Source organism: Diaphorobacter oryzae DSM 22780 (assembly GCF_059568935.1).
In genome coordinates this window covers 467,797-517,089 of record NZ_JCANUL010000002.1, presented here as the reverse complement: position 1 = coordinate 517,089, position 49,293 = coordinate 467,797, and the positions used below count along the sequence as shown (strand labels likewise).

The 49,293-nt window shown below is 70.9% G+C and carries 43 protein-coding genes and 1 CRISPR repeat array; of the genes, 25 read left to right on the top strand and 18 right to left on the bottom strand.

Annotated elements, in window-relative coordinates:
- Nucleotides 1–9 precede the first annotated feature (9 nt).
- A CRISPR array of direct repeats spans nucleotides 10–697; the repeat unit is 28 nt; unit sequence GTTCGCTGCCGTGCAGGCAGCTCAGAAA.
- A 126-nt stretch (nucleotides 698–823) separates the two neighbouring features.
- Both BP68_RS05605 and BP68_RS05600 read left to right on the top strand, forming a co-directional pair.
- The gene (locus BP68_RS05605) at nucleotides 824–2,578 is read left to right on the top strand and encodes a lysoplasmalogenase family protein (protein WP_496369628.1); all 1,755 of its coding nucleotides are present in this window, start codon (nucleotides 824–826) and stop codon (nucleotides 2,576–2,578) included.
- A gap of 30 nt (nucleotides 2,579–2,608) precedes the next feature.
- The gene (locus BP68_RS05600; protein WP_496369627.1) at nucleotides 2,609–3,331 is read left to right on the top strand and encodes an MgtC/SapB family protein; all 723 of its coding nucleotides are present in this window, start codon (nucleotides 2,609–2,611) and stop codon (nucleotides 3,329–3,331) included.
- A gap of 13 nt (nucleotides 3,332–3,344) precedes the next feature.
- Here the strand turns inward: BP68_RS05600 and ruvB are convergent, their stop codons facing one another.
- Nucleotides 3,345–4,412, bottom strand: coding sequence for a Holliday junction branch migration DNA helicase RuvB (ruvB, locus tag BP68_RS05595; protein WP_496369626.1), 1,068 nt, complete (start codon nucleotides 4,410–4,412; stop codon nucleotides 3,345–3,347).
- A gap of 225 nt (nucleotides 4,413–4,637) precedes the next feature.
- On the opposite strand from ruvB, the gene BP68_RS05590 reads away from it, so the two are divergent.
- Genes BP68_RS05590 through BP68_RS05575 form a run of 4 tightly spaced genes read left to right on the top strand, consistent with a single transcriptional unit; the run spans nucleotide 4,638 to nucleotide 10,644 of the window.
- Nucleotides 4,638–5,264 carry a DUF2760 domain-containing protein gene (locus BP68_RS05590; RefSeq protein WP_496369625.1) on the top strand — a complete coding sequence of 209 codons (627 nt, stop codon included), beginning with the start codon at nucleotides 4,638–4,640 and terminating at the stop codon, nucleotides 5,262–5,264.
- 2 nt (nucleotides 5,265–5,266) lie between these two features.
- Nucleotides 5,267–7,180 (top strand): Hsp70 family protein, encoded by a 1,914-nt coding sequence (locus BP68_RS05585; RefSeq protein WP_496369624.1) that lies wholly within the window; start codon nucleotides 5,267–5,269, stop codon nucleotides 7,178–7,180.
- Between the two features lie 4 nt (nucleotides 7,181–7,184).
- On the top strand, nucleotides 7,185–7,778 hold the full coding sequence (locus BP68_RS05580) for an NAD(P)H-dependent oxidoreductase (RefSeq protein WP_496369623.1): 594 nt from the start codon (nucleotides 7,185–7,187) through the stop codon (nucleotides 7,776–7,778).
- Between the two features lie 4 nt (nucleotides 7,779–7,782).
- Entirely contained in the window at nucleotides 7,783–10,644 is a 2,862-nt protein-coding gene (locus BP68_RS05575; protein WP_496369622.1) for an Hsp70 family protein, read from the top strand.
- 37 nt (nucleotides 10,645–10,681) lie between these two features.
- On the opposite strand, the gene BP68_RS05570 is transcribed toward BP68_RS05575, so the two are convergent.
- From BP68_RS05570 to ruvA, 3 genes are all read right to left on the bottom strand, one after another.
- Nucleotides 10,682–12,586, bottom strand: a complete 1,905-nt coding sequence (locus tag BP68_RS05570; protein WP_496369621.1) for a trypsin-like peptidase domain-containing protein — start codon at nucleotides 12,584–12,586, stop codon at nucleotides 10,682–10,684.
- A gap of 95 nt (nucleotides 12,587–12,681) precedes the next feature.
- Nucleotides 12,682–14,172, bottom strand: a complete 1,491-nt coding sequence (locus BP68_RS05565; protein ID WP_496369620.1) for a trypsin-like serine peptidase — start codon at nucleotides 14,170–14,172, stop codon at nucleotides 12,682–12,684.
- Between the two features lie 75 nt (nucleotides 14,173–14,247).
- Entirely contained in the window at nucleotides 14,248–14,820 is a 573-nt protein-coding gene (gene ruvA, locus BP68_RS05560; protein WP_496369619.1) for a Holliday junction branch migration protein RuvA, read from the bottom strand.
- Nucleotides 14,821–14,877: 57 nt separating this feature from the next.
- Between ruvA and BP68_RS05555 the strand changes: the two genes are divergently transcribed.
- The 3 genes from BP68_RS05555 to BP68_RS05545 all read left to right on the top strand — a co-directional run bounded on the left by BP68_RS05555 (nucleotide 14,878) and on the right by BP68_RS05545 (nucleotide 17,281).
- Entirely contained in the window at nucleotides 14,878–15,831 is a 954-nt protein-coding gene (locus BP68_RS05555; RefSeq protein ID WP_496369618.1) for a PhoH family protein, read from the top strand.
- Nucleotides 15,832–15,882: 51 nt separating this feature from the next.
- Nucleotides 15,883–16,341: an rRNA maturation RNase YbeY gene (ybeY, locus tag BP68_RS05550; RefSeq protein WP_496369617.1), complete on the top strand. Its 459-nt coding sequence runs from the start codon at nucleotides 15,883–15,885 to the stop codon at nucleotides 16,339–16,341.
- A 163-nt stretch (nucleotides 16,342–16,504) separates the two neighbouring features.
- Nucleotides 16,505–17,281: a sulfite exporter TauE/SafE family protein gene (locus BP68_RS05545; RefSeq protein WP_496369616.1), complete on the top strand. Its 777-nt coding sequence runs from the start codon at nucleotides 16,505–16,507 to the stop codon at nucleotides 17,279–17,281.
- A 47-nt stretch (nucleotides 17,282–17,328) separates the two neighbouring features.
- Here the strand turns inward: BP68_RS05545 and dbpA are convergent, their stop codons facing one another.
- The 3 genes from dbpA to BP68_RS05530 are packed head-to-tail and all read right to left on the bottom strand — an operon-like array spanning nucleotide 17,329 to nucleotide 20,197.
- A complete protein-coding gene (dbpA, locus tag BP68_RS05540; RefSeq protein ID WP_496369615.1) occupies nucleotides 17,329–18,738 on the bottom strand; it encodes an ATP-dependent RNA helicase DbpA in 1,410 nt (469 codons plus the stop codon).
- Nucleotides 18,739–18,797: 59 nt separating this feature from the next.
- The gene (gene dtd / locus BP68_RS05535) at nucleotides 18,798–19,250 is read right to left on the bottom strand and encodes a D-aminoacyl-tRNA deacylase (RefSeq protein WP_496369614.1); all 453 of its coding nucleotides are present in this window, start codon (nucleotides 19,248–19,250) and stop codon (nucleotides 18,798–18,800) included.
- Entirely contained in the window at nucleotides 19,247–20,197 is a 951-nt protein-coding gene (locus BP68_RS05530) for a cation diffusion facilitator family transporter (protein WP_496369613.1), read from the bottom strand. The genes dtd and BP68_RS05530 overlap by 4 nt, the downstream gene beginning before the upstream one ends.
- A 110-nt stretch (nucleotides 20,198–20,307) precedes the next feature.
- On the opposite strand from BP68_RS05530, the gene BP68_RS05525 reads away from it, so the two are divergent.
- The 3 genes from BP68_RS05525 (at nucleotide 20,308) to BP68_RS05515 (ending at nucleotide 25,136) form a co-directional block, all read left to right on the top strand.
- Nucleotides 20,308–22,398: a putative bifunctional diguanylate cyclase/phosphodiesterase gene (locus BP68_RS05525; RefSeq protein ID WP_496369612.1), complete on the top strand. Its 2,091-nt coding sequence runs from the start codon at nucleotides 20,308–20,310 to the stop codon at nucleotides 22,396–22,398.
- Between the two features lie 94 nt (nucleotides 22,399–22,492).
- A complete protein-coding gene (locus BP68_RS05520) occupies nucleotides 22,493–23,974 on the top strand; it encodes an AMP nucleosidase (protein WP_496369611.1) in 1,482 nt (493 codons plus the stop codon).
- Between the two features lie 10 nt (nucleotides 23,975–23,984).
- On the top strand, nucleotides 23,985–25,136 hold the full coding sequence (locus tag BP68_RS05515; protein WP_496369610.1) for a GGDEF domain-containing protein: 1,152 nt from the start codon (nucleotides 23,985–23,987) through the stop codon (nucleotides 25,134–25,136).
- Between the two features lie 37 nt (nucleotides 25,137–25,173).
- On the opposite strand, the gene BP68_RS05510 is transcribed toward BP68_RS05515, so the two are convergent.
- Nucleotides 25,174–26,442, bottom strand: a complete 1,269-nt coding sequence (locus BP68_RS05510) for a DUF4010 domain-containing protein (protein WP_496369609.1) — start codon at nucleotides 26,440–26,442, stop codon at nucleotides 25,174–25,176.
- Nucleotides 26,443–26,612: 170 nt separating this feature from the next.
- Here BP68_RS05510 and BP68_RS05505 point away from each other — a divergent pair, with 170 nt between their 5' ends.
- Nucleotides 26,613–27,554 (top strand): ATP-binding cassette domain-containing protein, encoded by a 942-nt coding sequence (locus BP68_RS05505; RefSeq protein ID WP_496369608.1) that lies wholly within the window; start codon nucleotides 26,613–26,615, stop codon nucleotides 27,552–27,554.
- A 25-nt stretch (nucleotides 27,555–27,579) separates the two neighbouring features.
- On the opposite strand, the gene cynS is transcribed toward BP68_RS05505, so the two are convergent.
- A complete protein-coding gene (cynS, locus tag BP68_RS05500; protein ID WP_496369607.1) occupies nucleotides 27,580–28,023 on the bottom strand; it encodes a cyanase in 444 nt (147 codons plus the stop codon).
- 138 nt (nucleotides 28,024–28,161) lie between these two features.
- On the opposite strand from cynS, the gene BP68_RS05495 reads away from it, so the two are divergent.
- The 3 genes from BP68_RS05495 to BP68_RS05485 are packed head-to-tail and all read left to right on the top strand — an operon-like array spanning nucleotide 28,162 to nucleotide 30,866.
- On the top strand, nucleotides 28,162–29,010 hold the full coding sequence (locus BP68_RS05495; RefSeq protein WP_496369606.1) for an ABC transporter permease: 849 nt from the start codon (nucleotides 28,162–28,164) through the stop codon (nucleotides 29,008–29,010).
- 15 nt (nucleotides 29,011–29,025) lie between these two features.
- The gene (locus BP68_RS05490) at nucleotides 29,026–29,517 is read left to right on the top strand and encodes a hypothetical protein (RefSeq protein WP_496369605.1); all 492 of its coding nucleotides are present in this window, start codon (nucleotides 29,026–29,028) and stop codon (nucleotides 29,515–29,517) included.
- On the top strand, nucleotides 29,514–30,866 hold the full coding sequence (locus BP68_RS05485; RefSeq protein WP_496369604.1) for a GAF domain-containing protein: 1,353 nt from the start codon (nucleotides 29,514–29,516) through the stop codon (nucleotides 30,864–30,866). Before BP68_RS05490 ends, BP68_RS05485 begins: the two co-directional genes overlap by 4 nt.
- Nucleotides 30,867–30,884: 18 nt before the next feature.
- Here BP68_RS05485 and BP68_RS05480 read toward each other — a convergent pair whose 3' ends face one another.
- The 3 genes from BP68_RS05480 to BP68_RS05470 form a co-directional block, all read right to left on the bottom strand.
- Nucleotides 30,885–31,367: a hypothetical protein gene (locus BP68_RS05480; protein WP_496369603.1), complete on the bottom strand. Its 483-nt coding sequence runs from the start codon at nucleotides 31,365–31,367 to the stop codon at nucleotides 30,885–30,887.
- Nucleotides 31,364–32,083 (bottom strand): hemerythrin domain-containing protein, encoded by a 720-nt coding sequence (locus BP68_RS05475; protein WP_496369602.1) that lies wholly within the window; start codon nucleotides 32,081–32,083, stop codon nucleotides 31,364–31,366. The genes BP68_RS05480 and BP68_RS05475 overlap by 4 nt, the downstream gene beginning before the upstream one ends.
- Before the next feature lie 148 nt (nucleotides 32,084–32,231).
- Nucleotides 32,232–33,827, bottom strand: coding sequence for a GMC family oxidoreductase (locus BP68_RS05470; RefSeq protein WP_496369601.1), 1,596 nt, complete (start codon nucleotides 33,825–33,827; stop codon nucleotides 32,232–32,234).
- Nucleotides 33,828–33,954: 127 nt separating this feature from the next.
- Here BP68_RS05470 and BP68_RS05465 point away from each other — a divergent pair, with 127 nt between their 5' ends.
- The 3 genes from BP68_RS05465 to BP68_RS05455 all read left to right on the top strand — a co-directional run bounded on the left by BP68_RS05465 (nucleotide 33,955) and on the right by BP68_RS05455 (nucleotide 37,169).
- Complete coding sequence (locus BP68_RS05465) at nucleotides 33,955–34,803, top strand: 3-hydroxybutyryl-CoA dehydrogenase (protein ID WP_496369600.1); 849 nt, start codon at nucleotides 33,955–33,957, stop codon at nucleotides 34,801–34,803.
- Between the two features lie 164 nt (nucleotides 34,804–34,967).
- Nucleotides 34,968–35,726, top strand: a complete 759-nt coding sequence (locus BP68_RS05460; protein ID WP_496369599.1) for a metallophosphoesterase family protein — start codon at nucleotides 34,968–34,970, stop codon at nucleotides 35,724–35,726.
- 3 nt (nucleotides 35,727–35,729) lie between these two features.
- On the top strand, nucleotides 35,730–37,169 hold the full coding sequence (locus BP68_RS05455) for a protein kinase domain-containing protein (protein WP_496369598.1): 1,440 nt from the start codon (nucleotides 35,730–35,732) through the stop codon (nucleotides 37,167–37,169).
- Nucleotides 37,170–37,194: 25 nt separating this feature from the next.
- On the opposite strand, the gene BP68_RS05450 is transcribed toward BP68_RS05455, so the two are convergent.
- A complete protein-coding gene (locus tag BP68_RS05450; RefSeq protein ID WP_496369597.1) occupies nucleotides 37,195–37,875 on the bottom strand; it encodes a response regulator transcription factor in 681 nt (226 codons plus the stop codon).
- On the opposite strand from BP68_RS05450, the gene BP68_RS05445 reads away from it, so the two are divergent.
- From BP68_RS05445 to BP68_RS05435, 3 genes are all read left to right on the top strand, one after another.
- The gene (locus tag BP68_RS05445; RefSeq protein WP_496369596.1) at nucleotides 37,874–39,811 is read left to right on the top strand and encodes a sensor histidine kinase; all 1,938 of its coding nucleotides are present in this window, start codon (nucleotides 37,874–37,876) and stop codon (nucleotides 39,809–39,811) included. The genes BP68_RS05450 and BP68_RS05445 overlap by 2 nt on opposite strands.
- Nucleotides 39,812–39,964: 153 nt before the next feature.
- Nucleotides 39,965–41,182 carry an IPTL-CTERM sorting domain-containing protein gene (locus tag BP68_RS05440; RefSeq protein ID WP_496369595.1) on the top strand — a complete coding sequence of 406 codons (1,218 nt, stop codon included), beginning with the start codon at nucleotides 39,965–39,967 and terminating at the stop codon, nucleotides 41,180–41,182.
- 110 nt (nucleotides 41,183–41,292) lie between these two features.
- Nucleotides 41,293–42,321 (top strand): serine/threonine protein kinase, encoded by a 1,029-nt coding sequence (locus BP68_RS05435; protein WP_496369594.1) that lies wholly within the window; start codon nucleotides 41,293–41,295, stop codon nucleotides 42,319–42,321.
- A gap of 16 nt (nucleotides 42,322–42,337) precedes the next feature.
- Here BP68_RS05435 and BP68_RS05430 read toward each other — a convergent pair whose 3' ends face one another.
- The 4 genes from BP68_RS05430 to htpG form a co-directional block, all read right to left on the bottom strand.
- Nucleotides 42,338–43,063 carry an ankyrin repeat domain-containing protein gene (locus BP68_RS05430; protein WP_496369593.1) on the bottom strand — a complete coding sequence of 242 codons (726 nt, stop codon included), beginning with the start codon at nucleotides 43,061–43,063 and terminating at the stop codon, nucleotides 42,338–42,340.
- Between the two features lies 1 nt (nucleotide 43,064).
- Complete coding sequence (locus BP68_RS05425; protein ID WP_496369592.1) at nucleotides 43,065–43,751, bottom strand: exosortase H-associated membrane protein; 687 nt, start codon at nucleotides 43,749–43,751, stop codon at nucleotides 43,065–43,067.
- A gap of 26 nt (nucleotides 43,752–43,777) precedes the next feature.
- Nucleotides 43,778–44,374, bottom strand: coding sequence for an exosortase H (gene xrtH / locus BP68_RS05420; RefSeq protein ID WP_496369591.1), 597 nt, complete (start codon nucleotides 44,372–44,374; stop codon nucleotides 43,778–43,780).
- 104 nt (nucleotides 44,375–44,478) lie between these two features.
- Nucleotides 44,479–46,446, bottom strand: coding sequence for a molecular chaperone HtpG (gene htpG, locus BP68_RS05415; protein WP_496369590.1), 1,968 nt, complete (start codon nucleotides 46,444–46,446; stop codon nucleotides 44,479–44,481).
- A gap of 205 nt (nucleotides 46,447–46,651) precedes the next feature.
- On the opposite strand from htpG, the gene BP68_RS05410 reads away from it, so the two are divergent.
- The 3 genes from BP68_RS05410 to BP68_RS05400 are packed head-to-tail and all read left to right on the top strand — an operon-like array spanning nucleotide 46,652 to nucleotide 48,227.
- The gene (locus BP68_RS05410) at nucleotides 46,652–47,059 is read left to right on the top strand and encodes a cupredoxin domain-containing protein (RefSeq protein ID WP_496369589.1); all 408 of its coding nucleotides are present in this window, start codon (nucleotides 46,652–46,654) and stop codon (nucleotides 47,057–47,059) included.
- Between the two features lie 5 nt (nucleotides 47,060–47,064).
- Nucleotides 47,065–47,709, top strand: a complete 645-nt coding sequence (locus BP68_RS05405) for a DUF1571 domain-containing protein (RefSeq protein ID WP_496369588.1) — start codon at nucleotides 47,065–47,067, stop codon at nucleotides 47,707–47,709.
- Between the two features lie 14 nt (nucleotides 47,710–47,723).
- Nucleotides 47,724–48,227, top strand: a complete 504-nt coding sequence (locus BP68_RS05400) for an SRPBCC family protein (RefSeq protein ID WP_496369587.1) — start codon at nucleotides 47,724–47,726, stop codon at nucleotides 48,225–48,227.
- A 91-nt stretch (nucleotides 48,228–48,318) separates the two neighbouring features.
- On the opposite strand, the gene BP68_RS05395 is transcribed toward BP68_RS05400, so the two are convergent.
- Nucleotides 48,319–49,287, bottom strand: a complete 969-nt coding sequence (locus BP68_RS05395) for a pseudouridine synthase (protein WP_496369586.1) — start codon at nucleotides 49,285–49,287, stop codon at nucleotides 48,319–48,321.
- Between the last annotated feature and the right edge of the window lie 6 nt (nucleotides 49,288–49,293).

Below are 49,293 nucleotides of genomic sequence, written 5' to 3'. Positions count from 1 at the left end.
AGCCAACCGGTTCGCTGCCGTGCAGGCAGCTCAGAAAGTACAGCGTGCCGCGGCCCGGAATGCAGGCGCGTTCGCTGCCGTGCAGGCAGCTCAGAAATGAAGCAGTCCACAGCCGCGAGGCATAGGGATGTTCGCTGCCGTGCAGGCAGCTCAGAAATTCAGGGGCAGGGATTCGCCCAGGTGCGCCCAGTTCGCTGCCGTGCAGGCAGCTCAGAAATCCCAGGCGCGGTCACCGATTTGCGAGGCCACGTTCGCTGCCGTGCAGGCAGCTCAGAAAAGGTGGTTCCCAACAGCCGCACCGAGGTCGCCGTTCGCTGCCGTGCAGGCAGCTCAGAAAGCTGAAACAAGCAACACGCAAGTCGCTTCGGTGTTCGCTGCCGTGCAGGCAGCTCAGAAACGCGGGCGGGCAGGCTGCGCCCTTTGAGGTGGGTTCGCTGCCGTGCAGGCAGCTCAGAAAAGGGCCAGCCGCTGGTGGCGGCCATTGCGCGCGTTCGCTGCCGTGCAGGCAGCTCAGAAAATCCGCTGATGAGCCGGATGCACAAACCGGATGTTCGCTGCCGTGCAGGCAGCTCAGAAACTGGGAGCCCATGCCCGAGGAAGGCCGGAACAGTTCGCTGCCGTGCAGGCAGCTCAGAAATGGATGCCCTGATTCATCGCGGAGAGGCGGCAATTCGCAGCCGTACAGGCAGCGCAGAAGAAACAAGTAGAGATTGATGGTACGCATGGCAGCGCTCACAACCACGCTAGCCCCCAAGACGCGGCCCGCCTCATCTCAGGGTTGCCCACCTCCCCCTCGCCGCAAGGCCTGCCCACAATCGCCGGCATGTCCGGCAGCCAGCTCATCGTTCTTGTCACCCCCGTCTTTCTGGCCCTGATGGCTGTGGAGTGGGCCGTGGGGCGCTGGCGCGGGCGGCGGCCGTTGCAGATGGCCGATGCGGTGAGCAGCGTCAGCCTGGGCATGCTGAGCCAGACCAGCGCCGTGTTCACCGCGCTGTTGCGCGTGGGGCTGTACACGCTGGCGTGGGAGCACCTGGCGCTGTGGCGCAACGACGGCTTCTGGACGGCCTGGTACGGCTGGCTGCTGGCCCTGCTGCTGTACGACTTCTGCTACTACTGGCTGCACCGCATGGGCCATGAGGTGGCCGTGCTGTGGGCCGCGCATGCGGTGCACCACCAGAGCCAGCACTACAACCTGTCCACCGCGCTGCGCCAGACCAGTTCGGGCGCCCTGCTGGGCTGGCTGTTTTACCTGCCGATGGCGCTGGCGGGCGTGCCGCCGCTGGTGTTCGTGGTGGTGGGGCTGGTCGACCTGCTCTACCAGTTCTGGGTGCACACCGAGCAGGTGGGCCGGCTGGGCTGGTTCGACCGCTGGTTCTGCAGCCCCAGCAACCACCGCGTGCACCACGCCGTGAACGACAGCTACCTCGACAAAAACTACGGCGGCATCCTGATCGTGTGGGACCGGCTGTTCGGTACCTTCAAGGACGAAGACCCGCAAGAGCGCTGCGTGTACGGCACGCGCGGCCTACTCAATAGCTGCGACCCGCTGTGGGCCAACGCCCAGGTATACGCCGGCCTGGCGCACGACAGCTGGCGCGCGCGGCGCTGGGCGGACAAGCTGCGCGTGTGGCTGCGGCCGCCCGGCTGGCGCCCCGCCGACGTGGCCCAACACTTTCCCCGGCCCGCCTTCGACATCCACGCCATGCCCCTGTTCTCGCCCGCCATGTCCCCCGCCCTGCGCTGGTTCGCCGGCGTGCAGTTCGTCCTGTTGCTGACGGGCGTGGCCGCCTTCCTGTGGCAGGCGGACGGCGCGCCCGCGGCCACCAATGCCCTGTGGTTCGCCGCGCTGCTGGCCTGCCAGTGGGCGCTGGGCGCGGCCATGCAGGGGCGCATCGGTATGTGGGAGGCGCTGATGATCGAAGCCGGCGCGCTGGCCACCGCCACCGCCGCCCTGGGGCTGCGCGAGTGGCATCTGCTGCTCAAGCCTGCGGCGATGGTGTTTGCTATCGCTTGTGTAGCTACCAGCGCTTGCCAGAAGGGCGCAGAAGGCCGAATTGGCTTCAAACTGCCCACCGCACTGCTGCTGGGCGCGCTGCTGGGCTCGCTGGCCGGCGACGTGTTTCTGATGCTGGACGGCCTGTTCATCCCGGGCCTGGCAAGCTTTCTGCTCGCGCACCTGTGCTACATCGCGCTGTTTCGCCTGGGCGTGCCGTGGTTTGGCCGGCGCGCGGCGCTGGCCGGCACGCTGGCGCTGGGCGTCGGCATGTATGCCCTGCTGTGGCTGGGCGGCCTGCCGGCGACGCTGCGCCTGCCCGTGGCGGTCTATGTGGTGGTGATCGCGCTGATGGCCGCCCAGGCCTGGGGCCGCCACGCCGCGCTGGGAGGGCGCCCCGCGCTGTGGGTGGCGCTGGGCGCCTGCTGCTTCATGCTCAGCGATTCGCTGCTGGCCATCAACCGCTTCGTGCAGCCGCTGCCGTTCGCCCAGGCCTGGGTGCTGGGCAGCTACTACGCGGCGCAGGCGCTCATCGTGGGCGGCGTGCTGCGCGGCCTGCCCGCGCGCGCCCGGCCGTCACACTGAGCCCACACGCTTGCGCCAGAATGGCGCCCCATGCTGGCACTGCACAACATCAATACCGAGGCCGCCCTCAACACGCTGGTGAGCCTGTTCTTCGCGTTCGTTTTCGGCAGCGTGATCGGCCTGGAGCGCCAGGTTCGCCAGCGCACGGCCGGCCTGCGCACCAACGCGCTGGTCGCCGTGGGCGCGGCCGTGTTCGTGGATCTGGCCATGCGCCTGGACGGCGCGGGCGGCGCCACGCGGGTCGTGGCCTACGTGGTGTCGGGCGTGGGCTTTCTGGGGGCGGGCGCCATCATGAAGGAGGGCATCAACGTCACCGGCCTCAACACGGCGGCCACGCTGTGGGGGTCGGCCGCGGTGGGCGCCTGCGCGGGCGCCAGCCTGATGGTGGAGGCGGCGCTGGCCACCTGCTTCGTGCTGGCCAGCAACACGCTGCTGCGCCCGGTGGTCAACCACATCAACCGCCGCCCGGTCAGCGAGGCTGCCGCCGAGGCCACCTACCATGTCTACGCCATGTGCAAGCAGGATGACCGGGCCGAGGTGCACGAGGCGCTGCTGGAGCTGCTGGAGTCGGCCCAGTACCCCGTGCGCTCGGTGCAAAAGCGCCAGTTCGGCACGACGGACACGGAAATCGAGGCCGTGCTGTACGCCACCTCGGTCGATGCCGACGAGCTGGATGCGGTGGTGCAGCGCATAGAGCAGCTGCCGGGCGTGCTGCAGGCCTACTGGAACGCCGACACCGAGCACACCTCCTGACGCACCTCCCGATTCACTCGGCGAACAGGCCGCCCGCCGCGCGCGGCGGCGCCACGCCCAGGTGGCGGTACGCGGCCAGCGTGGCCACGCGCCCGCGCGGCGTGCGCTGCAGGTAGCCCTGCTGGATCAGATAGGGCTCGATCACGTCCTCGATGGTGCCCGACTCCTCGCCGATGCTGGCGGCGATGTTGTCCAGCCCCACGGGGCCGCCGTCGAAGCGGTGCACCACGGCCTCCAGCAGCTTGCGGTCCATCACGTCGAAGCCCTGCGGGTCCACGTCCAGCATAGTGAGCGCGCGGTTGGCCATGTCGACGGTGATGTGGCCCGTGCCCTTGACCTCGGCGTAGTCGCGCACGCGGCGCAGCAGCCGGTTGGCGATGCGCGGCGTGCCGCGCGAGCGGCGCGCGATCTCCATGCCGCCCTCGGCGTCGATGGGCGCGCCCAGCAGGCCGGCCGAACGCATGACGATGCGCGCCAGCTCCTCGGGCGTGTAGAACTCCAGCCGCGCCACGATGCCGAAGCGGTCGCGCAGCGGGTTGGTGAGCATGCCGGCGCGCGTGGTGGCGCCCACCAGCGTGAAGGGCTGCAGGTCCAGCTTGATGCTGCGCGCGGCCGGCCCCTCGCCGATCATGATGTCGATCTGGTAGTCCTCCAGCGCGGGGTAGAGGATTTCCTCGACCACGGGCGAGAGGCGGTGGATCTCGTCGATGAAGAGCACATCGTTGCGCTCCAGGTTGGTCAGCAGCGCCGCCAGGTCCTTGGGCTTTTCCAGCACCGGGCCGCTGGTCTGGCGCAGGTTCACGCCCAGTTCGGTGGCGATGATGTGGCTCAAAGTGGTCTTGCCCAGGCCCGGCGGGCCGAACAGCAGCACATGGTCCAGCGCCTCGCCGCGCTTCTTGGCCGCGCCGATGAAGATCTCCAGCTGCTCGCGCGCCTTGGCCTGGCCCACGTATTCCTGCAGCAGCTTGGGGCGCAGCGCGCGCTCCAGCGCCTCCTCCTGCTGCGATGCGGGCGCGGCCGACACCACGCGCTCGCGCGCCGGGGCCGGAGGGGGGGTGAAATCGTCGGTGTGAATCGTCATGCCAGCAAGAAGAAAGGCCGGGAACCCAGCGGCGTGCATTGTCCCCCATCCGTCCGCGCCGGCCCCGGCCAGAGGGCCTGCGCGGCACAGGGCCGGCGCCCTTTCGGTAACATCGCCCCCTTTCGCGCACGCGCGCGCCCTTGGCCGCCCCGGCCCCGCCCCTGCTTCAGCGCGGGCCGTGCGGGCCGCTCGCCGCCCCACGCGCCTTCTCGGAACGAGAACCCCATGACCACCCAGACACCCCCCTCCTTCCTCAGCCGCATCGCGATCGCCATCGGCAGCTTCTTCGCCATCCTCGGCAACGGCCGCCTGGCCGCCGACGTCACCCGCCTGCGCGGCGGCGAGCCGCTGGCCGCCGACCTGCCGCCCACGCCTCCGCAGGAGGTGCGCGTCGAAGTGCCGGTGGAAAAAATCGTCGAGGTGCGCGTGGAGGTGCCGGTCGAGAAGATCGTCGAAAGGCGCGTCGAGGTGCCCACCGACACCGCCGCCCTGCAGCTGCTGGGCCTGATGCAGCGCGAGGCGCGCTTCGTGGACTTCATCCAGGAAGACGTGGCGCCCTATACCGACGCCGAGATCGGCGCCGCCGCCCGCGTGGTGCACGAGGGCTGCCGCAAGGTGCTGCGCGAGCATGTCACGCTGGCGCCCGTGCGCACCGAGGCCGAGGGCAGCCGCGTCACGCTGCAGGCCGGCTTCGACGCCGCCGCCGTGCGCCTGACCGGTAACGTGGTCGGCCAGGCGCCGTTCACCGGCACGCTGTCCCACCGCGGCTGGCAAGCGACGCAGGTGCGCCTGCCGCAGCTCACCGACCTCCAGGCCGCCGCCGTCATCGCCCAGGCCGAGGTGGAGCTGTGAGCATGGCCCCCGCGAATACTCCTGATTTCGTAGCTGCTGGCGCACAACCGGCGGGCGTGGAGGGCCAAAAAGGCTCTCAATTCAGCATCGGCATCGACCTGGGCACCACGCACTGCGCGCTGTCCTGGGTGAACAAGGCCGCCAGCGATGGCGACACGGTGGCGCAGGGCGTGCTGGACATTCCCCAGCTCACCGGCCCGGCCAGCGTGGAGGCGCGGCCGCTGCTGCCGTCCTTCCTGTACCTGCCGCACGAGAGCGAGCTGTCCGCCGCCGACATGGCCCTGCCCTGGGGCGCCAGCCAGGACTTCGTGGTGGGCGAACTCGCGCGCACGCGCGGCGCGGCCACGCCCATCCGCCTGGTGAGCAGCGCCAAGAGCTGGCTGTGCCACCCCGGCGTGGACCGCCGCTCGCCTCTGCTGCCCGCCGATGCGCCGGCCGAGGTGCACCGCGTCTCGCCCCTGACCGCCTCCATCCGCTACCTGTCGCACCTGCGCTGGGCCTGGGAACAGGCGCACCCGCAGGCGCCGTTCGACGCGCAGGACATCACCGTCACCATTCCCGCCTCGTTCGACCCCGCCGCGCGCGAGCTGACGGCCGAGGCCTGCAAGGCCGCGGGCTTTCAGAACCTCACGCTGCTGGAAGAACCCCAGGCCGCGCTGTACAGCTGGATCCAGGCCAGCGGCGGCGATTGGCGCAAGCAGGTCCAGAGCGGCGACGTGATCCTGGTGGTGGACGTGGGCGGCGGCACCACCGACCTGTCGCTGATCGCCGTGCTGGAAAAGGCCGGCAGCCTGGAGCTGCAGCGCGTGGCCGTGGGCGAGCACATCCTGCTGGGCGGCGACAACATGGACCTGGCCCTGGCCTACGGCGTGGCCCGCAAGCTGGCCCAGGAGGGCAAGCAGCTCGACGCCTGGCAGACCCGCGCCCTGGCGCATGGCTGCCGCGCGGCCAAGGAGCAGCTGCTGCAAGATGAAACGCTGCAGGCGGTGCCCGTGGTGGTGCCCAGCCGCGGCGCGAAGCTGATCGGCGGCAGCATCCGCACCGAGGTCACGCGCGCCGAGGTGCAGGCCCTGCTGGTCGAGGGCTTCTTCCCGCAGGTCGCCGTCAGCGACAAGCCCCTGACCCGCGCGCGCGGCGCGCTCACGCAGCTGGGCCTGCCCTATGCGCAGGACGCGGCCGTCACGCGCCACCTGGCCGCCTTCCTGAGCCGCCAGGCCGGCGCCACCGAGCAGATCGACGGCCTGCAGGGTACGCAGCCGACGGGCGCCAGCTTCCTGCACCCCACGGCCATCCTGTTCAACGGCGGCGTGCTCAAGGCGCCGCAGATCGAGCAGCGCATCCTGGCCGTCGTCAACGGCTGGCTCGCCGCCGAGGGCGCGCAGCCCGCACGCCTGCTGGAGGGCGCCAACCTGGACCTGGCCGTGGCGCGCGGCGCGGCCTACTACGGCCACATCGCAGCCTCGGGCCGCGGCGTGCGCATCCGCGGCGGCACGGCGCAAAGCTATTACGTGGGCGTGGAGAGCAACATGCCCGCCATCCCCGGCATGGAGCCGCCGATCTCGGCCCTGTGCCTGGCGCCCTTCGGCATGGAGGAAGGCAGCGAGGTGGCGCTGGACACGCAGGAGTTCGGCCTGGTCGTGGGCGAGCCCGTGCGCCTGCGCTTCTTCGGCTCCAGCGTGCGCCGCCAGGATGCCGTGGGCACGCTGCTGGACTTCTGGGGCCCCGAGGAGCTGGTGGAGCTGCAGGAGATCGAGGCCCAGCTGCCCGCCGAGGGCCGCGCGAGCGGCGAGGTGGTGCCCGTCACCCTGCATGCGCGCGTGACCGACATCGGCACGCTGGAGCTCAACGCCGTGCCCGTGGGCGGCAGCGAGCGCTGGAAGGTGGAGTTCGACGTCCGCCCGCCCGCCTCCGCCTGACGCCATGCGCTGCCTCGTCGTCACCGCCCACCCGCTCGAAGACAGCCTGTGCCGGTCCCTGGCGCAGACGGCCATCGCCGCGCTGACCGCCGCGGGCCACACCGTGCAGGTCGAAGACCTCTACGGCAGCGGCTTTGACGCCGCGCTCACCGCCCCGGAGCGCCGCAGCTACTACGGCCCAACCTTCGACGCCAGCGCCGTGCACGCGCAAACCGAGCGCCTGCTCCAGGCCGAGGCGCTGGTGCTGGTCTTCCCCACCTGGTGGTTCGGCTTTCCCGCCCTGCTCAAGGGCTGGTTCGACCGCGTGTGGGCGCCCGGCGTGGCCTACGACCATGCGAGCGACCTGGGGCCCATCCGGCCGCGCCTGCACTCGCTGCGCAGGACGCTGGCCATCACCACGCTGGGCTCGCCCTGGTGGGTGGACCGGCTCGTGCTGCGCCAGCCCGTGCGGCGCGTGCTCCAGACCGCGCTGCTGGGCACCTGCGCGCCCCGCAGCCGCTTCGAGATGCTGTCGCTGCACCAGGCGGAGCGCCTGTCCGCCGCCCAGGTGGAACGGTTTCGCGCGCGCATCGGCGGCACGCTGTCGCGCTGGGCCTGACGCCGTGGCCGCGCAGCGCTACGCCGTCGGCATCGACCTCGGCACCAGCCACACCGTCGCCGCCGGCGTGCCGCTGGACGGCCGCGCGGCGGACATCGCCCTGCTGCCCATCCCGCAGCGCGTCTCGGCCGGCGAGGTCCAGGCGCTGCCGCTGCTGCCCTCGGTGCGCTACCAGGCCGCACCGGACGAGCTGGGCGACGCCTGGCGGCAGCCCTGGCCACCGCTGGAGGCGAACGCGCAGGCGCCCGCCGTCGTCGGCCGCTGGGCGCGCGACCTGGGCGCGGCCGTGCCCGGGCGGCTGGTGGCCAGCGCCAAGAGCTGGCTGTCGCACCCCGGCGTGGACCGCACGGCCCCCATCCTGCCCTGGGGGGCACCCGAGGGCGTGGCCCAGGTGTCGCCGCTGCAGGCGTCGGCCGGGTACCTGGCGCAGGTGCGGGCGGCCTGGGACGCGGCCCATCCCGATGCCCCGCTGCACCAGCAGACCGTGGTGCTCACCGTGCCGGCCTCGTTCGACGAAGGTGCGCGCGCACTGACGCTGGAGGCTGCGCAACTGGCCGGCCTGCACCAGGTCCACCTGCTGGAAGAACCCAAGGCCGCCTTCCACGACTGGCTGGTGCTGCAGGGCGACGCCCTGGCCGAGCGCCTGGCCGGCTGCCGCCTGGTGCTGGTGGTGGACGTGGGCGGCGGCACCACCGACCTGACGCTGATCCGCGTGGAGCCCGCGGGCGACGGCGGCCTGCCCGTGCTGACGCGAACCGCCGTGGGCGAGCATTTGATGCTGGGCGGCGACAACATGGACCTGGCGCTGGCGCACCAGCTGGAGCCCGCGTTGGCGGGCGCGGGCCAGCGCCTTGCCGCGCAGCGCTTCGCCCAGCTGGTGCAGCGCTGCCGCGTCGCCAAGGAACAGCTGCTGGCCGCCGATGCGCCGCAGTCCGTCACCATCACCCTGCTGGGCGGCGGCAGCCAGCTGCTGGCGCGGGCGCAGTCCGCCACGCTCACGCGCGCGCAGGTGCAGCAATGGGTGGTGGAGGGCTTTCTGCCGCCGGCGCAGCTTGCCGACACGCCCGCCCGGCGCCAGGGCGCGCTGCGCGGCCTGGGCCTGCCCTACCCGGCGGATGCGGCCATCTCGCGCCATCTGGCGCAGTTCCTGGCACAGCACGCAGGTGCCGAACTACCCGACACTGTGCTGCTCAACGGCGGCGTGTTCCACGCCCATGCGCTGGCCGAGCGGCTGGCCGGGCTGCTCGGCACATGGCGCGGCAGCCCGGTGCGCGTGCTGCACAACCCGCACCCCGACTGGGCCGTGGCGCGCGGCGCGGCCGCGTACGGCCTGGCCCGCTTTCAGCCGGCGCCGCCATCAGAGCCGAAACAGGCCCTGAGGCAATCTGGTGAATCGCAAGCAGCTATCAAAAAAGTAGTAGCACACATAGGCGGCGGCTCGGCGCGCAGCTACTGGCTGCTGCTGCCGGGCAAGCCGGGGCAGGCGCCGCAGGCCCTGTGCCTGCTGCCCCGGGGCACGGAGGAAGGCGTGCGCATCGTGCTGACCGAGCGCCGCTTTGCCTTGCGGCTGGGACAGGCCGTGCGCTTCAACCTGCTGGCCGACAGCCGCGGCCACCAGCCCATGCAGGCGGGGCAGATCGCCACGCTGGAGGGCGACGGCTGGGTGGAGCTGCCCGCGCTGTCCACCGTGCTGCCCGCGCCCCCGGGCCGGGACAAGGCGCAAGTGGAGGTGCAACTCCAGGCCTGCATGACCGAGGTCGGCACGCTGGAGGTGCGCTGCGTGGCGGCGAACGACGCCGCGCAGTCGTGGCTGCTGCCGTTTGCGGTGCGCGGCGCGGTGGCCCCAGAATCTTCAAAAACCATAGCTGCCAGCGCAATACCAGCAAGCGCAGAAGCCCAAAAAGGCTTGAATTCTCCAGAGGCCAGGCTGCCCGAGGCGCTGGCGCTGATCGACCGCATCTTTGGCGCCCATGCGCAGGAAGTAGCCGCCCGCGAGGTGCGCCAGCTGCGCCAGTCGCTGGAAAAGGCCCTGGGCCCGCGCGAGGGCTGGGGCGCGCCCCTGCTGCGCGCCCTGTTCGACGCCCTGCTGGCCCGCGCCAAGCGCCGCCGCCGCACGGCCGAGCATGAGCGCGTGTGGCTCAACCTGGCGGGCTGGTGCCTGCGCCCCGGCGTGGGCGCGCAGCTGGACGCGTGGCGCGTGGAGCAGGCCTGGGCGCTGTACGGCCAGGGGCTGGGCCACGGCAAGGAGGCGGCCAACTGGACCGAATGGTGGGTGTTCTGGCGCCGCGTGGCCGCGGGCCTGAACGCGGCGCAGCAGCTGGAGCTGCTCGAAGACGTGGCCGGCCACATGCAAAAGGCCGTGCAGCAAACGGCCCGAAGCGGCGGCAAGTCCAGCCACGGCAGCTATGACGACATGCTGCGCCTGTTCGCCGCCATGGAGGCCGTGCCCTGGCAGTACCGGCAGGAGATGGGGCAGTGGATGCTGCAGCGCCTGCAGCGCCCGGACGAATCGGTGCAGACCTGGTGGGCCATCGGCCGGCTGGCCGCGCGCCAGTCGCTGGCGGCCAACGCCCACCTGGTGATGCCGCCCGAGGCCGCGCAGGAGTTTCTGGACGCCACCCTGGCCCAGGATTGGCGCCGGAACGAAACGGCCATGTTCGCCGCCGTGCAGATCGCCCGCATGACCGGCGACCGGGCCCGCGACCTGCCGGACGGCACCCGCGCCCAGGTGCTGGACCGGCTGCGCGCCGCCCACGCGCCCCAGCGCTGGGTGGACCTGGTGGCGCAGGTGCAGCCCATGGCGGCAGAGGATCACAAGCGCAGCCTGGGCGACAGCCTGCCGCCGGGGCTGGTGCTGGTCGGCTAGCGCCGCTGGCGGGCAGAGGCCTGGCGCAGGCGGAGGCCTACGGCGTGGTCCAGGCGTAGAAGTCGATGCTTTCGTAGGAGAACGCGGGGTTGGTCGCGATCATGTGATCGCGCTCAGCCACGCTTGCCGTGTAGAAATGCGCGCCCGTCCGGTAGTTGAAGAAACGGTACACGGGAACCGCGTCACCGCCGGCCGTTTTCTGGGCATACCAGGCGGGGCCTTCGTTCTTGAAGGCCGGGCTGGCAACGGCCATGTATTCGCGCTTGAGTGCGCTGATGGTGTAGAAGTGCGCCTGGTTGGCGGTGTTGAACAGGCGGTAGACCGGATCCAGCCCCGTCCTCGGCGCCGTGGGCGCGTGAAACACCACGTTCTCGTACTGCAGTGCCGGGTAGGCGGCAATCACATGGTCGCGCTCGCCGGCACTGGCGGTGTAGAAATGCGCCCCGTTCTGGGTGTTGAGGAAGCGGTAGACAGGCACGCGCGCGCTGCTGGTGCCGCCGCCACCCGTGGTCGCCCCATCCAGCCACGGCTTGAGGGCGGGATAGACGAGGTCGAGGCGCGCGTAGTTGTCGGAGCCCGTCGTGTTGGAGCAGATGGCGCTGCCATTGGACAGCATGCCCGTCAGGCGGCCATTGAAGAACAGGCCCGACCCGCTGCTGCCCGGCTCGGTCGTGCCCTGGCTCCAGCCCACGTTGTAGTAGGAGCCGCCGGGAGCACTGCCGCACATGACCATGCCCCCGCCAGTGGGCGTGCAGTTGGACAGGCCGCGCACCGCGCCAAAGCTGACCTTCTGCAGATCGCCGCGCGGATGGTGTACGCCCACGATGCCCGCGCCGCTGGTCCGTGTGCCGACATCCCAGCCCGCAAACATGGCGCCGGCGGGCGGCGTGTCGTTCAGGCGCAGCAGGGTCGCATCCGGGTTGTCGGTGGTGTACAGCAGGGCCGCGCCATTGCGCAGCGTCTTGTACGACGACGACAGCGTGCGCGCATCGCAGGTGGGCGAGCGGTAGAACCAGAAGGTCTGCAGCGAGGACGCCACCGTCTGGCTGCTGATGCAATGGTTGGCCGTGATGAAGTGGGGCGTGCCGGAGCTGGTGCGGTCGTTGAGCAGCGTGCCGGTGCACAGATAGCCCATCCCGTCCTTCACGAAGAGCATGCGCGCCACGGCGTTGCGCTGGGCGCTGTAGCTGTCGTAGCAGGTGGCATCGAGGTTGCAAGAGCCCGACTCGTTGAGCTTGGCCGTGATGTCGCCCTCGTCCTCCAGGGGCAGGGAGAGGTTCTCGTACACATGCATCACCTGCGCGATGGCCAGGCGCAGCGCGCTGGTGGGAGTGCCGGGCGGAAGCTCGATCTCCAGCGTCACCTCCTCATCGCCGCTGTCGGGGGTCCACCAGGTGCGGCCCTGCGCGCTGGTGTCTCCGGCATCACGGTTGGCCTGCAGGATCTGCAGCACGCGCTGGCCGGCGATTTCGAACGCCGCGTCGCGGGCATCCTGCGTATAGACGCGCAGCAAGGCGCTGCCCGGCAGCTGGTCCACCACCACGCCCAGCCGCAGGCCGTAGGCGCCTTCGGAGCTCACGCTCACGGCCGCCACCCAGCCGCCGGCCGCAGAAGGCTGCCAGGGCAGGAGGGCCGCCAGCGCCTCCGGTGTCGCGGTGGTGGTGCTCAGGCGCTGGGCGCCCACCTGCAGTGCACCGCCCACCGGGGCGGGCGCTGCCTTCTCGCCCATCCACGCGCCAAGCGCCACCTGCGCCGCAGGCACCGCGGCCGCCGCCATGCGCTTGGTCCGCACGAACTCCTGGGGTGTATCCAGGGGCTGGACATGGGCGTCCACACGCCATGGATCCGACAGGGGCTGGGCCGAAGCGCCCGCGCTCCATGCCGCCCAGGTAACGGACAGTGCGGCCAGCATGACGGCCGCCCGATGGTTCTTACGCTGCATTCACTCCCCCGATTCTTGTTAACGAATGTCAACAGGAATTCTAGGCGGGGGTGGTCCGGCGGCCACCGCGGCGCGTGCCGGACGTTGTGAAATGCCTACTTGCCCGCGCCCGGGTTCAGCCACTGCTGCAGCGCCGCGCGGTAGCTGGTGTCGAAGCGCCCGTAGTGGTCCACGCCGTCGCGCTGGGTGCAACTGGCCGTGCCGCCCAGAAGCTGGCCCACCACGTAGCGCCGCTCGCCGATGGTCATGAACGCGCCCGAGCCGCTGCTGCCGCCCTCGGTCGTGCCTTGCTGCCAGTTCAGGCTCAGGAAGGTGCCCTGGCTGGCGTTGCTGGTCTGGCAGGTGTCGGAGGTGCAGGTGCTGTAGCGCAGCACGGTGCCCAGGCTGAGCTTTTGCAGGTCGCCCAGGGGATGGTGCACGCCGGCCAGCGCGGTGCCGACGGGCACGCCGCCGAAGTACGAGCCCGCGTACACGATGCCAGCGGGCGCCGCGCTGTTCAGGCGCATGAACGCGGTGTCGGTGCTGGCCGAGGCGTACAGCAGCATGGCGCCGCCCGTGAGCCGCTTGGTGGCGGGGTTCACGTTGCTGCTGCCGCAGCTGCTGGACCGGTAGAACCAGTCGGTGGTGAGCGTGGAGGCCACGACCTGGCTGGAAATGCAGTGGTTGGCGCTCAGGAAATACGGCGTTCCGGACGATGCGGCGTCGTTCATCAGCGTGCCGGTGCACAGGTAGCTGCGGCCGTCTTCGCGCACGAAGACCATGCGCGCCACGGAGCGGCTCTGGTCGATGAACTCGGGGCGGCAGCTCACGTCCACATGGCAGCTGCCGGCCTCGCCCACCTTGGCGGTCAGGGTGCCTTGCGCCTCGGCCTCGGCGGGCGAGTGCGTGAAGTGCGACAGCCGCGGCACGGCCAGGCGCACGGCCGCCGGCTGCTCGGCGGCGGGGATCTCCACCTCCAGCGTGGTCTGCGGGCCGCCAAAGTCGGGGCTCCAGTAGGTGCGCGCCGCCGCGTCGTCCGCCCCGCCCTGGGCGTTGCGCTCGGCCATGGCCTGCAGCTCCTGCGCGCTGACCTCCACGGCGGCATCCTGCGCGGCGCCGTAAAAGCGCAGCACGGCACCCTGCGGCAGCGCCTGCACCAGCACGCCCAGGCGCACGCCGCGCGCGCCCTGCGCCTCGAAGCGCAGCGCCGCCACCTGCGTGCCGCGCGCGGTGGGCTGCCATTGCAGCAGCGCGCCGGTGGCCTGCGCGGTGGCCGTGTCGGCCACGCTGCGCGGCTCGCCGATCTGACGCGGCACGCCGGCCGCGGCCTGCACCGCGGCCGCCTTGGCCACGGGCACCTGCAGCGGCGCCAGCGCAATGGCGCGCGTGGCCGCGGAGCTGGCCAGCGCGCGGGACGGGGCTGGCAGTGCCTGCGGGGCGTTCTTGGCGGCAGTGACCACGGCGCTGGGGTCGAAAGGTTCGATGCGGTCGCTCAGCACGGGGGGCACGGTCGGGGGCGTGGCATCGCCGCCGCCGCCTCCGCCGCCACACGAAGCCAGTGCCAACGCCAGCGGCAGAGCCGCCCAGCCGATTCGGGAAGTATTCATCTTGCGATCCACCGTCATTGATTGCCGCCGCGCTGCGGCGGTGTTGCGATACCGTTGTGCCATACCCATGGGACGCTACTTTGCCAGGGACTTCAGCGCCAGCTTGATGCCTTCGCTCACGCCCACCTCCACCGGCAGCGCCTTCAGCGCCGCCGCGGCTTCCTTGTCGTTATATCCCAGCGCCAGCAGCGCCTGCAGGATGTCGGCCTGGGCGTCGTTCGCGGCATGCGGCCTCGCGCCGATGTCGGCACCCAGCTTGCCCTTGAGCTCCAGCAGCAGCCGCTCGGCGGTCTTCTTGCCAATGCCTGGCACCTTCACCAGGCGCCCCGCCTCCTGCAGCGACACGGCCTGCGCCAGGTCGCCCACGCCCATGCCCGAGAGGATGGACAGCGCCGTGCGCGGCCCCACGCCGCTGATCTTGATGAGTTCGCGGAACGCCTGGCGTTCGGGCACGGTGCGAAAGCCGTACAGCAGCTGCGCATCCTCGCGCACGATGAACTGCGTGAGCAGGCTCACGCGCTCGCCCACGGCCGGCAGGTTGTAGAAGGTGCTCATGGGCACCTGCACCTCGTAGCCCACGCCGTGGCAGTCCAGCAGCACCTCGGGCGGGTTTTTCTCCAGCAGCGTGCCGGTCAATTTGCCTATCATGGATATCCTTTGCCGCGCCGGAACGCTCCGGCCGGAACTTCGACCGGAATTATCAGCGTGATCCTGCGCCACACCTTCACTCCCCACAACAACACGCGCCTGACCCACCTGTGCGGCCCCGCCGACGTGCACCTGCGCACCATCGAGGCCGCGCTGCAGGTCTCCATCGCCCACCGACACGAGCAGTTCAAGGTGGACGGCCCCAAGGCCCGCGCCACCCAGGCCATGGAGCTGCTGCAGGCGCTCTACGAGATGGCGGAACGCCCCATCAAGGAGGAGCACCTGCAGCTCATGCTGGCCGGCGACGCCGCCATGCGCGAGGGCGAGGTCAGCGCCATCCAGCTCACCACGCGCCGCGCCGACCTGCGCGCGCGCACGCCCATGCAGGCCCTGTACCTGGACAACATCGCCACGCACGACATCACCTTCGGCATCGGCCCCGCCGGCACCGGCAAGACCTACCTGGCCGTGGCCTGCGCGGTCGATGCGCTGGAGCGCAGCAGCGTGCAGCGCATCGTGCTCACGCGCCCCGCCGTGGAGGCCGGCGAGCGCCTGGGCTTTCTGCCGGGCGACCTGACGCAGAAGGTGGACCCCTACCTGCGCCCGCTGTACGACGCGCTGTACGACCTCATGGGCTTCGACCGGGTGCAGAAGGCCTTCGAGCGCAACCAGCTCGAGATCGCGCCGCTGGCCTTCATGCGCGGGCGCACGCTGAACAACGCCTTCGTGATCCTGGACGAGGCGCAGAACACCACGCCCGAGCAGATGAAGATGTTCCTCACGCGCATCGGCTTCGGTGCCCGGGCCGTGGTGACGGGCGACGTGAGCCAGATCGACCTGCCCAAGGGCGCGATGAGCGGCCTGATCGACGCCGAGCGCGTGCTCAAGCGCGTCAAGGGCATCGCCGTCACGCGCTTCACCAGCGCCGACGTGGTGCGCCACCCGCTGGTGGCGCGCATCGTGGACGCCTATGACGCCCGAAGCAACAACCGCCGCGGCGCCGGCGAGTAATCACAAAATTCATAGCAGCCCACGCTTGATGGTCGGGCGCTAGAGGCCAAAATGGCATTGAACCACCTCACCCTTTCACTGCAATTCGCGCGCGACGCCGAGGCGGCCGCGCACCGTGCCACGCTGCCGCGCCACCGGGTCGCGCGCTGGATCCGCCACGCGCTGGCCGTTGATGCGGAAATCACCGTGCGCATCGTGGGCAGCGAAGAAGGCCAGCGCCTGAACCGCGAGTTCCGCCACAAGGACTACGCCACCAACGTGCTCACCTTCGACTACCAGCAGGAGCCCCTGGCAGTGGCCGACCTGGTGCTGTGCGCCCCCGTGGTCGAGCGCGAGGCGCGCGAGCAGAACAAGACGCTGGAAGAGCATTACGCCCACCTGCTGGTGCACGGCGCGCTGCACGCCCAGGGCTGGGACCACGAGACCAGCGAACAGGACGCGCAGGAAATGGAGGCCTACGAGACCGCCATCCTGCAGGAACTCGGCTACGCCGACCCCTACGCCGCCTAGCGCCGCCACGCAACGCACGGCGGCCGCGCCGCCTGGAAAACTGTTTTGCGCCCAGGTCACGAACCGGGCGCGCGGGGGCGCCTAAGATGCCGCCCGTCCGCATCCGCGCAGATGCGTGCCGCCGCACGCACGCCACACAACAAGACAAGGGAGGAGACTGCACATGGACATCCTGGGCTGGACGGGCCCCATCGGCCACCTGGCGCTGCTGCTGGCCGCAGCCTTCGTGGCCGGGGCACTCAATGCGGTGGCGGGCGGCGGCAGCTTTCTGACCCTGCCCGCGCTGGTCTTCACCGGCGTGCCGCCCGTGGTGGCCAATGCCACCGGCACCGTGGCCCTGCTGCCCGGCTACATGGCCGGCGCCTGGGGCTTTCGCGAGGACATGCAGCCACCGCCGGGGCTGTCGACGCGCACCGTGGTCGTGCTGTCGCTCGTCGGCGGCTCGGCGGGCGCGGCGCTGTTGCTGGTCACGCCCGACGCCCTCTTTCGCAAGGTCGTGCCCTGGCTGCTGCTGGCGGCCACGGCCCTGTTCGCCTTCGGGCCGCAGCTGCGGCAATGGGCAGGCTCCACCAGCCACGGCCCGGCATCGCCCTGGAAGGCGGGCGCCGGCATGCTGGCCGTCGCGGCCTATGGCGGCTACTTCAACGGCGGGCTGGGCATTCTGCTGCTGGCGCTGTTCGGCCTGCTGGGGCAGACGCAGCTCAACGCCATGAACGGCATGAAAAACCTGGTGTCGGCCCTGCTCACGGCGATCGCCGTCGGCATCTATGCCGCGGGCGGCATCGTGGAGTGGCCGCAGGCGCTGGTGATGATGGTGGCCGCCACGCTGGGCGGCTACGGCGGCGCGCGCGTGGCGCGCCAGCTGCCCGCCTCCGCGCTGCGCTGGGGCATCGTGGCCACGGGGCTGGTGATGGCGGGGCTTTTCTTCGTGAAAGGCTGACGCCCCGCCACCGTCTGCGCGGCAAGGCGCGTGCAGCGCGCCCTGCCCTACAGCAGTCGCGCCTTCACCGTCTTGCCCTTGATGCGGCCCGCATTGAGCCTGGCGCAGGCCTGGGCGGCGATGGCCCGGTCCACCGCCACATAGGTGGAAAAGTCATTGACGCTGATCTTGCCGATCTGCTCGCGCGCGTAGCCGAAGTCGGCACACATGGCGCCCATCACGTCGCCGGCGCGGATCTTCTCCTTGCGTCCGCCGATGATCTGGATGGTGCTCATGGGCGGCCGCAGCTCGCCACCCGCCGCGGGGGTCAGCTCTGCCACGGGGAAGAAGGCCGATGGGCGGCCCTGCAGCAGCTCGATCTTGCCCACGCTGCCCATCTCGTCCATGGAGACCAGGCTCAAAGCCAGCCCTTCGGCATCGCCCCGGCCCGTGCGGCCGATGCGGTGGATGTGCACCTCGGGGTCGGGCGTGACATCGACGTTGATGACGGCGGACAGATCGGCAATGTCGAGGCCGCGCGCCGCCACGTCGGTCGCCACCAGCACGCTGCAGCTCTTGTTGGCGAACTGCACCAGCACCTCGTCGCGCTCGCGCTGCTCCAGTTCGCCGAACAGCGCCAGCGCGCTGAAGCCCTGGGCCTGCAGCGCCGTGACCACGTCGCGGCACTGCTGCTTGGTGTTGCAAAAGGCGATGGTCGATTCGGGCCGGAAATGCGCCAGCATGCGCGCCACCACGTCCACCTTCTCGCGCGCGGCCACCTCGTACCAGCGCTGCTCGATCTTGCCTGCGCCATGCTGCGCCGCGACCTTCACCGTCAGCGGGTCACGCATGAAACGCTGCGCCAGCCCGGCGATGCCTTCGGGGTAGGTGGCCGAGAACAGCAGCGTCTGGCGCCCGGCCGGGCACTGGCGCACCACGGTTTCGATGTCGGCCAGGAAGCCCATGTCCAGCATGCGGTCGGCCTCGTCCAGCACCAGGGTCTTGAGGTTAGCGATGTCGAGCGCGCCGCGCTCCAGCAGGTCCATCACGCGGCCGGGCGTGCCGACGACGATGTGGGCCCCGTTCTCCAGGCTGGCGATCTGCCCCCGCGAGGGCACGCCGCCATAGACGGTGACCACCTTGATGTTGTCCCGCGCGCGCGCCAGTCGGCGGATTTCGGTGGCCACCTGGTCGGCCAGTTCGCGCGTGGGGCACAGCACCAGGCCCTGCACGGCAAACCAGCGCGGGTTCAGGCTCTCGACCATGGGCAGGCCGAAGGCGGCGGTCTTGCCGCTGCCGGTGCTGGCCTGTGCGATCAGGTCCCGGCCCTGCAGGCTCGCAGGCAGGCTGGCGGCCTGGATGGGGGTCATCTGCGCATAGCCCAGTTGTTGCAGGTTGCCCTGCATTTCAGGGGACAGGGGCAGCGCCGAGAAAGCGGCAGCGGAGGAGGCGGACGGCGCGCCAGAAGAAGTAGTCATAGCCGCCGATTATCCCGGCCCCGTCTGCGCACTGGCCCTGCGGTGGCAGTCCGTACGGCTCAGCCCGCCTGCGGCGCGATGCGCAGCGGAATGGTCACCGGCCCGTCATTGACCAGGTGCACCTGCATGTCGGCGGCAAAGCGGCCCGTGGCCACCACGGGGTGCACGGCGCGCGCCCGGGCCACGAAGTAGTCGTACAGGCGCTCGCCCTCGGCCGGCGCGGCCGCCTGGCTGAAACCGGGCCGGTTGCCGCTGCGCGTGTCCGCGGCCAGGGTGAACTGGCTGACGATGAGCAGGCCTCCGCCCACGTCCTGCACGCTGCGGTTCATCTTGCCGGCCTCGTCGCTGAAGATGCGCAGCTTGAGCAGCTTGGCCAGCAGCCTGTCGGCCTCGGCATCGCTGTCGCCCTGCTCGGCGCAGACCAGGGCCAGCAGCCCCGTGCCGATGCGGCCCACCACCTCGCCATCCACTTCCACGCGCGCCTCGCGCACCCGCTGCAGCACACTGATCACGCCTTGCCCTCCCCGGCTTCCACGGTTTCGAATACGGTGGCCTGGCCTGCGGGCAGCAGCTCGATGGTGGCGCGCAGGCCCGGCACGGCCTGCATCAGCGCCTGCTCGACGGCGCTGCGCTGCTGCGCCGCATGGCCCAGCGTCCAGTGCTCCGGCACATGCATGTGCAGGTCCACGTAATTGCGCGCGCCGGCTTGGCGCGAGGTGAGGCTGTCAAACGTCACCGCCCCCTGGCTGGCATGGTTGTGCTCGCCCAGCACGGTGTACACGCGCGCCAGCAGGCCGGGCTCCATGGCCTCGTCCATCAGGCCCTGCGAGGCACGCCAGATCAGCGCGCCGCCCTCGCGCAGGATGTTCAGCGCCACGGCCATGGCCACCAGCGGATCCAGCCACGCCCAGCCGGTGGCGCCGGCGGCCAGCAGGCCGACCACCACGCCGATGGAGGTCCACACGTCAGTCATGAGGTGGCGCGCGTCGCCCTCCAGCGCCAGCGAGCGGTGCACCTGCGCCGCACGCAGCATGCCCCAGGCCAGCAGACCGTTGCAGGCGGTGCTCAGCAGCGACAGCCCCATGCCCCAGCCCAGTTGCTCCAGCGGCTGCGGGTGCATGAGGCGCAGCACGGCCGCCCAGAGGATGGCGATGCTCGCGCCCACGATGAGGATGCCCTCGAAGCCCGACGAGAAGTACTCCGCCTTGTGGTGGCCGTAGGGGTGGTCCTCGTCCGCCGGGCGGCGGGCCACGGTCACCATGGCCAGGGCGAACATCGCGCCCGCCAGGTTCACGAAGGACTCCAGCGCGTCCGACAGCAGCCCCACCGAGCCGCTGACCCACCAGGCCAGGGTCTTGAGCGCAATGGTCAGCAGGGCCACGCCCACCGATGCACGCAGCAGGTTGTGCGGCGTCATCCAGGCGGGAACGTGCAGTGGGCGGGGAACGGTGGAAGCCATGGGCCGATTATCCCGCCACACCCCTCCCCCGCCGGTGCGGGCCAGGGCTTGCACCATCGCCAAAGCCAGGGCGATGGGCTATAAGTTCACAGACGGATCGCCCACAGGACATGCCCCCTCCTCACGCACCTACAGCCCCTGCCCTTCCTGGACTGGATCCGGGCGCCAGCGACGCGCTGCTGCGGGTGATCGCCGATTCGGTGCCAGTCATGCTGGCCTATTACGACGCCGCCAGCCTGCGCTGCGTGTTCGCCAACCGGCGCTATGCCGCCTTCGGCGGCCAGACGGAGGAGGGCATCATCGGCAAGACCGTGCGCGAGGCCATCGGCGACCATGCCTGGCGGCAGGTCCAGCCCTATGTGCAGCGCGCGCTGCAGGGCGAGGCCGTGCAGTACACGCGCAAGCATGTGGAGACCGACGGCCATGTGCGCATGCTCGAGATCAGCCTGCAGCCCCACTTCGGCACGGGTGACGGCCCGCCCGCCGTGCAGGGGACCTTCGTGCTCATCAACGACATCACCCACCACTGGGAGGCCGAGCGTGCCGTGCGCCAGAGCGAGGAGCGCATGCGCAAGTTCGCCGCGGCCACCGAGGAGGGGCTGCTCTTCCATCGCGACGGGCAGATCCTGGACGCCAACGAGGCCCTGCAGCGCATGACCGGCTATGCGCTGGCCGAACTCGTGGGGCGCACCCTGTTCGACTTCGTGCTGCCCAAGTACCGCAACCTGGCCATGGAGTACACGCGCCGCGGACGCGAGGACCCGTACGAGCTGGCCATGCACCACAAGAGCGGCCGCATCGTGCCCATCGAGGCCGTGGGCAAGACCATGCCGCAGCAGCACGGCGACTACCGCGTGGTGGTGGTGCGCGACATCACGGCGCGCAAAGAGGCCCAGGAGCGGGCCCGCTTCCTGGCGCTGCACGACCCGCTCACCCAGTTGCCCAACCGCCGCCACCTGATGCTGCAGCTCGCGCAGGCGATCACGGCGGCGCAGGACCGGCGCACCCGTGCGGCCGTGCTGTTCATCGACCTGGACCACTTCAAGACGGTCAACGAATCGCTGGGCCACGCCGCCGGCGACCAGGTGCTGTGCGAGGTGGCGCGGCGCCTGCAGGACGGCGTGAAGGCCACGGACTTCGTCGCCCGCGTGGGCGGCGACCAGTTCGTGGTCCTGCTGCCCGACCTGCACGGCAGCGCCGCCGCGGCCGGCGTCGCCGACCGGCTGCTGGAGCGCGTGCGCGCGGTCTACGCCATCGGCGAGACACCGCTGTCGCTCTCTCCCTCCATCGGCATCAGCGTCTTTCCCGAAGACGGCTACGGCGCCGACGAACTGCTGCGCCACGCCAACACCGCCATGCACCAGACCAAGGAAAGCGGGCGCGGCACGCACCTGTTCTATGTGCCGGGCATGGAGGGACAGCCCGCGGAGATGCTGCAGCAGGAGCACCTGCTGCGCGAGGCGGTGTTCCAGGGCGCCTTCGAGCTGCACTACCAGCCCCAGGTGCAGGTGGCCACCGGCCGGCTGGTGGGCTTCGAGGCCCTGGTGCGCTGGCAGCACCCGCAGCGCGGCCTGGTCGGGCCGGACGAGTTCATTCCCCTCGCCGAGTCGCGCAGCCTCATCACGCCCATAGGCCGCTGGGTGCTGCGCGAGGCCTGCCGCCAGCTCAAGGCCTGGCACGACGAGGGGCTGCCGCGCGTGCCGGTGGCCATCAACCTGTCGGCCATCGAGTTCCGCCAGCGCGACGTGGTCGGCGAGATCGCCGGCGCACTCGAAGCCACCGGCCTGGCGCCGCAGTACCTGGAGGTCGAGATCACCGAATCGGCCCTCATGCAGCACGCCGACCAGGCACGCATCACGCTGCAGGCGCTGCAGGCCCTGGGCGTGGCCGTGACGGTGGACGACTTCGGCACGGGCTATTCGTCCCTGGCCTACCTCAAGCGCTATCCGCTGGACAAGATCAAGATTGACCGCACCTTCGTCGCCGACACGCCGGCCGACGCCGACGACGTGGCCATCGTCACCGCCATCATCCAGCTGGCCCACAGCCTGCAGCTGCAGCCAGTGGCCGAGGGCGTGGAAACGCCCGAACAGTTGACCCTGCTGCGGCGGCTGGGATGCGACCTGGCGCAGGGCTTCGGCATCGCGCATCCCATGGACGCGCGGCACACGCGCGCCTGGCTGCAGGCCCTGCCCGGCTAGGCTGGTAGCGGCGCGGCAACGGCCACGACAAGATGCGCCAGGAGCAACAGGGATGCGACAGGCACATGACAGCCCCCCGTGGACAATAAGCGCCATGCCCTCCATCCCAGACCGCACAGCAACCACCCTCCACACCGATCCCGCCGACGCCCTGGCGCAGGTGCAGCGCATCTACCAGCAGCAGATCGGCCTGCTGCGCGAGGCCATGCAGCGCTTCGTGGCCGGCGAGACGCCCGCCAGCCATGTGCGCGCCTGCTACCCCTTCGTGCGGGTGCAGACCTCCACCGTGGCGCGCGCCGCCACGCAGCTGGCCTACGGCTTCGTCGAGGGCCCCGGCCGCTACGAGACCACGCTCACCCGCCCCGACCTGTTCGCCGACTACTACCTGGAGCAGTTCCGCCTGCTGCGCGCCAGCCACGGCGTGGAGCTGGAGGTGGGCGTGAGCGGCCAGCCCATCCCCATCCACTTCTCGTTCGCCGAGCACGACCACATCGAGGGCACGCTCAGCCCCGAGCGGCGCATGCTGATGCGCGACGTGTTCGACCTGCCCGACCTCGAGTCCATGGACGACGGCATCGCCAACGGCACCTGGGCGCCGCGCCCCGGCGAGGCCCAGCCGCTGTCGCTGTTCACCGCGCCGCGCGTGGACTACTCGCTGCACCGCCTGCGCCACTACACCGGCACGGCGCCCGAGTGGTTCCAGAACTTCGTGCTGTTCACCAACTACCAGTTCTACATCGACGAGTTCGTGCGCCTGGGCCATGCCGAGATGGCCCGGCCGGACAGCGAATACATCGCCTTCGTCGAACCGGGCAACGTGGTCACGCGCCGCGCGGGCCTGCCCGCCCAGGCCGGCGACGAGCTGGGCAGCCCGCCGCCGCGCCTGCCGCAGATGCCCGCCTACCACCTGGTGCGCGCCGACAACAGCGGCATCACCATGGTCAACATCGGCGTGGGCCCGAGCAACGCCAAGACCATCACCGACCACATCGCCGTGCTGCGCCCCCACGCCTGGCTGATGCTGGGCCACTGCGCCGGCCTGCGCAACAGCCAGCAGCTGGGCGACTACGTGCTGGCCCACGCCTACGTGCGCGAGGACCATGTGCTCGACGAGGAACTGCCGCTGTGGGTGCCCATCCCCGCGCTGGCCGAGATCCAGGTGGCGCTGGAGCAGGCCGTGGCCGACGTCACGCGCATGGGGCGTGACGAGCTCAAGCGCATCATGCGCACCGGCACCGTGGCCAGCACCGACAACCGCAACTGGGAGCTGCTGCCCGACAACCTGCCCCAGCGCCGCTTCAGCCAGAGCCGCGCCGTGGCGCTGGACATGGAAAGCGCCGCCATCGCCGCCAACGGCTTTCGCTTCCGCGTGCCCTACGGCACCCTGCTGTGCGTGAGCGACAAGCCCCTGCATGGCGAGATCAAGCTGCCCGGCATGGCCAACCACTTCTACCGCGAGCGCGTGGACCAGCACCTGCGCATCGGCATGCGCGCCATCGACATCCTGCGCGAAGGCGGCGTGCAGCGCCTGCACAGCCGCAAGCTGCGCAGCTTTGCCGAGGTGGCCTTCCAGTAAGCCGCACCGCATGCGGCTGGACATCGCCTCGCTGTTGACGGTCACGGCCGTCAACATGCTCATCCTGTCCATCGTCTTGCCGCTGATCATGGGCCCGGCGATCAGTGCGGCGGCACGCCACGCGCAGCGCTGCATCGTGCTGCAGGCCTGCGCCTGGGGCGCCATCATCGGCGCCTCCTTCGCGCTGGACCGGGGCAGCCCCGAGGCCGACTGGCTGCTGTCCACGCTGTCCATCGGCTGCGGCGCCTTTGCCCAGTGGCAGCTGTACCTGGCGCTGGAAGGCTGGCTGGGCCCCCGCCCCTGGCGCCGCCTGCTGCCCATGCTGGTGGCGCTGACGCCGCTGGGCTACAGCCTGGGATTCGGCCACTACGCCTTTCGCGTGGGCTGGGCCAACCTGCTGCTGGCCGCCGTGCTGCTGCTGGTGGCGCACGCCACGCTGCGCCCGCTCAAACCCACGGGGCTGCGCTGGCGCCAGGTGCTGCTGTGCAGTCTGCTGGTCACGGCGGTGTTCACCGCGGCGCGCGGCGTGCTGGGCGCCTTCACCGACCAGTACCCGAGCTTTCGCACCCCGCACCCCGTCAACCTGTGGGCCGCGCTGGCCACCAATGCCAGCGTGGTGCTGGGCGTGGTGGCCCTGCTCACCGCCTGGCGCGAAGAGGCCGAGCAGCAGCTGCGCCGGCTCGCCGTCACCGACGGACTGACCGGGCTGCTGAACCGCCGCGGGTTCGACGAGCGCGGCGTCCAGCTGGTGGCCCAGGCGAAGCAGGAGCGCCTGCCGCTGACGGCCCTGATGCTGGACATCGACCATTTCAAGCAGATCAACGACCGCCACGGCCATGAGGCCGGCGACCGGGCACTGCAGCTGTTCGCGCGCCTGCTGCGCGAGAGCGGCGACAACGCGCTGGTGGCCCGGCTGGGCGGGGAGGAGTTCGGCGTCCTGCTGGCGCGCGAAGGCCCGAACGCCGGGCGCCCGTTCGAGCAGGCGCTGCGCACGCGGCTGCGCCGCGAGGCGCCCGAGACGCTGGGCTTCGCGCTGGACTTCAGCGCCGGCATGGCCTCGCTGGAGCCCGGCGATCCGCACCTGTCGTCGCTGTTGTCGCGCGCCGACGGCGCGCTGTATGCGGCCAAGACCGCGGGGCGCGGTCAGCTACAAATAGCATAGCTATCAGCGCTTGACAGTATTGGCCAGCCGGCCTATTTCATCCAAACCCTACGCCCAGCAGCAGCACGGTGACGAAGGCCGCGGTGTGCAGCACCACGCCAGCGCCCGCCACCAGGCCGTAGCGCCAGCCGCCGCTGACCAGGGCCGTCACGCACTTGCTCACCGCGTGCACGCTCAGGGCCGCCGCCAGCGCCCCCACCAGGCTCGCGCCCGCGGCGTCCTGCGGCTGGCCCTGGGCCAGGATGGCGGCCGCGGCGGCATGCACGTCGGCCAGGGCCGCCAGTAGCGCGCCGGCCATCAGCCCCGCCTCGCCCCACCAGCCGCGCAGGGCCTGCACCAGCACCTGCACGGCCGTGAGCAGCGCGGCGATCAGCAGCGCGTCGCGCAGCTTGAACAGGGCCACGCCCTCGTCGCCCGCCGGCGGGGCGGCCGGCGCGGCCACCGGCGCGCTGCGCAGCAGCATCCAGCCCGAGACCAGCGCCACCAGGCCGCCGGCCAGCGCCGGCGCCCACAGCCGCGCCAGCCAGGCCGGCTGCACCGTGGCCGCCACCACCAAAATCTGCGCCATGGTGGCCACGCACGACAGCACGGCCGCGCCGCCCTGGGGGCGCACGGCCTCGCGCCCCTCGCGCACGGCCAGCCCCAGGCTTGCGATGGTGGCCGTGCTGGAGATGAAGCCCGAGGCCAGCGCCGACAGCGCGCTGGCGCGCCGCGCGTCCATGAGCCGCCGCCCCAGGTGGGCCAGCGACTGGATCACCAGCAGCACCAGCACCAGGCGCACCAGCACCTGCGGGTTGAGCGCCTCGCCCCACAGCGGCCGGTTGGGCGCCAGCGGCAGCACCAGCAGCGCCAGCGCCGCCAGGATCAGGCCGCCGCGCACCTCGCCCGGGCGCAGCCAGTCGCGCGAGAACTGGTGCAGCGCATCGCGCGCGGCCAGCAGGCTGGTGACGGCCACGGCCAGCCCCGCCGCCACGCCCAGGCTGTACGTGCACAGCACGCCGATCAGGTAGGCCAGCAGCAGCGCGATCTCGGTGGTCACGCCCGGGTCGTCCGAGCGGTCGCGCGCATAGGCCACCACGCCCAGCAGCGCGAGGAATGCGGCGCCCACCCCGATGAGCAGCTCGCTGCCCAGCAGCGCCGCCGTGGCCCCGGCCAGCGCGGCCAGCGTGAACGAGCGCACGCCCGCCAGCGCGCGCAGCGGCCCCAGGCCCTTGCGGCGCTCGCGCTCAATGCCCATCAGCAGGCCGCTGCCCAGCGCGCCAGCCAGCACGGCCAGCGTGTCCTGGAAGCTCGCGTTCATGTCCATGGCGGTATCCATCCTTGGTTGCTGCAGCGATTGGACCATGGCCGGGTGTCCCCGCGGGAGCATCGAAATGCTATGTTTTTAATAGCTATTTGCGCTTGTCCCATAAGCGCAAAAGCCCATTTTTATCCAAAACCCGCTCTGCCGGCATGGCCAGCCCCCACAATCGCCGCATGAGCGTGCTCTTCGAAGCCCAGAACCTGCGCAAGCGCTACGGCGCCGCCACCGTGGTGGACGGCGTGTCCTTCGCCATCGCCCCCGGCGAATGCCTGGGCGTCATCGGCCCCAACGGCGCGGGCAAGACCACCACCATCCGCATGTGCCTGGGCCTCACGGCCCCCGACGAGGGCAGCGTGCATTTCTATCCGGGCGGCGGCGCCGCGCCGCTGGCCATGCCGCGCGACGCGCTGGCCATCAAGGCGCAGCTGGGCGTGGTCACGCAGTTCGACAGCCTGGACCCGGACTTCAGCTGCGCCGAGAACCTGCGCGTGTTCGGGCGCTACTTCGGCCTCAAGGGCGCGGACATGGACCGGCGCATCGCGCCGCTGCTGGAGTTCGCAGCGCTCACCGCCAAGGCCGACGCGCGCCCGGGCGAGCTGTCGGGCGGCATGCGCCGGCGCCTGTCGCTGGCGCGCGCACTGGTCAACGACCCGCGCCTGCTGCTGCTGGACGAGCCCACCACGGGCCTGGACCCGCAGGCCCGGCACCTGATGTGGGAGCGGCTGCAAAAGCTGCTGCAGGCGGGCAAGTCCATCTTGCTGACCACGCATTTCATGGACGAGGCCGAGCGCCTGTGCTCGCGCCTGCTGGTGCTGGACCATGGCCGCAAGATCGCCGAGGGACGCCCGCGCGAACTGATCCGCGAGCACTTGGAGCCCGAGGTGGTCGAGGTCTACGGCGTGGGCGCGCTCGCCCTGGCGGGCGACGCCGCGCTGCGCCCGCTGGCCGCGCGCGTGGAGGTCAGCGGCGAGACGGTGTTCTTCTACACCCGCCAGGCGGGCCCGCTGCTGCAGGCGCTGGCGGGCCACGGCCAGCTGCGCACGCTGCACCGGCCGGCCAATCTGGAGGACCTGTTTCTCAAGCTCACGGGCCGGCAGATCCGCGAGGAAGCGTGAAGCAGCTGCGGCCCGCCGGGCCGCGTCAATAGTCCTTGTACGGCAGGAACTTGCCCGACAGGACCACGCGCACGCGGTCGCCCTTGGGGTCGGCCTCGCGCTGGATGTCCATGTTGAAGTCGATCGCGCTCATGATGCCGTCGCCGAACTCCTCGTGGATCAGCTCCTTGATGGTCGAGCCGTACACGCTCACCACCTCGTACCAGCGGTAGATCAGCGGGTCCGTGGGCACGGGCGAAGGCAGCGAGCCCTTGTAGGGAACGACCTGCAGCCACCGCTGCTCCTCCGGCGTCAGCCCGAAGATCTCGCCCAGCACCTGCGCCTGCTGCGCCGTGGCCGTCATCTGGCCCAGGCACAGGGCGGTGGTCCATTCCTTGGAGCGGCCCAGCTGCCGCGCCACGTCGCCCCACTTCAGGCCCCGGGCCACCTTGGTGCTGATGATTTTCTCGGTCACGTCCATGCGGTTCATCTCTCTGCTCCTTGATTGCGTGTTGGGTCGCGGACCATTCTGGCGCCCAGGCCCTGAAGGGGCATGATCTGCATCAAGGCCGCCCCTCTCCCCCGGGGGGCCCCGGCGCGCGCCCAAACATTGCAAAATCACGCCACCATGCCTTCCGCCCCCCCAACCGCCCTGCCCATGCGCTGCGCGGAGCCGTCCATCTGGCGCCCGCCCGAGCTGTCCATGCGCTGGTGGCCGGTGTTCCTGCGCAACCTGCTGGTGTGGCGCAAGCTGGCCCTGCCCAGCCTGGTGGGCAACATCGCCGAACCGCTGATGTGGCTGGTGGCCTTCGGCTACGGCATGGGCGCGCTGGTGGGCGAGGTGCAGCTGGGCTCTGGCGAACATGCCGTGCGCGTGCCCTACATCCTGTTCCTGGCCAGCGGCTCCATCTGCATGAGCGCCATGAACGCGGCGAGCTTCGAGGCGCTGTACTCCGCCTTCTCGCGCATGCATGTGCAAAAGACCTGGGACGGCATCATGAACGCGCCGGTCAGCCTGGACAGCGTGCTGCTGGCCGAGATGCTGTGGGCGGCCTTCAAGGCGCTGTTCACCGTCACCGCCATCCTGGGCGTGATGCTGGCGCTCTCCATCAGCCACAGCCCGAAGCTGCTGGTCGCCTGGCCGGTGCTGCTTTTCGTGGGCATCATGTTTTCCAGCATCGCGCTGATCTTCAACGCGCTGGCCAAGGGCTACGACTTCTTTACCTACTATTTCACGCTGGTGCTCACGCCCATGATGTTCCTGTCGGGCGTATTCTTCCCGCGCGAACAGCTGCCCGCCGCCGTGCGCGCCGTCTCGGACTGGCTGCCGCTCACCAATGCCGTGGAACTGGTGCGCCCGCTGTTCATGGACCAGTGGCCCGCCCACCCCTGGCGCCACGGCCTGGTGCTGGTGGCAACCACGCTCGCCGCCTTCTGGGTGGCGCTGGCACTGACCCGCAAGCGCTTTCGCGGCTGACACACACAAGCTCCCATGCCTTCCCTGCTGAATGCCGAACACATCGCCCTGGTGGACCGCGGCGTCTCCGCCATCGTGGCCTCGCGCGACGCGCGGCTGCGCCCCAGCGTCATGCGCGCCGTGGGCTCGCGGATCAGCGCCGACGGCCGGCACGTCACCGTCTTCCTGCGCAAGAGCCAGTCGCAGCAGCTGCTGGCCGATATCGCCACCACCGGCCACATCGCCGTGGTGTTCAGCGACCCGCCCTCCCACCGCACGGTGCAGGTCAAGGCAACGGCTGCCCGCACGCGCGACCTGCGGGCGGCCGACGAGCCCGTCCTGCAGCGCTACCTGGCCGCCATGCAGCAGGCCCTGGCGCAGGTGGGCTACGGGCCGGACTATGTGTCGGCCATGCTGAGCGCGCCGCTGCACGACCTCGTCGCCGTGGAGTTCACGCCCGAAGCGGCGTTCGACCAGACGCCCGGCCCGCGCGCGGGCGCGCCCCTGCAGCCGGGCGGCGCATCATGAGCCACGCCCCCACGCTGCGCTCCATCCGCGCCTGCCTGGAAGGCGCCGTCCCCGGCATCATGGCCACCTGCGCCAGCGACGGCACGCCCAACGTCGCCTACATCTCGCAGGTGGTCTATGTGGACGAGCAGCATGTGGCGCTGTCGTTCCAGTTCTTCAACAAGACGCGCCAGAACATCCTGGCCAACCCCTTCGCCAACGTGCTGGTGCTGGACCCGGTCACGGCGCGCTTTTACCGGCTGCACCTGCGCTACCTGCGCACCGAAACCGCCGGCCCGCTGTTCGAGCGCATGCGCGCCCAGTTGGCCGGCATCGCCTCGCACAGCGGCATGGAGGGCGTCTTCCAGCTCAAGGGCTCGGACCTGTACGCGGTGGAGCGCATCGAGCCCGTTCACGGCGAAGGCCTGACGCCCGGCCCCGGGCAACTGCCGCGCGCCGACCTGCTGGGCGCCGTGCGCCTGTGCAGCCAGCGGCTGGCGCGCTGCACCACGCTGGGCGAGCTGCTGCAGGCCGCGCTGGCCGGCCTGCACGAACACCTGGCCGTGCAGCACGCCATGGTGCTCATGCTGGACGCGGCGGCTGGCCACCTCTACACGGTGGCCAGCCACGGCTATCCGCACTCGGGCGTGGGCTCCGAGATCAAGCTGGGCCAGGGCGTGATCGGCGTGGCCGCGCGCGAGGCCACGCCCGTGCGCATCAGCCACATGACACATGCCGCGCTCTACAGCCATGCCATGCGCAGCAGCCTGTGCCTGGAGGACGGCGCCGCACCGGCCCACGAGATTCCCTACCCCGGCCTGAGCGCGCCGCACAGCCAGTTGGCCGTGCCGCTCATCAGCTGCGGGCGCACGCTGGGCGTGCTGTTCGTGGAAAGCCCGCTGGACCTCCAGTTCCGCTACCCCGAGGAAGACGCGCTCGTCACCCTGGCGGGACAGCTGGCCGCCGCCATCGACCGGCTGCAGGCTGCCGACGAGGCCGCCGAATCGCCCCCCGCCGAGCCCGTCACCGCAGCCCCGCGCGGCACGCCCGTGCGGGTGCGCCACTTCACGGTGAACGACAGCGTGTTCGTCAACGACGCCTATCTCATCAAGGGCGTGGCGGGCGCCATCATCTGCAAGCTGCTGCGCGACCACGCGCGCACCGGGCGCCAGGAATTCAGCAACCGCGAGCTGCGCCTGGACCCCACCCTGCGCCTGCCCGACGTGGCCGACAATCTGGAGGCCCGCCTGCTGCTGCTGCAGCGCCGGCTGCAGGAAAGCGACACCGGCATCCACATCGAAAAAACCGGGCGCGGGCGCTTCCGGCTCTGCCTGGACGCGCCGGTGCTGCTCGACGAGACACCGGCCTGACGACACGCCGCGCCGGCATCACCGGATACGCCGGCGCAGCAGCTCGATATTGGCGCGCTGCTCGGGCGTGAAGGAGGCCATGGCGGCGGCGCGCGACTTCTTGTCCGCCGTGGACTCCATCGCCAGGTACATGCCCGCGTGCAGCATCGCGAAGACCGCCGTGGCGTATTCCTGGCTGCTGATCCGGTGCCGGGCCAGCAGCGCACGGATGCGCGGGTCCGCATCAAGCTTGCGCGCGAGGTCCTCCACGGACTGCGCGTCCAGGTCCTCTTCCTCACCGATGGCCGCGACCGCCTCAGAGCTGGCCTGCAGCGACTCCAGGCGGTCCAGCAGCACGGGCGTGAGCCTGAATTTTTCCGGGTTGGCAGCGCCGGCCGCCACCGCACCGGCACCGGCGATGCCCAGCACCAGGGCGCAAGCGAGGCGCCTGAGCAGGGGCAACCCGGAAGGTGTGCCATGGGCGCCCCCGCCCAGGGCCGTGCGGCTCTGCGCGCCCGTCATTGCGCCAGGCCCAGTGCCCGCGAGAGCTTGCCCCACTCCGCCTGCGACAGGTGCGGGCGCGCAATGTCCAGCGCCGCATCGAAGGCCTGCCGCGGCGCGTTCTGGCGCATGCCGCCCAGCATGGCGGTGCGCTCGGCATGCGTCATGTACGGCAACATCCAGCGCAGGATCACCATCATCTCCATGGGAGGAATGGAGGCCACGAGCGCGTTTTCCAAGTCGGCCAGTTCGGCATCGCTGTAGTGCGCCCACAGCGCGGCGTTGTGCGCCGTCTCCTCCAGATGCATGTGCTCGAAGTTGTGCGCGACGAACAGCGCCAGCTGCTGGTACAGCGCATGCGCGACGCGCGCACGCCGGTCCCGCTGACAGGCCAACAGCTGCGCCGCCCCCGTCGCCAGCGCGGCGATGGCCTGCTCATGCGCCTGGTGTTCGTGCGCCACCGCGCCGGCACTGCCCGGCGCGCGGCGCTCCATGGCCGGGTGCACGAACTCGTTTTCGTGGTGCAGGTGCGAGCGGCAGAAGTCCATCAGCGCCAGCACGCGGGCGCAGGCCTGGGACAGCTCGAGATCGTCGTCCGTGTCCACGCGGCCCAGACCCATGAGCGTGTCGGCCATGAAGGCGCGCAAGGCCTTGTGGATGGAGGCGTACATGTCCATGCGCGGCGCGGCCGCGTCGGCCTGCGCCAGCGCAGAGATTTCCTGGGGATTGAATTGCATCGTCGGTTCCTTGGGCTCTTCGGCCTTCCGAGCAGGGCACACCATGTGCCTCATCGGTGCCAGGCAGTCTAGGAACGGGGCCGCGCGGGCGCTGCTAAAAACTGCTTATCCAAACCCTAAAGATTTCTTAACTTCACCGGGAAGCGCGTCACACGGACTGGCGGATGAAGTCCGCCGCGCGCTCGGCGAGCATCACCGTGGGGGCGTTGGTGTTGCCGCTCACGATGCGCGGCATGATGGACGCATCCACCACGCGCAGGCCCTGCAGGCCATGCACGCGCAACTGCGCGTCCACCACGTCCAGGGGGCCGGGGCCCATGCGGCACGAACCCACGGGGTGGTAGATGGTGTCGGCCCAGTCGCGGATGAATTGCGCGATTTGCGCGTCGCTCTGCGCCCGCGCCGAATGGGCCAGCTCGCGCGCGCCCCAGACGGCCAGCGCGGGTTGGGCCAGGATCTCGCGCATGCGCCGCACGCCCAGCACCATACGCCGCATGTCGTCGGGGTCGCTGAAGAAGGCCGGGTCCACCCGCGGCGGCGCCGCCGGATCGCCGCTGGCCAGCGACACGCGGCCGCGGCTCCTGGGCTGCAGCAGGCAGACATGGCAGGAATAGCCGTGGCCCCAGGCGGCTTGGCGGCCGTGGTCGAGCAGCTTGCCGACCACGAAGTGCAGTTGCAGGTCGGGCACCGTTTCCTCGGGGGCGCTCTTGATGAAACCGCCGGCCTCGGCGAAGTTCGTGGTGAGCATGCCGGTGCGGTGCTTGCGCCAGTCCCGCAGGCCGCGCAGCAGGCGCAGCGCACCGGGCAGCGACAGGCCGAACAGGTCGGTCAGCGCCGGGGCATCCATCACCTGCACCACATCGGGGTGGTCGTGCAGGTGCTCGCCAACGCCCGGCAGATCGTGCACCACGGCGATGCCGTGGCGCTGCAGCTGGGCGCCCGGCCCCACGCCCGAGAGCATGAGCATCTGCGGCGACAGCAGCGCGCCGGCCGACAGCAGCACCTCGCGCCCGGCGCGCAGCCGATGCAGCCGGCCGTCCTGCCGGTATTCCACGCCCACCGCGCGCCGCCCCTCGAACAGGATGCGCGTGGCCCGCGCGCCGGTCACCACGCGCAGGTTGGGCCGCGCCAGGTGCGGCGTGAGGTAGCCCTTGGCCACGCTGAAGCGCTCGCCGGCACGGTGCGTGACCTGGTAGAGCCCCACGCCCTCGAAGGCCGCGCCGTTGAAGTCATCGTTGTGCGCATGGCCCGCCTGCACGCCCGCCTCGACGAAGGCCCGGCTGGCGCGCTGGGGCGACTGCAGGTCGGCCACATGGAGCCGGCCGCCCGTGCCGTGCCAGGCATTCGCGCCACGCTCGTTGTCCTCCGCGCGCAGGAAGTACGGCAGCACGTCGCGCCAGGCCCAGCCCGGGTTGCCGGCCTCGGCCCAGTGGTCGTAGTCGCTGGCGTGGCCGCGCGCGTAGATCATGGCGTTGACCGAGCTGGAGCCGCCCAGCACCTTGCCGCGCGGCTGATAGCCCCGTCGCCCGCCCAGGCCCGGCTGCGGCGTGGTGTGCAGGCCCCAGTTGTGGGCGCCGGTACGCGCCATCACGGCCAGGCCCGCCGGGCAATGGATGAGCGCGCTGTCGTCGCGTCCCCCGGCCTCCAGCAGGCACACGCGCATGCCGGGGTCCTCCGACAGACGGCCCGCCAGCACGCAGCCGGCGGAGCCGCCGCCGATCACGACATAGTCGAAGTCACTCATGGAAGTGTGTCCCCTCCTGGATATGTGGCGCGCCGCGGCCGCCGATGGCGCAGAGACCCGCGCGAATGCCGATACCATCGCGGCATTGCCTTTTTCTGTTTCTACTACTCTTTCAAGGGACTGTTATATGACGATTTCGACCGTCGGCATCATCGGCGCGGGCACCATGGGCAATGGCATCGCGCAGGCCTGCGCCGTCTCGGGCATCAACGTGGTGATGGTGGACATCTCCGACGCCGCCGTGCAAAAGGGCCTGGCGACCGTCGCCGGCAGCCTGGACCGCCTGATCAAGAAGGAAAAGATCACCGAAGCCGACAAGAGCGCCGCGCTCGCACGCATCAAGGGTTCGACGAGCTACGAGGACCTGAAGGCCGCGCAGATCGTGATCGAGGCCGCCACCGAGAACTACGAGCTCAAGCTCAAGATCCTCAAGCAGATCGACGCGCTGGTGGCGCCCGAGGTCATCATCGCCTCCAACACCTCGTCCATCTCCATCACCAAGCTGGCCGCCGCCACCAGTCGCGCCGACAAGTTCATCGGCATGCACTTCTTCAACCCCGTGCCCATGATGGCGCTGGTGGAGATCATCCGCGGCCTGCAGACCTCCGACGCCACGCACGACGCCGTGAAGGCGCTGTCCGAGAAGCTCGGCAAGTCGCCCATCACGGTGAAGAACGCGCCTGGCTTCGTGGTCAACCGCATCCTGGTGCCCATGATCAACGAGGCCTTCTTCGTGCTGGCCGAAGGCCTGGCCACGCCCGAGGACATCGACGCCGGCATGAAGCTCGGCTGCAACCAGCCCATCGGCCCGCTGGCCCTGGCCGACATGATCGGCCTGGACGTGTGCCTGGCCGTGATGGACGTGTACCTGGCCGAGTTCGGCGACAGCAAGTACCGCCCCTGCCCGCTGCTCAAGGAAATGGTGGCCGCCGGCCGCCTGGGCCGCAAGACCGGCCGCGGCGTGTACCAGTACTGATACGCCCCGGGGCGGCGCCATCGGCGCGCCCCCGCCCCATCGATGCACCGCCCGGGGGCAGTGCATCTCCGCGTTTTCCCTAGGCAGCCGGCACCGCCGCTGCAAGCAAGCGCTCAGCTTCAGGGCTCATCATGCAATGCCAGCCCCCCGCATTGCCCGCTCCCATGAAGATCGCCCTGCTGTCCGACATCCACGCCAACCTGCCGGCCCTCGAGGCCTGCCTGGAGCATGCCCGTGCCCATGGCGCGCTGCAGTTCGCCCTGCTGGGCGACCTGGTGGGCTACGGCGCCGACCCCGGCCCGGTGCTGGAGCGCGTGATGCGGCTCGTGGCCGAGGGTGCGCCGTGCGTGCGCGGCAACCACGACGCCGCCTCCCTCGCCCCGCCCTCCACGGCCCAGAGCCTGGGCGACCAGAGCGCGCAGTGGACCCACCCCCGGCTGAACGCAGAGCAGCAGGCCTTCCTGGCCGGGTTGCCGCTCACCGAGCGGCTGGGCCCCGACACCCTGCTGGTGCACGCCAGCGCCGACGGCCCCGAGCGCTGGCACTACATCACCGACAGCAACGCGGCCGAGCGCTGCATGACGGCGGCCACCCGCATCGACCCGGCCATCCGCTACGTCTTCTGCGGCCATGTGCATGAGCAGGCGCTGTACTTCCTCACGCCCACGGCCAAGCTCATGCGCTTTTCCCCCCAGCCGGGCGTGCCCGTGCCCGTGCCGCCGCACCGCCAGTGGCTGGCCATCGTGGGCTCGTGCGGCCAGCCGCGCGATGGCGACACGCGCGCCAACTACGCGCTGTTCGACCCGGAGGCCGCCACCATCACCTTCCACCGCGTGCCCTACGACCACGCTGCCGCCGCCGCCGCGGTGCGCGCCAGCGGCCTGCCCGCGTTCTTTGCCGACCGGCTCGAGAAGGGCCGGTAGGCCATGAAGCTGCTCACGCCCGGCACCGAGATCGACGGCTTCGTGGTGCACGAATGCATCCACGCCGGCGGCATGGCCCACATCTACCGCGTGGGCTACGCGAATGCGGCGCGCGACCCCGGCTTTCCCATGGCCATGAAGATCCCGCGCATGACGGCGGGCGACGGCGCCGAGAACATCGTGGGCTTCGAGGTCGAGCTGACCATCCTGCCCACGCTCTCGGGCCGCCACGCACCGCGCTTCGTGGCCGCGGGCGATCTGATGCGCATGCCCTACCTGGTCATGGAATACGTGCAAGGCGAAACGCTGCAGCACTGGCTGGACCGGCATCCGCCCGGCGACGCCGCCGCGCGCAGCCCCGACGCCATTGCCGGCATCGGCAGCGCCATGGCCCTGGCCGCGCACAGCATCCACCAGCAGAACGTCTGCCACCTGGACCTCAAGCCCGCCAACGTGCTGCTGCGTCCCGACGGCGGCGCCGTGCTGCTGGACTTCGGCCTGTCCTGCCACGCGCACTACCCCGACCTGCTGGCCGAGGAGATGCGCCAGGCCGTGGGCTCGCCCACCTGGATCGCGCCCGAGCAGGTGGTGGGCGTGCGCGGCGACCTGCGCAGCGACATCTTCGCCATCGGCGTCATGCTCTACGAGATGGCCACGGGCGAGCTGCCCTTCGGCTCGCCCACCACCCGGGGCGGCATGCGCCAGCGCCTGTGGATGACGCCCGCGCCGCCGCGCCAGCACCGCCCAGATCTGCCCGAATGGCTGCAGGAGGTCATCCTGCGCTGCCTGGAGCCCGAGGCCGCGCAGCGCTACCCCTCGGCGGCGCACCTGGCCTTCGACCTGGCCAACCCCGCCCAGGTGCCCATCACCGAACGCGGCCGGCGCCTGCGCGGGCCCGGGCTGAGGGCGCATTTCAAGCGCTGGATCAAGGCCGCCGGCATGCACTACCAGCCCAGCCCGCTGCCCGCGCGCCAGATCGAGGAGGTACCCATCCTCATGGTCGCCGTGCCGCACGACGACGTGACGGACGCCACGCTGTACTCGCTGCGCGAGGCCGTGGCCCGCTCGCTGGGCATACGCCCGGGCGCGCGGCTGGCCTGCGTGACGGTGATCTCGCCCTCGGCCAGCAGCACCTCGGACAGCACGCGCAGCGAGACCATGCTGCACCGCACCCACCTGACGCGTCTCAAGCAATGGGCTTCCGGGCTGGACCTGTCCCGGCACAGCGCCAGCTACCACGTGCTGGAGGCCGGCGACGTGGCCCAGGCCCTGGTGCGCTACGCCGAGGGCAACCGCGTGAGCATGATGATCCTGGGCGCGGCCACCCACGGGCTGCAGCTGCAGCGCTTCATCGACACCGTGCCCATCCGCGTGGCGCGCGACGCGCCGTGCACCGTCATCCTGGTCAAGCAGCAGCTGCCTTTCGAGCAGCTCCACGCCTGAACCACCGCCGGCGCGGCGCCAGCAGTCAGACCACGGCAGCGGGGGCGTAGAAGCAGTAGCCGCTGCCGCGCAGCGTCTTCACCGGCAGCAGCTGCCCGCTTTCGTCCTGCACCTTGCGGCGCAGGCGGCGCATCTGCGTGTCAAGGCGGCGCTGGTCGTAGTCCAGGTAATCGGCGCCCAGGGCCTGCACGATCTGGCGGCGGCTCACGCTTTCTCCTGCGGCGCGCATCAGGCACTGCAGCACCAGTGCGTCCTGGCGCGACAGGGCCACCGGCGGCGCGCCCGGCAGCAGCAGGCGCTGTGGCCCCAGCTCCAGCTGCCAGCGCGCCCGGCACTGCCCCAGCCCCAGGCGGCGCGAGAGCGCGGCCAGCGTGGCCTCCAGCTCGTCCAGGTCGCAGCCCTTGCCCAGGTAATGGTCGGCCCCGCACTCCAGGCCGCCCACGCGGTCCGCGCTGGTGTTGTGCGCGCTGAAGACGATCACGCCCAGCTGCTGCCCGCCCTGGCGCAGCCGCTGGATGAGCGCCAGCCCGCTGCCGTCGGGCAGGCCGATGTCGATGATCGCCAGCCGGTGGCGGCGCGCGTCGAAGTGGCGATCGAACTCCGCCAGGCTCGCCACGCACTGCGGCACATAGCCGATATGCTCCAGAAACTCGCCCAGCTCGCCGCGCAGCACGGGCTCATCTTCAAGGAGGATCACGTCGATCATGGTGCGCCATTATCTCGTTGCCTTGGCCCTGCTGCTGGCCCCGCTGCTGGCGCAGGCGCAGGCACTGCGGCTCGACGCGCCCATGCTCCACACGGCCGGCCACCTGCAGCGGCTGGACGACCCCACGGGCACGCTGGGCGCCGCGCAGGCGGGCGACGCGCCCGGCTGGACCGCCCTGCCCGGCAACCTGAATGCCAGCTTCACCGACTCCGCCGTCTGGCTGCGCCTGCGCGTCACCGCGCCGCAGCCCGGCCAATGGGTTTTGCTGCTGAGCAACGCCCTGCTGGACGACGTGCAGGCATACGCCCGCGCACCCGGCGGCCCCTGGCGCAGCCTGGGCACCAGCGGCGAGAGCCTGCCCAGAGATCGGTGGCCCGTGGACTACCGCAGCCCCGCCCTGCCGCTCGACCTGGCCGAGCCGGGCGAGCACACCCTGCTGGTGCGCCTGGCCGCGCGCAACGCGGTCAACACCAAGCTCGAGGTCTGGCAGCGCCTGGCCTTCGACAACCATTCGCGCCGCGAGGGCCTGTTCTTCGGCCTGTACTACGGCTTCTACCTGCTGCTGATTGGCCTGCACGCGCTGTTCTGGCGCTTCACGCGCGCGCCGCTCTCCGGGCTGTTCCTCGCCTACATCGGCCTGTGCGTGCACAACGAAGTGCTGTCGCTCGGGCTGGTGCAGCAGATCACCGGCCTGTCCGGCGCGTGGAGCGACCGGCTGCTGGGCCTGGGCATGGCCACCGTCCTGCCCATCGCCACGCTCCTGATCCGCGACCTGCTGGCGCTGGCGCAGTCCTTCCCCCGCACGGCACGCTGGCTGGTGCGCCCCAGCGTGGCCCTGTGCGCCCTGTGCGCCCTGCCCATCCTGCTGGGGCACTACGGCCTGGGCGTCGTCCCCATGCAGATGTTCACCCTGCTGCTGATCGTCGTGGTGAACGGCCTGGGGCTGTGGCTGCTGCACCGCGGCCACCCGCCCGCGCGCTTCTTCCTCATCGCGTTCGTCCCCTACGACGCCGCCATCTTCCTGGCCTACCTGCGCAACATGGGCGCACTGCCGGTCAATCTGCTCACCGACCACATCTCCGCCCTGGGCACCCTGCTGCACATGGTGCTGCTGAGCCTGTGGCTCATCGGCGGCTACGAACGCCGGCGGCGCGCGAACGAGCGCCAGCAAATCCAGCTCGAAGCCGAACTCGCCCAGCGCCAGCAGCGCGAGGGCGAGCTGCTGCAATCGCTGGAGCTGGAGCGCCGCGTGCGCCAGGAGCAGCGCGACTTCGTGGCCATGGTGTCGCACGAATTCCGCACCCCGCTGGCCGTCATCACCACCAGCGCGCAGCAACTGGCGCGCAACCTGCACGCCCCGCCCGACAAGACCCTGGCGCGCAGCCAGCACATCCGCGCCGCCGCCGAGCGCCTCCTGGCCCTGGTGGACGACTGCCTGGCCGACGACCGCCTGACCGAGCCGCACCAGCCGCCCCAGCCACAGGCGCCTTGCGACCTGCACGCGCTGATAGGCGGCCTGGGCCAGGACTTCGCGCCCGGCCGCATCGCCAGCGAGCACGCCCCCGGCACCCAGCACCTCACCACCGACGCAGCGCTGCTGCGCATCGCCCTGCGCAACCTGCTGGCCAACGCCGACCACCATGCGCCCGAGGGCGCCCGCGTGCAGGTCACCACCCGGCGCGAGGGCGCCCGCCTGCGCATCGCCGTAACCCACCCCGCCACCGCCATACCGCCCGAGGAGCGGCCTCGCCTGTTCGAGCGCGGCTGGCGCGGCCAGGGCGCGCGGCACCGCCCCGGCGCGGGCCTGGGGCTGTACTTGGTCCAGCGCATCGCCGAAAGACTGGGCGGCAGCGTGGCGCTGGTCAGCGCCGGGGGCGACGCGCCCGTGTGCTTCCAGATGGAGCTGCCGGCACCGCCAGTGCTTTCAAAGGCATAGCCCTCCGCGCCCGGCGCGGTGGCGCGGTGGCGCGGTGGCGCGGTGGCGCGGTGGCGCGCTCAGATTTGCTCAGATTCGAGGGCGTTTTCGGGCCTAGATTCGCTCCGTAGATACAACTTGTTTCAGCGGATAGCCATGCACACCACGCCACTCATGCCCTCGCTCCGTCAACTGTCCATCGCCGGCATCAGTGCAGCCCTGCTGTGCGCCAGCGCGGCGGCCGCCACGCTCAACGGCACCACCACGCTGGATGGCAGCAGCCCGCTGTTCGTACGGCCATCCGTCAATTGCGCGGCGGGTGGCGCCAACTACAAGTTCACGGCCGTCGACTTCGAGGTGGATGCCTCGGCCACCTACTCCATCAACGCCCCTGCCAATGCCCAGGTGACGGACCCCTGGCTGCAGCTCTACAGCTCGCCCTTCACGGCCTCGCTGCCACTGGCCAACTGCATCAAGGGCGACGACGACAGCGGTGGCGGCCTCAATGCGCTCATTGCCAACCAGCCCTTGGCCACCGGCACCATCTACACGGCCATCATCACGACCTTCAATCCGGCAGAGGTGGGCACCGTCAACTGGTCCATCACCGGCGCCGGCAACCTCATGCGGCGCAATGGCTTCGTGGACATCAGCGGCACACCCAACACGGCGGCGGGCACCGTCGCCCTCAATTTCAGGCTCAGCAGCAATGGGGTGGATACCACCGACACGCTGTACTGGGTTGCCGTCGCGCCCGGCGGCGCGGCCCCCAGCTTCAGCCAGGTGCTGACCGGGAAAGACGGCACGGGCGCAGCCGCGGCCTTCTCGGGTGCCTTCGCCAGCACGGCACTGAACAGCAGCGCCAGCGCCACCGTCTCGGGGCTGACACCCGGCGCGGCCTACGACCTGTATGTCACGCTGGGCAACGGCAGCAACCCCGGGGCCTCCAGCTTCACCAACGGCACGGTCAGGGCCCTGGACTTCACACCCAGCGTGCCGGTGTTTGCTGCCGTCACGAACGCGGCGGTCAGCACGCCGACCACTTCGGCCGCCGTCACGCTGACGGGCTTCACCAATGTGCTGCCGATTTCCATCACCGGCGGCGAATACAGCATCAACGGCGGCACATTCACCAGCGCGGCCGGCACCGTGCTGCCGGGCCAGAGCGTGCGCATCCGCCAGACCAGTGCTGCTGCAAGCAGTACGACCACGACGGCCACGCTGTCGGTCGGCGCCGTCAGCGCGAACTTCGCCGTCACCACCGCCGCGCCGGTCGTGCCGGTGGTACCGGCGGCGCCCACGGCGGTACCTACGCTGTCGGAATGGGGTCTGGCCCTGCTGTCGCTGCTCGCGGCGGCCTTCGGCCTGCGCGCGGCACGGCGCAGGGTTTGAGGTGTTTTGAGCCCCTGGCGCTTATCCATCAAGCGCCAGAAGCTATCAAAACATGAGTAATTGCCGCACGGCGGCGCGGGCGCATCGACGGGCGGGGGACAATGCCGGGCATGACGCCTGACGCCCCCGACCATCCCTACACCTCCCTCACGCCCGACGTGGTGCTCGACGCCCTGGCCGGCGTGGGCCTGTACGGCGACGGGCGCCTGATGGCGCTGGGCTCGTACGAGAACCGCGTGTACCAGGCGGTGCTGGAGGACGGCAGCCGCGTGGTCGCCAAGTTCTACCGCCCGGGGCGCTGGAGCAACGCGCAGATCCTGGAGGAACACGCCTTCGCGCAGGAGCTGGCCGACGCCGAGGTGCCCATGGTGGCGCCGCTTCGGCTGCAGGGCGGCACGCTGCACCACCACGCGGGCTTCGCGTTCTCGGTCAGCCCCTGGCGCGGCGGGCGCACGCCGGAGCTGGACGATTTCGAGACGCTGGAATGGCTGGGCCGCTACCTGGCGCGCATCCACAACGTGGGCGCGGCCCGGCCCTTCGTGCATCGGCCGGCGCTGGACCTGCGCGGCTTCGCCCAGGAGCCGCGCGACTGGCTGCTGGCCACGCAGATCATCCCCATGGACCAGCAATCGGCCTGGCATGCCGCCTGCGATGATGCTATTAGATTAATAGCTTATAGCGCTTTACCAGCGGGCGCCACAGCCCCGTTTGGCTTGAATGACGCCACCCCCATCCGCCTGCACGGCGACTGCCACCCGGGCAACGTGCTGTGGACGCCCGTCGATGACGGCGGCGGCGGCCCGCACTTCGTGGACCTGGACGACGCGCGCATGGGCCCTGCCGCGCAGGACCTGTGGATGCTGCTGTCGGGCGAGCGGCGCCAGCGCACCCAGCAGCTCGGCGCGCTGCTGGACGGCTACGAGCAGCTGCGCCCCTTCGACCGGCGCGAGCTGGCGCTGATCGAGCCGCTGCGCACCCTGCGCCTGATCCACTACAGCGCCTGGCTGGCGCGGCGCTGGAGCGACCCGATCTTCCCGCTCAACTTCCCCTGGTTCGGCAGCAGCGACTACTGGCGCGGCCAGGTGGACATGCTGCGCGAGCAGATCGAGGCCATGCAGGAAGAGCCGCTGCACGCCTGAGCGCGCCGGGGCAGCTTCAGCGCCCGCCGGCGGCGGCGAGCAGCCGCGCCATCTCCGCCTGCCCCCGCCGGCGCGCGTGCGCCAGCGGCGTGACGCCCTCCCGGTCGGGCCAATTCACGTCGGCGCCCGCGGCAAGCACCTGGCGCACGATGTCGCGGTGCGCCGGACCGCCGTCGCTGAGCACGATGGCCTCCAGCAGACAGGTCCAGCCCAGCCGGTTCACATGGTCCACCGCCACGCCGGCGGCGATCAGCAGGCGCACGGTTTCCACATGGCCGCGCTCGCAGGCCGGGATCAGCGCCGTGCCGCCGTAGCGGTTGGTGCTCTTGAGGTCCGCGCCGTGGGCCAGCGTCATCCGCAGAATGTCCAGCCGCCCCTGCGCGCCGGCGAGCAGGTAGGCGCTGTCGCGCATGTCGTTGTGCAGGTTCACATCGGCGCCATGGGCCAGCAGCACGCGCGCCACCTCCACATGGTTGCGCGCGGTGGCGCGCAGCAGCGGCGTGCTGCCGCCGGCGTCGCGCGCATCCACCGGCGCGCCTGCGGCCAGCAGGCGGCGCACCTGCGCCGCATCGCCGCCCTCCGCCGCGCGCAGCAGCGCGGCGGCCAGCCCGGCGTCCTGCACCTGGGCCTGGGCCTGCGCGACCTGTGCCTGCGCGGTCAGCAGCGGTGCCCCGGCGGCTCCCAGGCAACAAAGCGTGGCGGCCACGGCCCGCAGGGCCCGGGCAGGCACGCTGCGCCGCATGTCAGCCCCCCGCCCGCGGCGCGGGCGCCTTGGCCCCCAGCGACTGCTTCCAGCCATGCACGATCACGTCGGTGAAGAAGCGGCGGTCCAGCCACAGCCACACCAGCACGGGCACCAGCGTGGGCAGCACCAGCACGCCCACCTGGTAGCCATAGACGACGGCCTCCAGCTGCCACTGCTCCACGCGCAGCGTGCGCAGGTTGAACTGCGCCGAGCCCGCCAGCTGCATGAGCAGGTACATCACCAGGCTGAAGGCCTGGGCCGGCAGCAGCAGCAGATAGCCCAGCACCGCGCGCCCGGCGCGCCCCGGCGCGCGTGTTGCCGCCCATGCCGCCAGCAGCAGGGCCCACATGATCGGCAGGCCGAAGGCGTAGCGGCCGGGGTCGGCCTCGACGGTGACCTCGGCGCGCCGGCCGCCGGAGTTGGGCACCACGATTTCCACCGTGGTGTCGACCTCGATCTGGCCGGGCTTCTTGTGCACGTCGCGCACCCACATGGGCGCCACCTGCTCCAGCGCCACATGGGACAGCCAGGCCACGGGGTAGGACAGCCAGGGCGATGCCTTGGTCCACAGCAGCGTCAGCACGATCATGGCGCCGAAGGCGAACAGCACAAAGCGCGTGAGCACCGACGGGCGGCGCGCGCCGGCAGGGCTAGGTGCCGGCGGCTTTACCGGGTCCGTGGTCATGGGGCGATCCTCCCTGGTCAGCGGGTTCAGCGGGGCGACAGGTCGAGCGAGGAGCTCACCAGCCCCTGGCCCTTGTCCGAGCGCGGCGCCACGGGGCGCACGGGCGGCGCGGGCGGCTCATCGGGCGGCGGCAGGTCCTGCGGCTGGGACTTGGCGCCGGCGCGCACCCACAGCAGCCAGACGATGAGCACGTCCAGCATGATCAGGCCCTGCCAGAGGAATTCGTGGGCGAAGTTGAACACATCCATGTTCCACTGCCCCAGGTAGAACAGGCTGATCACCCGCACCACGTTGAGCGCCTGCACGGCCACGAAGCCGGCCACCAGGCCCAGCAGCTTGTGGCGCCAGGTGGAGGGAAAGGCCATCACGGCGGCGAACAGCACGATGCAGGCCTCGATGCCGTTGCACCCCGGCTCGATGGACACGCCGAAGCCCGTCTCGGTGTTCCACAGCACCTTGCCCTGGGCCGCGGCCGTGCTGTCGAACCAGGTCACCAGGCCCGCGCAGATGCGCGCCAGTAGCGCCGTCCAGGGCAGCACCAGGTGCTGCTGCACCCAGTTCAGCATGTTGAGGCCGAACAGCGAGAGCTGGATGGCGAGAAAGAGCAGGAAAAAGCGCAGCATGGTCAATCACGGGCGATGGGCCAAGGAACGGTGGGGCGGCACGCGGGCCGTGGGCATTATCCACGGCCCGGTGCCGCGCGCCCCCTGCGCTCCTGCGCCGGCGCTTACGCCAGCAGCGCGTTCACCCGCTTGACGTAGGCCGCCGGGTCCTCGGGCAGGCCGCCTTCGGCGAGCAGCGCCTGGTCGAACAGGATCTGCGCCAGGTCGTGGAAGTGCACGCTGCCGTCGAGCTTCTTGACCAGCGGGTGCTCGGGGTTCACCTCCAGCACGGGCTTGGACTCGGGCGCCTGCTGACCGGCCTGCTTGAGCATGCGCGCGAGCTGGTTGCTCATGCCGCCGTCCTGCACCACCAGGCAGGCGGGCGAATCGACCAGGCGGGTGGTCACGCGCACATCCTCGGCCTTGTCCTTGAGGGCCTCCTTGAGCTTGGCCAGCACGGGCTTGAAGGCCTCGGCAGCCTCCTCGGCGGCCTTCTTCTCGGCCTCGTCCTGCAACTGGCCCAGGTCCACGGCGCCCTTGGCCACGGACTGCAGCGGCGTGCCGTCGAAGTCGTGCAGGTAGTTCAGCGCCCACTCGTCCACGCGGTCGGTCATGAGCAGCACCTCGATGCCCTTCTTCTTGAAGACCTCGAGCTGCGGGCTGTTCTTGGCGGCGGCCAGGGTGTCGGCGGTGATGTAGTAGATGGCCTCCTGGCCCTCCTTCATGCGCGCCTTGTAGTCGGCAAACGACACGCTGGGCGTGTCCGAGGTGGTGGAGGCGAAGCGCAGCAGCTTGGACAGGCGCTCGCGATTGGCAAAGTCCTCGCCCAGGCCCTCCTTGAGCACGGCGCCGAACTCGGCGTAGAACTGCGTGTACTTGCCCTCCTTGGCCTTGTCCTCTTCGCTGACCACGTCGGTCACGCCGTCGGCGTCTGCCTCGGCGCCGGCCGCGTGCCGGTCGTGCTTGGCCAAGTCTTCCAGCATAGACAGCACGCGCTTGACCGAGCCATCACGGATCAGCCGCACGTCGCGGCTTTCCTGCAGCAGCTCGCGGCTCACGTTCAGCGGCAGGTCGCTGGAGTCGATCACGCCCTTGACGAAGCGCAGGTAGCTGGGCATGAGCGCCTCGGCGTCGTCCATGATGAACACGCGCTTCACGTACAGCTTCACGCCGGCCTTCTTGTCGCGGTTCCACAGGTCGAACGGCGCCTTGGCGGGGATGTACAGCAGCTGCGTGTACTCGGTGTTGCCCTCGACGCGGTTGTGGCTCCAGGTCAGCGGGTTCTCGAAGTCGTGGCTGATCGACTTGTAGAAGTCCTGGTACTGCTCCTCGGTGATGTCCTTCTTGGGCCGCGTCCACAGCGCGCTGGCCTTGTTCACGGTCTCCCACTCGCCGGTCTTGACCATCTGGCCGGGCTCGCCCTCCTTCTCGGCCTCCTTCCATTCCTCCTTTTCCATGAGGATGGGCAGGCTGATGTGGTCGGAGTACTTGCCGATGATCTGCTTGAGCTGCCAGGCGTTCAGGTATTCGTCCGCATCCTCGCGCAGGTGCAGGATCACGCTGGTGCCGCGCGCCGCGCGCTCGATCGGCTCCACCTCGAAGTCCCCGGCACCGCTGCTGACCCAGCGCACGCCCTGGGCCGCGGGCAGGCCCGCGCGGCGGCTTTCCACGGTGATCTTGTCGGCCACGATGAAGCCCGAATAGAAGCCCACGCCGAACTGGCCGATGAGCTGCCCCTGCTCGCTCGCCGTGGCCTTCTGGTCGCCCGAGAGCTTGCTCATGAAGTCCTTGGTGCCGCTCTTGGCGATGGTGCCCAGGTGGTCGATGGCCTCCTGCGCGCTCATGCCGATGCCGGTGTCGGTGATGGTCAGCGTGCGCGCCGCCTTGTCGAAGGACACGCGCACCTCCAAGTTCGACTGGTCTTCGTACAGCGCGCTGTCGTTCAGCGCCTCGAAGCGCAGCTTGTCGCAGGCGTCGGAGGCGTTGGAGACCAGCTCGCGCAGGAAGATCTCCTTGTTGGAGTACAGCGAATGCGTGACCAGGTGCAGCAGTTGCGTCACTTCGGCCTGGAAGGAATGGGTGTGCTTGCTCATGGAAATGTCTAGGGTCGAAAGAAGAAGGGCGAAAGGGTACAGCCTCCGGCATGGCCGGAACGCCCCCGCATCTGGGGGCGAAGCGGCGGGCTTCAAGGGCCGGGGGCCAAGGCATTGAATGCCGCGGCCCCCGGTGTGAGAATGCCCCAGGGGCCCCGCCTTGCCGCGCGGCCCGCTCCTCGCAACCGGCATCGGGAGGCACATCATGTCCCGCAGCATCCCCGGCATGGTTTTCCGCATCCTGGCGGCCGCGGCGCTGTGGCCGCTGGCGGCCCCCGCGCAGGACGCCACCGCCACGGTGGACGCCGACGGCGTGCAGCACATCGCCATCGTCGGCGGCAGCTACTTCTTCCAGCCATCGCACATCGTGGCGCGCGCCCACCAGCCGCTGGAGATCCGCCTGCGCATGGAGCCCGGCCTGGTCCCGCACCGCTTCGTGCTGGACGGCCCGGGCGGCCAGCAGCTGGCCGACGTGCCGCTGGGCACGCAGGAGCAGACCCTGCGCCTGACCTTGCCGCCCGGCAGCTACCGGTTCTACTGCCCCAACCGGCTGCTGCTGCTGCCAAGCCACCGCGAGCGGGGCATGGCCGGCGTGCTGCAGGTGCAGGAGTAGCGCGCATGCGCTGGCGCTGGCCCGCACTGGTGCTGCTGAGCCTGCTGCCCCTGTCCGCCATGGCCGACCCGCTGACCCAGGCCGAAGCCCGCTTCGCCGCGCTGCACAGCTACCAGGTCACGCTGCGCTCGAGCGACGCCGCGGGCGAGCAGGAGGTGATCCGCTACTTCTTCCGCAAGCCCGGCTGGGTGCGCATGGATTTCGAGCGGCCACACCACGGCGCCGTGCTGGTCTACGCGCCGGACACCCGGCGCGTGCGCCTGTGGCCCTTCGGCCTGGGGCGCTGGCCCGCGCTGGACCTGGCGCCCGATTCCCCGCTGCTGCGCAACCCGCACGGCCACCGCGTCGACCGCTCGGACGTGGGCATGCTGCTGGCCAAGATGCGGGCGCTGCGCGAGCGCGGCGGCGCGCTGCCGCTGGGCGACACGGTCCTGGCCGGCCGGCCGGCGACCGGGCTGGAAATCACCGGCGCGGCCGGCACCGCAGCCGGTGCGGACACGGCGCACCGCTACCGGATCTGGCTGGCGCGCGACACCGACTTTCCGCTGCGCGTGGACAGCTTCGGCGCCGACGGCCGCCTGATCGAGTCCGTGGACATGGGCGATGCGCGCATCGACGTGGACTTCCCGGACGGCTTCTTCACCCCCTGAGCCCACCACGCCGCATGCCCGGGACCGACGCCACCGTCTTCCGCCTGCGCACCCAGTGGCGCTTCGATGCGCCGCGTGCCGCCGTCTGGCAGGCCCTCGCCGACGCAGACGGCTGGCCCGCCTGGTGGCCGGGCATCGCCAGCGAGACCCTGGACCCCGGCGATGCCCGGGGCGTGGGCGCGCTGCGGCGCTACACCTGCCGCGGCGCCCTGCCCCTGCGCCTGCACTTCGTCGCCCGGGTCACGCGCGTCGTGCCGCTGCGGCTGATCGAGGGCCGGGCCTGTGGCGACCTGACCGGCATGGGCCGCTGCCGCCTGAGTCATGCCCGGGGACAGACCACCGTGCGCTTCGACTGGCAGGTGCGCACCAGCGGCTTCTGGCTGCGCCGCCTGGCGCCGCTGGCCCACGCGCTGCTGCGCTGGAACCACGACCGGCTCATGCGGGCCGGCGGCCGGGGGCTGGAGCGCCACCTGGCCCGGGCCGCAGCCGCCGGACTTATCGAAAAAGAGAGCGGCTAGCGCTTACCCAGCAACAACTTCAGGCCAATTACCACCTGAAACCTTTCAAGAACATGCGCAAACAGCTCACTTTTTTGAAAGAGACGCGCCCTCAGAAGCGCTCGCCCGGCGCCAGATAGCGCCACTGCCCCGGCGGCAGCTTGCCCAGCAGCACCTGGCCGATGCGGATGCGCTTGAGCCCCACCACCCTCAGCCCCACCTGTTCGCACATGCGGCGGATCTGGCGCTTCTTGCCCTCCGTCAGCACGAAGCGCAGTTGCTCGGGGTTCTGCCACTCCACCAGCGCGGGCTTGAGCGCCTGCCCGTCCAGCGACAGGCCGTGGTTGAGCAGCGCCAGCCGGTCCACGGGGAAGGCGGCGCGCACGTCCTGCGTGCGCTCGCCGTACTCCACACGCACCAGGTATTCCTTGTCCACCGTCGAGTCCTCGCCGATGAGATGGCGCGCAACGCGCCCGTCCTGCGTGAGCACCAGCAGGCCCACGGAGTCGATGTCCAGCCGCCCGCAGGGCGCCAGGCCCTTGAGCTGGCCGGGCGCGAAGCGCGTGCGGCTCGGGTCGTCGCGCCAGTGCGTGCGCGGGTTGATCAGGGCCACGGCCGGCGTGTGGCCGTCCTCGGCCTGGCCGCTCACGTAGCCCATGGGCTTGTGCAGCAGGATGGTCACCTGCTGGCGCTGGTGGCCCTGCGCGGCGCGGTCCACCTCGATGCGGTCCTGCGGCCCCACCTGCAGGCCCATGGCCGCCACCTGGCCGTTGACGCGCACCCAGCCCTGGGCGATCCAGTCGTCGGCCTCGCGGCGCGAGCACAGGCCCAGGTCGGCCATGCGCTTGTTCAGGCGCACGCGGCCCTCGCCATCCGCCGGCGCGCGCGCGGGCGTGGCAGGCGCGGTGCGGGCGGCAGGCGCGGTGCGCGCTGCAGGTGTGGTGCGTGCGGGCGGCGCCGGGCGGGCCGCCGGTGCGGGGCGCGGGGGCGGGCTGGCGGGGCGGCGCAGCACCAGGCGTGCGCGCGGTGCGGCGTCAGGCGGCGGAGCGGACGGCGGGGTGCGGGAGGGCGTATCGGGCATGGCGCT

What these genes read in the sequence shown, in the direction of transcription:
- BP68_RS05605 (WP_496369628.1), top strand. Translation starts at nt 824, where the DNA reads ATGTCCGGCAGCCAGCTCATCGTTCTTGTCACCCCCGTCTTTCTGGCC.
- BP68_RS05600 (WP_496369627.1), top strand. Translation starts at nt 2,609, where the DNA reads ATGCTGGCACTGCACAACATCAATACCGAGGCCGCCCTCAACACGCTG.
- ruvB (WP_496369626.1), bottom strand. Translation starts at nt 4,412, where the DNA reads ATGACGATTCACACCGACGATTTCACCCCCCCTCCGGCCCCGGCGCGC.
- BP68_RS05590 (WP_496369625.1), top strand. Translation starts at nt 4,638, where the DNA reads ATGACCACCCAGACACCCCCCTCCTTCCTCAGCCGCATCGCGATCGCC.
- BP68_RS05585 (WP_496369624.1), top strand. Translation starts at nt 5,267, where the DNA reads ATGGCCCCCGCGAATACTCCTGATTTCGTAGCTGCTGGCGCACAACCG.
- BP68_RS05580 (WP_496369623.1), top strand. Translation starts at nt 7,185, where the DNA reads ATGCGCTGCCTCGTCGTCACCGCCCACCCGCTCGAAGACAGCCTGTGC.
- BP68_RS05570 (WP_496369621.1), bottom strand. Translation starts at nt 12,586, where the DNA reads ATGCAGCGTAAGAACCATCGGGCGGCCGTCATGCTGGCCGCACTGTCC.
- BP68_RS05565 (WP_496369620.1), bottom strand. Translation starts at nt 14,172, where the DNA reads ATGAATACTTCCCGAATCGGCTGGGCGGCTCTGCCGCTGGCGTTGGCA.
- ruvA (WP_496369619.1), bottom strand. Translation starts at nt 14,820, where the DNA reads ATGATAGGCAAATTGACCGGCACGCTGCTGGAGAAAAACCCGCCCGAG.
- ybeY (WP_496369617.1), top strand. Translation starts at nt 15,883, where the DNA reads ATGGCATTGAACCACCTCACCCTTTCACTGCAATTCGCGCGCGACGCC.
- BP68_RS05545 (WP_496369616.1), top strand. Translation starts at nt 16,505, where the DNA reads ATGGACATCCTGGGCTGGACGGGCCCCATCGGCCACCTGGCGCTGCTG.
- dbpA (WP_496369615.1), bottom strand. Translation starts at nt 18,738, where the DNA reads ATGACTACTTCTTCTGGCGCGCCGTCCGCCTCCTCCGCTGCCGCTTTC.
- BP68_RS05530 (WP_496369613.1), bottom strand. Translation starts at nt 20,197, where the DNA reads ATGGCTTCCACCGTTCCCCGCCCACTGCACGTTCCCGCCTGGATGACG.
- BP68_RS05525 (WP_496369612.1), top strand. Translation starts at nt 20,308, where the DNA reads ATGCCCCCTCCTCACGCACCTACAGCCCCTGCCCTTCCTGGACTGGAT.
- BP68_RS05520 (WP_496369611.1), top strand. Translation starts at nt 22,493, where the DNA reads ATGCCCTCCATCCCAGACCGCACAGCAACCACCCTCCACACCGATCCC.
- BP68_RS05515 (WP_496369610.1), top strand. Translation starts at nt 23,985, where the DNA reads ATGCGGCTGGACATCGCCTCGCTGTTGACGGTCACGGCCGTCAACATG.
- BP68_RS05510 (WP_496369609.1), bottom strand. Translation starts at nt 26,442, where the DNA reads ATGGACATGAACGCGAGCTTCCAGGACACGCTGGCCGTGCTGGCTGGC.
- BP68_RS05505 (WP_496369608.1), top strand. Translation starts at nt 26,613, where the DNA reads ATGAGCGTGCTCTTCGAAGCCCAGAACCTGCGCAAGCGCTACGGCGCC.
- cynS (WP_496369607.1), bottom strand. Translation starts at nt 28,023, where the DNA reads ATGAACCGCATGGACGTGACCGAGAAAATCATCAGCACCAAGGTGGCC.
- BP68_RS05495 (WP_496369606.1), top strand. Translation starts at nt 28,162, where the DNA reads ATGCCTTCCGCCCCCCCAACCGCCCTGCCCATGCGCTGCGCGGAGCCG.
- BP68_RS05490 (WP_496369605.1), top strand. Translation starts at nt 29,026, where the DNA reads ATGCCTTCCCTGCTGAATGCCGAACACATCGCCCTGGTGGACCGCGGC.
- BP68_RS05485 (WP_496369604.1), top strand. Translation starts at nt 29,514, where the DNA reads ATGAGCCACGCCCCCACGCTGCGCTCCATCCGCGCCTGCCTGGAAGGC.
- BP68_RS05480 (WP_496369603.1), bottom strand. Translation starts at nt 31,367, where the DNA reads ATGACGGGCGCGCAGAGCCGCACGGCCCTGGGCGGGGGCGCCCATGGC.
- BP68_RS05475 (WP_496369602.1), bottom strand. Translation starts at nt 32,083, where the DNA reads ATGCAATTCAATCCCCAGGAAATCTCTGCGCTGGCGCAGGCCGACGCG.
- BP68_RS05470 (WP_496369601.1), bottom strand. Translation starts at nt 33,827, where the DNA reads ATGAGTGACTTCGACTATGTCGTGATCGGCGGCGGCTCCGCCGGCTGC.
- BP68_RS05465 (WP_496369600.1), top strand. Translation starts at nt 33,955, where the DNA reads ATGACGATTTCGACCGTCGGCATCATCGGCGCGGGCACCATGGGCAAT.
- BP68_RS05460 (WP_496369599.1), top strand. Translation starts at nt 34,968, where the DNA reads ATGAAGATCGCCCTGCTGTCCGACATCCACGCCAACCTGCCGGCCCTC.
- BP68_RS05455 (WP_496369598.1), top strand. Translation starts at nt 35,730, where the DNA reads ATGAAGCTGCTCACGCCCGGCACCGAGATCGACGGCTTCGTGGTGCAC.
- BP68_RS05445 (WP_496369596.1), top strand. Translation starts at nt 37,874, where the DNA reads ATGGTGCGCCATTATCTCGTTGCCTTGGCCCTGCTGCTGGCCCCGCTG.
- BP68_RS05450 (WP_496369597.1), bottom strand. Translation starts at nt 37,875, where the DNA reads ATGATCGACGTGATCCTCCTTGAAGATGAGCCCGTGCTGCGCGGCGAG.
- BP68_RS05440 (WP_496369595.1), top strand. Translation starts at nt 39,965, where the DNA reads ATGCCCTCGCTCCGTCAACTGTCCATCGCCGGCATCAGTGCAGCCCTG.
- BP68_RS05435 (WP_496369594.1), top strand. Translation starts at nt 41,293, where the DNA reads ATGACGCCTGACGCCCCCGACCATCCCTACACCTCCCTCACGCCCGAC.
- BP68_RS05430 (WP_496369593.1), bottom strand. Translation starts at nt 43,063, where the DNA reads ATGCGGCGCAGCGTGCCTGCCCGGGCCCTGCGGGCCGTGGCCGCCACG.
- BP68_RS05425 (WP_496369592.1), bottom strand. Translation starts at nt 43,751, where the DNA reads ATGACCACGGACCCGGTAAAGCCGCCGGCACCTAGCCCTGCCGGCGCG.
- xrtH (WP_496369591.1), bottom strand. Translation starts at nt 44,374, where the DNA reads ATGCTGCGCTTTTTCCTGCTCTTTCTCGCCATCCAGCTCTCGCTGTTC.
- htpG (WP_496369590.1), bottom strand. Translation starts at nt 46,446, where the DNA reads ATGAGCAAGCACACCCATTCCTTCCAGGCCGAAGTGACGCAACTGCTG.
- BP68_RS05410 (WP_496369589.1), top strand. Translation starts at nt 46,652, where the DNA reads ATGTCCCGCAGCATCCCCGGCATGGTTTTCCGCATCCTGGCGGCCGCG.
- BP68_RS05405 (WP_496369588.1), top strand. Translation starts at nt 47,065, where the DNA reads ATGCGCTGGCGCTGGCCCGCACTGGTGCTGCTGAGCCTGCTGCCCCTG.
- BP68_RS05400 (WP_496369587.1), top strand. Translation starts at nt 47,724, where the DNA reads ATGCCCGGGACCGACGCCACCGTCTTCCGCCTGCGCACCCAGTGGCGC.
- BP68_RS05395 (WP_496369586.1), bottom strand. Translation starts at nt 49,287, where the DNA reads ATGCCCGATACGCCCTCCCGCACCCCGCCGTCCGCTCCGCCGCCTGAC.